Source organism: Wolbachia endosymbiont of Drosophila willistoni (assembly GCF_040084705.1).
In the GTDB taxonomy this organism is placed as follows: Bacteria; Pseudomonadota; Alphaproteobacteria; order Rickettsiales; family Anaplasmataceae; genus Wolbachia; species Wolbachia pipientis.
In genome coordinates this window covers 1,209,914-1,267,260 of record NZ_CP157591.1, presented here as the reverse complement: position 1 = coordinate 1,267,260, position 57,347 = coordinate 1,209,914, and the positions used below count along the sequence as shown (strand labels likewise).

Sequence of the window (57,347 nt, the reverse complement as noted above, 5' to 3'; positions counted from 1 at the left end):
ACCTGAAAACTCTAGCGTATTTACATAGACGAACGCTACTATATATCCAGGAATCGATATCGGAAAGAACAAAGCAATCTCAAAAATTTTACTTCCAGGAAATGAAAAAAATGTGGTGAGCCAAGCTGGAATTACTCCAAATATGAAAGATATTCCCCCTACTCCTACCATCAAAATTAACGTACTCAGTATATATTCAGGAAAAAGTGTACTGATTACCCATTCGGAATTCGCTGAATCTGTAAATAAGATTGATATTAATGATAATATTGGGCAGACGAATAATATGCTTACTAAAAATAAGAATATATTTTTAAATACTCTTAAAAACATTAATTTGAATCTATATTTTATATTAAAATGTTATATGTAAAAACTGAAGATATCCAGTAATTAACAGCCGTACTATTGAATATCTTTATAATTTTGTATATCATGTTTTTAGTTGATAAGTGAATAATCATGAGCTTCGTCATTGCAACTTTCTATCACTTTGTAGAACTCTCTAATTATTATGACATGAAAGACGAAATAAAAGCTGCATGCAACAACGTTGAGTTAAAGGGCACTATACTCCTTGCAGAAGAGGGTGTTAATGCAACAATATCTGGTGAAAGAAACGCAATTGATAAAATATTCGATTTTCTACGTTCTGATTATAGGCTAAGGGACCTTACATGGAAAGAGAGTGCAGCAGAATATCAACCATTTAGCAAGATGAAGGTAAAATTAAAAAGAGAGATTGTGAATCTTGGTGTAAGCAATCTTGATATTTCCCTTAGGGGTAAATATGTTGATCCAGAGCATTGGGATGATTTTACTTCTCAACCTGACGTTTTAGTAATAGATACACGAAACGAGTATGAAGTGAAATTAGGCAAGTTTAAGAATGCAATTAATCCACACACACAATGTTTCCGTGAGTTTCCTCAGTGGACAGAGTCATTTTCTGAGAGTAAAGACCTGAAAGTGGCTATGTACTGCACTGGTGGGATTAGATGCGAAAAATCTACAGCATATATGAAAAGCCTTGGATTTAGTGATGTTTACCATCTTAAAGGCGGCATTCTTTCTTACCTTGAAAAAACTTATAATAAAAATGGTAATTGGAAAGGAGAATGTTTTGTTTTTGATGATAGAATTGCTGTTGATAACTCACTTACTCCAAGCAACACAATAAAATGCATATTCTGCTCAAATCAAGTTTCAACTGATAAACTGAAATCAGTTCCACGTGGCCAAGTGGTTTGTTCTGATTGTAAACTTCAGTGTTATAGCTATAATAAATAAAACATCATACTGCTGCAGTTGTATGCACGTTGTGATTTGAGAGCAACCTCTACCAGAAAGGGTGTCATGCCAGTGCCCAGACACTGGCATCCAGGTTCTTTTTTTCTAGATTCCAGCGTCACGCGCTGGAATGACAATAAAGAGCATATGGTTATGCAAGAAGTCTATTTCTTACCCTTAATCAACTCTAAAGCCTTCTCCAGATCTATACTCTCAATATCTGCACTCTTGCCCAAAGCAACGTTTGTTTTACCGCATTTTATATAGAATCCGTACCTACCGTTGCAGATAAAAACTTCTTTTCCCTTTTCATTAACCCCGAGAGATTTTAACTCTTTGCGTGGACTGTTTGCAATAATTTGTACAGCTTCGCTCAATTCTGTATTCAGCACCTCTTTGGAGCTTTTCTTAAGAGAAAAGTATCTACCATCATAGAAAATATAGTACCCAAATCGCCCAAGGCCTATTTTTACTTCCTTTCCGGTTTCAGGGTGTTCTCCGATTACTTTTGGCAAGGAAAGTAACTGAGTAGCGGTGCTCAGATCAATCTCATTAACATTTATATCTTTTGGTATGGAAACCGTTTTTTTCTTTTTTAACTCGTTATTAAACTCCAGATAAAGTCCAAAAGGACCCTTTTTGATCATCACTTCTTGGTTTGTTATATCATCTATACCTAAACTTTTTGGATATTCTGAATTGTCGTTACTACCTGTAATTTCTTTTGTATGGTTGCATTCAGGATAGTTAGAACATCCAAGGAACACCCCGGCTTTTCCAAAGTTCAATTTCAATATGCCACCTAAGCAAGCAGGGCATTTCGTATTCACCTCTTTTCTTCCTTCTTCTGAACAAAACCAATCGATTACCAAATCGTGAATGCCGCTGAAAACTTCATCATGCGTCATTTGCTTGACAGAGTTTACATGACCAAAAAATGGCACCCAAAAGTGGCCTAATTCTTTTTTCCAATCTGCATGTCCATTTGAAATTAAATCAAGCTTCTCTTCCATTTGTGCTGTGAAATCATACTCTACACAACGCTGAAAAAAAGTTTCTAAAAATATAGTAACGATTTTACCGCGGCTGCTTGGAATAAACCTTTTGCTATCCAATGAAACGTACTCACGATCTTGTAATACCGAAATAATTGTTGCATAAGTTGATGGTCGACCTATACCGATTTCTTCCATTTTTTTTACGATACTTGCTTCACTATAACGAGGTGGCGGTTGAGTGAAATGTTGTTTTGGCTCAACTGAAATCAGCTTACACGCTTCCCCTTCTTTCATGGCAGGTAGCAGGCCTTCATTTTCGGCTTCTATGTTATCTTGGTAGACTCTATAAAAACCATCAAAGAATATACTTGATCCACTTGCTCGCAGAATTACTTTCTGGTCAGTAGAACTAATTTCGACTACCACTTGATCAAGAATCGCCGACTCCATTTGACTTGCAATGGTCCTTTTCCAGATTAAATCATACAATTTAAATTGCTCTGGCGTTAAGTAATCCTTAATACTACCCGGCGTTCTATTGATATCAGTTGGACGAATTGCTTCATGTGCTTCTTGAGCATTTTTGACCTTTTTTACATATTTACGAGGAGACTGCGGTAAATATTTATCACCATATAATGACTTAATTGACCCTCTAATTGAGTTTATAGCCTCATCTGCAATATGAAACCCATCTGTACGCATGTAAGTTATCAACCCTACAGTTTCACCACCAATATCGATACCTTCATATAAATTTTGCGCTATGCGCATAACACTTTTCACATTAAAATACAGTTTATTCACTGCATCTTGCTGAAGACTTGAAGTAATAAACGGAGGAAGCGGGTTTCTCTTAACTTGCTTGCGTTCTACTGTGCTTACAGCATATTGCCTTGATTCAATCTCCCTGACTAAGTTCTTTGCTTCTTCTTCATTCTTAATATCAAATTTTTCTAGCTTTTTATTGTCATAGTGGCTTAGCATAGCAAAAAAAGCCTCATCTTTGCTATTTTGCATTTCTGCTTTTATGCTCCAATACTCCTGTGTTATAAATTTACTAATTTCATCTTCTCGTTCGCATATAATCTTTAATGCAACAGACTGCACTCGCCCTGCAGACTTGCTTCCCGACAATTTTGTCCACAGCAGTGGTGACAAACTAAATCCAACTAGATAATCCAAAGCTCTACGTGCTTGTTGTGCACGCACTAAATCCATATTAATTTCACGTGGATTTTTTATTGCTTCTTGTACTGCTCTTTTTGTTATCTCATTAAAGACTACTCTATAAATGTTGTTTTCATTACTGATTGCTTTCTTTTCTTTTAATGTCTCTATCACATGCCAAGCCATTGCTTCCCCTTCTCTGTCTGGGTCTGTTGCAAGATATATATCTGATGTTTTGCTTGCGGCTTTTACTAGCTCTTTTATATACTTTTCTGCTTTTTCAATGGTTTCATACTTTATAGTAAAATCATTATCCGGATCGACAGAACCGTTTTTTGCTGGAAGATCCCTCACATGTCCAAAGGATGCAGCTACTTTGAACTCTTTACTCAAATATTTACCTATTGTCTTTGCTTTCGCAGGTGATTCAACTATTAATAATGCCATATTGTTAATTATTTTAGTACTTAAAGATAATATGTTGAGAAATATACAATGAAAAGTAAAAAAATATTTTAATGGTTCTTGTGAATTTTACGAACCGGGTTGTGGGACCTTTTCAGAAAACCCTTGGACGTTGCTATTTTTAAGTGACTTTGAAGGCTCATTACAATAGTATATGATCGCAGCAGCAACGAGAAGCTAGATTCCAGTGTCAGCTACTTGCATGACAAAAAAAGGAGCGCTGGGATGACATCCTCCCTTGTGGAAATTGCTCTCAAATCACAATGCTCGTATAGCTGCAACCCTAGAGGTACTGTTTCTCACCCACTGCAAATATTGTACGGTACTGTCCACTTGGTCGTCGTGGCGCGTTTCAGGAAACATTAAAATCTCATACTCAAAATCGTTCAGCCATACTGCTTGATGTGGCAGAAAAACCTTGCCAGACTCTATAATCGGAACAATTTGATGAAATCGAGTGAGCTTGTCATCATGTGGCACTATTTCAATAATCGGTAAATCACTGTTTGTCTTTAGCTCTTGCACCAATTGTTGACCACTTGTTTTTGCTTCGATTAAAATTGCGTGTGGCGTCCATCTTGCAGCTAGTGACAAAACCTGTTCTTTAAGCTTTGGATACTCAAGCTTTGCGCGATATACGTTGAGTAAATAGAATTTATTATCCATTTTTGCCCAGGTGGTGCAGACACTAAAGTTGCTCATGTTACTTGTTGAAACCGCAGTATCCCAACTTTGTGTTATATGCGAGAGATTATCAGGAAATTTTTTATAGCGTTTCAACCACTCTGGTTTAATTATACCACTTGAAAGCGGCAGAGGGTTTTGTTGATATTGAGCAGCAAAAGCGTAACTCCCAAGTTCAGCTTTTATTATCTCAACTTCTTCTTTTCCTCCATCGAGGGGATATAACAACTGACCTTCTTCTCTTGAATATAATATCCTTACAGGTGACGCTGGTTTATTATATAATCGCCTGGTCGCACAGTGCTGAGCTACTCGGATGACAGGAACGGGAGGCATTGGCTTTTTGATTGAATAAATAACCTGCTTATTTTCAGAAATCATTGGCAAACAAATATGATGCCATATGTTTTTTGGCTTGGAGAGAAGGTGTCCAGTTAAGTCCTCCTGGTGTAGCCTGTGCATTACAAGAACGATGACTCCTTTTTTTCTATCGTTCAGCCTGGTTACTAAAGTCTGATCAAACCAGTTTGTGGCACGCTTTCTAAGCGTTTCACTCAAAGCTTGAGCAGAACTGAGCGGATCGTCCACAATGATAAAATCACCACCTTCACCAGTTAGTGTTCCACCAACTGATGTTGCGATTCTGTATCCTCTCTGCACTGTTTGAAATTTATATTTGGTATTCTGGTCTTTGGATAGTTCTATCTCTGGAAATAGCGCTCTATACCAACTAGACTGCATCACGCACCTGGTGTCGAGCGAGTGCTTTTCGCTGAGCCGCTGAGAATAACTTGCAACTATTATTCTCGCAGTTGGTTGGTTTCCCAGTATCCATGCGGGCCACGCAACGCTTATGCACATGGACTTCATCGAGCGCGGAGGCATATTGAATATTATTCGTTTCACTTCACCAGCGCTCGCTGCTTCCAGCCTGTCTGCTATGACTTTTATATACTGATAATCGTTATACTCACACCCCGGCACTACCGTTTGAAAGCACAGTTCAATGAATTTTAGAAAGTTCATGATATAATGTTGAAACCAACGCGTGACGCTGGGATGACAAAAAAGGAGCACTGGAATGACACCTTACTTAACCGTCATACCGCGATTCATTCGCGGTATCTCTTAACATAGATCCCGCTAACACGTAGCGGGATGACGAATTACTTAACCATCATCTACACCGTCATACCGCGATTCATTCGCGGTATCTCTTAACATAGATCCCCTACTATACCTTAACATAGATCCCGCTAACACGTAGCGGGATACTTAACCATCATTACACCGTCATACCGCGATTCATTCGCGGTATCTCTTAACATAGATCCCCCTACTATACCTTAACATAGATCCCGCTAACAAGCAGCGGGATGACGGTTGTCGTTTAGCCATAAACATTAAGAAATTTACCAAATGAAAAAAAAGGCAAAAGAAGCCCCGTGGTTATTATCCGCTTTAAAATATTGGCGTTTTTTATGTTTTAAACGCTTGACAAGCGAAGTTCAGCTGCTTTTAATTGCAACTAACTTATGCTGCAAACGTTTAAGAAATTTACTAAGCAGAAAAAAAGACAAAGAATCCCCGAGTTAGCTAGTCTTTTACTATCTCTGTCGAGTATTGGCATTTTTTGATGTCTTGTAACGCTTTATAAGCGCGTTCAGCTTATTTAGATAAAAATCTAGATGTAGATGAAGTTTTGTAAAGACATACAGTATCTATATACTGCAAAAAATTGAACATAAGACGCCGATACATTAAGTAATCCTTACCTTTTAATCTGCAGATTGGCGAAAGCAAATACAATAGCTTCACTATCATGATAAGGGCGCTGGCGAAGGGTGTCAAGTAAGTTTCTATATAATATTTTCTAAAATAAATAGACTTCTCGCATCCAATTTTGGCAGCGCGCGACACACAACTGCAATGACAAGGTGTCGCAAGATAAACATCATATTCACACGAAGTACTTGACTTCACTTGTACTAAGAAGCATTTTATATATGTTGTGTGCCCGTAGCTCAGCTGGATAGAGCAACAGCCTTCTAAGCTGTGGGTCGTAGGTTCGAATCCCACCGGGCACACTCTTTTATCAATACTTTCTATAAATCTTCAAGTACTCTGGCACCACATTTTCAATTGCTAATGGTCGAACCTTCATTGTTTCAAGGTCAACTGACTTTTCGATTGAACTATTCATCATAACTTTCACCTGATCTTGAGTAAGCATAGGGTTCGTATCTCCGGTTATTGGTTTTAGCAGCATAGAAATAATTTTATTTTCTAAAAAGAAAGCTATTAACTTTGCCATTGGAAAAGATACATTGATCAACAAACACTTTCTGTTAGTAACATTCAGAATAAACTTCAATAAGCTTTTGAAAGAGTAAACCTTTGGTCCACCCATGTTATAAATTTTCTTGTCTTGCTTATTAAAACTGATAATACGATATACCACTTCAGCTAAGTCTGTTACACATATTGGCTGAAATTTAGTTGTTCCATTGCCAATTAGTGGTAAGAAAGGAAGAATAGTTGCTAATCTTGCAAATTTATTAAAGAAGTTGTCTTCTTTACCAAATACAAGGCTTGGCCTAATTATTATTGCTTTTTGAAATGCTGAAGTTACAGCTTTTTCACCTTCCAATTTACTTTTGGCATATTTTGACAACTTGCTATTTTCTATTCCCATAGCAGAAAAATGTATCATCATAGGTACATTTTTCATTTTTGCAGCTTTTGCTATCCTTTCAGCTATTTTAACGTGAACAGCGTAAAAATCGTGCTTTTTTGCTTCATATAATATTCCCACTAAGTTTATAGCTACATCACATTCTTCCATACCATCCAGAACTGATTTTTCATCAAAAAAATCGCCTTTAAATATTGATATTTGTCCTAAATTGCCACACAATTTTAAACAAGCAGCTTTTTCCTGATTACGAGTGAATATCTTTATTAAATATCCTTCTGCTGCCAAGCGTCTTACGATGTGTTTCCCTATAAACCCCGTTCCACCAAAAATAATTACACGTTTTGTCACAATTAAAGTTCCTAATAATTTGTTACTGTAAATTAATACAATGATTTCGCTTAATACTTTATTACGAATTCCCGTACAATAAGATCCATTTTCATTCCTCGTGAGCCTTTAACTAGAATTGCGTCATTATTCTGAATAATGTTAGCTAAATCACTTTTCAATTGATTAGAATCATTAAAATGCGTGCCTCTTATATTATCTGGCAAAAGCTCATGCAATTCTAACATAAATTTACCAACTGTATAAACTTTATCTATATTATTTTCTGTGATAATCTTAACCAAATCTGTATGAAACTCTATGCTTTCATCACCAAGTTCCAACATATCACCAAGCAAAGCTACTTTTCTCTGATTAGAATATGTACTCAAAGTTTTTATTGCAGTTTTCATCGAAGCAGGGCTGGCGTTATAGGAGTCATCAATTAAATGTATATATTTTTTATTGCATTTGACCTTATGAATATTGCCTCTACCTTTCGCTACACTAAAATTCTTAAGTGCAAGTGGTAATTTTGATAAATCAAGTCCGAGGCTTTGCACAACTGCTGCAACAGCAAGTAGCGAATAAGCAAAATGCTCACCTTGTACACGTAAATTACAGTTTATAATTTGATTATCACTCAGCCTGATTTTTAAACTTAATCTATTAGCAACTCGGTTTGATGTCATTCCAGCGCGTGACGCTAGAATCCAGTCTTTATTATACAACCGTCTGATATGCTCATTTGCAATTGAACTTCCTGGATCCAAGTAGTCAAGCACTGGGATGACAGAAGATAGTGCTGAAATGACAGAAGATTCATCGTTTCTTATTAAGTTTAGTAAACAAACTTCAGCATTTTTATCTTTACCGAAGCTTATTACATTTCTATTGGCGTGTGATGAGAGATAATCATAATATTTATTATCTCTGCTTAAAACCAAAGTACCGTTATTTTTCATACCATACAGAATTTCTAACTTCGCTTGTGCAACGTCAAATAGTGATGAAAAATTTTCAGTATGTGCAGGTTCGATGTTGGTAATAACTGCAATATTCGGATTACTAATTTTTGATAATTCTTTTATTTCACCAGCTTTATTCATTCCCATTTCAAGAATTAAGTACTGGCAGTTTTTTGGAGCTTTCAGAATTGTCAAAGGCAATCCTATATTATTATTTAAGTTACCTTCGTTTGCATGGGACACTCCATACTGCGATAAAACAGTGTGTAGCATATCCTTTGTAGTGGTTTTTCCGACACTGCCTGTAACTGCAATAACTTTAGCATCAATAAGAACATTTCTAATGTAATATGATGCCATATCGTGCAAAGCTTTCAGGGTATCTTGTACAATAATGAGAGGGAAACTTTTATATTTACCCTCACTCACTATTGCAGCGATAGCCCCTTTTAAAAACGCTTCATGCAAAAAATTATGGCCATCAAAATTCTTTCCCTTGAGGGCAATAAATAAATCACCTTTTTTTATGCTTCTTGTGTCCGTTGAAATATTTGAGCTATGTATCCAATTACAACCATTTACGTCTCTTCCGCCAGTTGCATCAATGATATTATTTGTGTTCCATTTAAACATAATTTAGAGTATTCTTTATAATAAATTGAACAATAAAAGTAGCGAAAATACTACATGTTTTAGACAATGTGCAAATAATGGTTGCAATTCCTATAATTCTATCTTATAATGGATATAGAAGTTTAAATTTTTTCGTCTATAATTAAAATGTATTTAGTTGTAGAAAGTACCTTGGAGGTGTGTATGTTCACAGGAAAAAATGAAAAATCTACTTCTATACTAGCTAAAGTTGGTAATGCAGCTTCGGGAGTAGGAAGTTTTCTGGGTAGAGGTGTAAAAGTTCTAGTCAAGGGTGCAGTGTACCCTATATGGCCAAAGAATTGGTTTAAGTCCTGGGATGAAATGCGGCATGACATAAAAAATGGCGGACGTTCTATTATTGGCAACCCACTTGAAGAATATGATCCACCTATAGAAACCACACAAGCTAGTGAGGATCTTGGTGTCCAAATAATGGAGCAAAAGAAAGGAACAGGAAAGGTAACTTTTTTAGCATCAAGGACTCTGACAGGGGATATACCCTATTTGACGCCAGAACGATTAGGTGAAATAAAGCAAAACCTGCCAAATGTAACTATCTTTAAAGAAGAAAATAAAATTGTAATTGAAGTTGATGTTAAAAAAATAATTGAAGACATTAAATATAAAGGAAAGAGTCCAGAGGAGATAAAAAAGCTTGCTATTGAAGAAATTAAACAAAAAGTTGACGGTAACCTTAAAGATCTAGCAAAAATTACTGGTGGAGAATTTAAAGTTCACACAGACTTAAAATTGCTGTATGGTATTGCAGAAAAATTGTATAAGGAATATGATAATCAAAAGCAGTCATCAGACAAAGTTGTGAAGTCTGATGTTGGTCAGCCTTCAGAAACTATAGCTTCAGGTGAGAAAAAATGGGCGCAAGAAGCTATAAAAGCAGGTAAGTCGCAAAGTTGTGGAATGCAAAAATAAGTTATAGGGGAGTATTATGAGTGAAGCTAAAAAAATAGAGGAAAGACATCATAGTCTAACTGTTCCTGGGGATATGTATCACTTACAACCAGGAGTTATTACTGGAAAAAGGGTAAGTGGAATAGAACCCTTTTTGAAAGAACAGCAGGACATGGTAAAAGTAAGGGAACTTGTAAGCTCTTTAAATCTTGAAGATGCTTCTGGTGATGCGATAAAACCACTATCTACACCTAATGTAGAGAAAAACGAAGAAAGAGGGAAAGGTCGCTCTTAAAATATGAGCAATGAAGTTTATGATAGCGATAACATCTTTGCTCAAATATTAAGAGGTGAGTTGCCTTGTGAGAAGGTACATGAAAATGAAAATGTACTAGCTTTTCATGATAAGTACCCTGACGCACCAGTTCATATTTTAGTTATATCAAAAAATCAATATATTTCATATGATGATTTCATTCTAAAAGCTCCTGAAGAGGAAATAGCGGATTTCTTCAAAACTGTAAGAGAGATAGCACACAAATATAATCTAGAAAAAACAGGATATAGATTAGTCACTAACTACGGTGAAAATGGAGAGCAGGTTGTACCACACTTTCACGTGCATATTTTAGGTGGTAAAAAGTTAGGAAAGCATGTAAACTCATAGTGTTATATGTTTTGTTAAATGAGCGAATATTTAACCATAGTAATCTTTATCTGCGTATCAATTGTAGTATCTTTTGCTTTAGGTATATTGCCTATGTTTCTTGCAGTGAGTAAGCCAGATGGTGAAAAGCTTTCCACATATGAGTGTGGCTTCAATCCACTATCCAGTGCAAGGAAAAATTTTGACATTAAATTTTACCTAGTTTCAATATTATTTATAATATTTGACTTAGAAATTGCTTTTCTTTTTCCTTGGGCTGTTTCTTTATCTAAGATAAGCTATGGTGGATTTTGGTCTATGATGGTATTTCTTGCAATACTCACTATAGGTTTTATCTATGAATGGTGTAAAGGTGCATTAGAGTGGGAGTAGTTTATGACAAATCAAATTCTATCTAATGATGACTGGGGTCGTTATAAAAAAGAAGGGTTTCTTGTCACTAAATTTGGTGATTTAACAGATTATGTAATGAATTGGGCAAGGTCTGGTTCATTGTGGCCAATGACATTTGGTCTTGCATGTTGCGCAGTTGAGATGATGCATACTGCATCCAGCCGTTATGATCTTGATAGATATGGTATAATGTTTCGTGCAAGCCCACGTCAATCAGATGTGATGATTGTTGCTGGCACACTAACTAATAAAATGGCAGCAGCATTGCGCAAGGTTTATGATCAAATGGCAGACCCGAAGTATGTTATTTCCATGGGAAGTTGTGCAAATGGTGGTGGTTATTACCATTACTCTTATTCAGTAGTTCGAGGCTGTGATAGAATTGTGCCAGTTGACGTGTATGTCCCTGGATGCCCACCAACCGCTGAGGCGTTGCTATATGGAATGCTATGCCTACAAAACAAAATAAAACGGACTCGGAATGGATAAAACTGCAAAGTATATACAAAAAAAGACCAAATGCGAGTGCATTCAAAAAGATGATGGCATTATTGTAATATATTCAACTTTAGATGAAATTGAAAAGTACCTATTCTTTCTACGTGATGATAAAAAGTGTAGGTTTGAACTATTAGTTGATATTTTTGGGGTTGACTATCCAAATAGAGAGAAGCGTTTCGAGCTAATATACAATCTACTCAGCATTGTGCATAATATTAGAGTACACATAAAGCTTCAGTTATGTGAAAGCGACATGCCTCCAAGTGTAGCGAAGATATTTAGTACGGCTTTGTGGTTTGAGCGTGAAGTGTTTGATATGTATGGAATAGAGTTTTCTGATCACCCTGATTTGCGTAGGATTCTAACAGACTATGGATTCAAAGGTCATCCAATGTTAAAAGATTTCCCTCTCACTGGTTATGAGGAAGTAAGATATGATATAGAGACAAAAAAGGTTGTGTATAATCCTATAGATTTACCGCAAGATTTTCGTATGTTTGATAGCTTATCGCCTTGGGAAGGTAAAACCATAAAAGTAAATACAAAGGAGTAGAAAATGACAGTACAAAGAAAAAAAATATCTTTAATCGGTGCAGGAAATATCGGTGGAACTCTCACCCATATGATTGCACTAAGGGAACTCGGTGATGTTGTTTTACTTGATATTAGTGATGGAATACCACAAGGTAAAGCACTCGACATAGCAGAATCATCCCCTATTGATGGATTTAATGTCAATATTACTGGCACAAATAGGTATGAAGATATAAAAAACTCCGATGCAATTATAATAACCGCTGGCATCGCTAGAAAACCTGGAATGAGCAGGGATGACCTCCTGCAAACCAATGCTAAAGTAATGAAGGAGGTTGGCGAAAATATTAAAAAATATTCTCCAAACGCGTTTGTAATAGTGGTTACCAACCCTTTGGATGCCATGGTTTCAGTGGTGCATAAATTTTCAAACCTTCCAACTAATATGATTGTTGGCATGGCAGGAGTGCTTGATTCTTCCCGTTTTCGTTACTTTCTTGCAAGTGAGTTAAATATCTCAGTTGAAGATATATCTGCTTTTGTGCTTGGAGGACATGGCGACACTATGGTACCACTAATCAATTGTGCTTCAGTTGCTGGAGTTCCACTTACTCAAATTATCGATATGGGTCTTATCACACAGAAAAAAGTCGATGAAATAGTTGAACGCACTCGCAATGGCGGTAAAGAAATAGTTGATCTGCTTAAGTCTGGATCTGCATACTACGCTCCTGCATCTTCAGCTATATGCATGTTAGAATCATATTTAAAAGATAAGAGGCGCATATTACCATGTGCTGCTTACCTTAATGGTGAATATGGTGTAGAAGAGTTGTTTATTGGTGTTCCTGTAATTATTGGAAAAAACGGAATTGAAAAGATCCTAGAAGTTAAAATGAATGATAGTGAACAAGAAATGTTTAATAAGTCTGTAAACTCGGTGAGAGAGCTGGTGAAATCTTTAGGTTCATAAGCAAATTAATGGTTTTATAGAGCTTCTTTATAGCTCAAACAGCCTAAAAAAGTTGCTTGTGGTTACCTTCGCTACTTGTTCTGGTGACTCATTCCACAACTCTGCCAAACAATCAACAACGTATTTCACCATTGCTGGTTCATTCTTTTTTCCCCTATAAGGCTCAGGTGATAGATATGGTGCATCAGTTTCGACTAAAACACGCTCGCGTGGTACATTTTGTGCAATTTCTCTGAGTAAGCTCGCATTTTTAAAAGTAATAATTCCAGAAAATGAAATATATAACCCCAAATCTATAGATTGATAAGCAAGTTCTTTAGAGGAAGCAAAGCAGTGCATTACTCCACTAAAAGCACCGGCTTTCATTTCTGACCTTAACATATCGATCATCTCATTATCAGCGCTTCTTGTGTGAATAACTAAAGGTAGTCCAGTTATTCTTGACGCTTCTATATGTAATGCAAAACTTTTTTTCTGATTGTCTTTGTTGTCAGATTTATAAAAATCTAACCCGGTTTCACCGATACTAATTACCTTTTGGTTCTTGGTAAATTCAACTAATTCATCAACATGTATACACTCACCGTTTTCTATAGCAGCATCAAGCGGATGTATACCAACAGAGGAGTAGACCTGATCATAGGATGAAGAAATTTTTAATAACTTAGGAACATCGTCAATGCTTACGCATATGTTATGCAAAACCTTTACACCATTTTGCTCTGCCCTTGAAATTACTTTTGGTATTTCATCGTCAGAAAAATAAATCAAGTGGCAATGAGAATCTACTATCATGAGCTTATTGTTGAGGCTTTTATTATAGAAGAAAACTCTTCTATCACTGTTTTATAAACTTCTTTTTTAAATGATATAGCACTGGCTACTAAACTATCTATACCTTGCCAACGCCACTCTTTGAACTCTGGATGACCAGTATAATTAATATCAATGTCCTCATCCTCTCCGCAAAACTTCATTAAGAACCACCTTTGCTTTTGACCAGAATATTTTCCATTCCAGCATATTGGTATAACTTCTTCAGGCAAGTTGTAGTATATCCAATCCTTGCTTTTAGTTATAACCTTTACTTTATTAGTACCAACCTCCTCTAGCAACTCACGTAACGCTGCTTGTTCCAGTTCCTCACCATCATCAACACCTCCTTGTGGCATCTGCCAGTAAGAATCGCTATCAAAGCGTTTTCCAATAAAGGCATGTCCTTGTCTGTTAAATAGCATTATGCCAACACAAGGACGGTACTTATCTTTCTGCTCAACCACGAGTACGCTCTGTTTTTAAATGATTTGTTACAGAAGTTTTAATTAATTTTCCATTTTTTTCTTTCTTCATCTCTTCAACAATTTTCTTTGCAACTTCCTTTGCACTCAAGTTCGAGTTATCAATTTCAAGCGAACCCTCAGGTATAAATAGCCTTTTCCCTTCAATTTTCTTTATAGCAAAATCCGGATCAGTAATTTTATTTTCCTGATATCTCTCTTCTGATTGGACACGTCTTACTAGTTTTTCATTATTACAATGTAATACTACAGAAAAAATTTCCATGTCCATTTTTTTACTTAAATTTGCCACTGAGTTATATAATCTTTGGTCATAGGGATCACCCTCTATCAATTCATTTGTAAATATATAATGTTTTGATTTTACGTAGTGTTTTTCCAGTATTGCTAATACATTTTCCCTAACTGCAAAAATTTTTTCCCATAGGTCATCTGGAACTTCAGCGTTTTGTAATTTAACAATATCAAATATAATATTATTGAATAGATTATTGCTTACTATTACTGCACCAATGATTTTACACAGTTCCTTTGCAGTAGTAAACTTACCACTGCCTGGAAAGCCGATTAAGTAGATGAGAGTCTTGCCCATAATGAATACTAGTAAAAAGCTATTTTCAATTATATAAAAAGTATATACATTGTACATGCTAAAAACATGATGATAAAATAGATGCAGGTAATACCTTTAACAAGTAGTTGCGTTGAAAATAGTTCATATTTAGAAATTTTGAGTATATAATTATAAATGAATCATATAACCTGTAAACAATGCTTAGCGATATGGAATCGATAAGAAGTACAATTGAAGAGATAATAGATCAAAATAAAGGTCATGATATAGTAACTTTTGATGTGCAGAATAAAACCGTTATTGCAAAATATATGATTATTGCATCTGGTGATTCAAGCCGTCACGTTAAAGCTTTAGCTGAGCACGTAATAAAAAGCCTCAAGCCACATGATAAAATAGATGTAGAAGGTATGGATGAAGGCAATTGGGTAGTTTTGAATTTTCAAGGCATAATGGTTCACATATTCAGGCCGGAAGTAAGGGAGTATTATAAAATAGAAGAGTTATGGAACTGATTGCCTGGATAGCTGGTGCACAACTGCACAAACGTTGTAATTTTGAAGGCAACTCCTGCACAGGTAGTGGTGTCATGAAAGTAGCTGACACTGGAATCCAGTTTTTCATGCAATTTCATCGGAAACGTTGTATAGTGTGCTTGTTTATAATTAAGTTCCAGTGTCTGGGCACTGGCTTCTCTATTAGGGTTACCTTCGGCATTAATGACAGGATAGACTGGGGTTTATAAAATGAAACACGCATCTGAATTTTTAAATTTCATCCAAGAAAGAGGGTACCTATACCAATGCACAAACATTGAAGGACTAGATCAATTATTATTGCAGAGCAATTATATAGTTGCATACATTGGGTTTGATTGCACAGCACCAAGTCTTCATGCTGGTCACCTAATTCAGATTATGATGCTCTGTCACCTACAAAAATTTGGTTATAAGCCGATAGTCTTACTTGGAGGTGGCACAACAAAAATTGGTGACCCATCCTTCAAAGATAAAGCAAGAAGCATCTTGCCTGTAGAGAACATCAATCAAAATACATCCAGTATAAGGAGAATATTAGAGAAAATGGTGTCTTTTAATGACAGCAAGACTGGTGCAATGATAGTAAATAACGCAGATTGGTTGGATAACATAAAATACATAGATTTTTTGCGTGATATAGGAGCTTATTTTTCTGTAAATCGTATGCTAAGTTTTGATAGTGTGAAAACCAGGCTGGATAGAGAGCAAACCTTAAGCTTTCTAGAATTTAATTACATGCTATTGCAAGCTTACGACTTTATTGAATTAAACAAAAAATATGATTGTCGTCTGCAGATTGGAGGGTCAGACCAGTGGGGAAATATAGTAAACGGAATTGAACTTGGAAAAAAGTTGAATTTACCTGAGCTATTTGGCCTTACCATGCCTCTTTTATTAAATGCACAAGGAAAAAAAATGGGCAAAACTGAAAGTGGAGCAGTGTGGCTTGATGATAATATGCTAAAGCCTTACGACTACTGGCAATATTTTCGCAACGTTGATGATCAAGATGTTGGACGTTTTTTAAGATTGCTCACTGATGTGCCAATTGATGAGATTAGAAAATTAGAGTCTTTAAAGGATCAAGAAATAAATGAAGCAAAAAAGGTCTTGGCAACAGAAGTGACAAAAATATGTCATGGTGACAAAGAAGCGGAACTTGCACAATTTGCTGCAATTTCTGCTTTTGAGAATGAAGATAGCTCACTACTTCCTGATTACATCATAAAAAAAGAACAAGTTGCAAGCGGCATATCCTTAGTAGACCTACTACATGACACCGGTTTTGAACCTTCAAAAGGCGCTGCAAAGCGTTTAATACAGGGCAACGGATGCAAGATTAATGATAATGTTGTAAACAATATTGATCATGTAATAAATTTCGAAAGCTTTAAAGATCAGCCATTTATAAAATTATCTGCAGGAAAGAAACGCCATATAAAAGTTGTGGTAGATTAGGTCTCGAAGTAAGAAAACAAATTTTATACAAGTGAGAAATTAGATATGGAGCAAATTTTCAAAATTCGAGAATTATGTATAAAACAACTGGAAAGATAGTAGAAAGCGAAATTCTATTATATATAGCTAAAGTGGCTTAGGTTTACCTACAATTTGAAAAACAACAAATTCGTCATTCCGCTACTCATTAGCGGAATCTATACCGCGAATGAATCCATAACTGTACGGACATTGCAATTTGGGCCTACCAGGAGGGCAATGCCTCTTATCCAAGTACCCTCTTCTTGTCATCCAAGTAGCCGACACTGGGATGGCTTTGTTGCATAGCAACTGAAAAAATCTGGTGGCTACTGACAAAATTCATTATAAATAGCGATTTAACTGTTGAAGAAAAAATATGCCACAAAAAATGAGGGTCAGTAACCATAGCGAATATAACAAATTTCTAGAAAAAAGAGGAAATATTTTTCATTATATCAACGAAGCCATAGAAAAGTGGTACGAGAATGGTCCAAAAATACCAGGTGGCAACAATATTTATAGCGATAAAGTTGTAATTTTGGTGCACATAATAACTTGTTTATTTAGAATAGGCCTGAGGCAAACAGTTGGGTTTATAGCAGGATACCTTGAGCAAATTGGGAAAAATTTGCAAGTTATCAGCTATTCACAATCATCAAGAAGGTTTAAGAAACTCAATATTAAGATCAATGATTGCAGAAAATAATATGGAAGATATCGAAATTGCTATAGACAGTACAGGAATTAGTATATACAACAACACTCCTGGTCATAGCAAAGAAAATAGCGAAGATAGAAAGTATCGCAGCTATGAACAGACAAGAAAATTGCATGTAATGTTGAATACAAACAGCAAAAAAGCCATAGCTGTAAAATACAGTAACGGCTGATCCCTATGGAGCTTGTGATTTGCTAAAAGAAGTCGATTTTCAGTATGTCATAAAAGTACTATATGCAGATAGGGCATATGACAGAGAAAAGCTCTATAAGCTGTGTAATCAATATGGTATAAAAACGAAAATTCCTCCGAAAAACAACGCAGCAGAGCATCCAAAGTTAGACTATATGGCTGAGAGAAATTCTGCAGTCAAGCTCATAAAGTCATATGATGAAGATGGTATAAAGAAGTGGAAAAAAGAGATGAGTTATGGAAAAAGATCTTATATAGAAAGTTTTTTCTCGCGACTGAAACAAACATTCGGGTTTAGTTTTAGGAATAAATCTGAGACAAATAGAGAGAAGGAACTACTTGTTAAATGCTATTTGCTCAATAAGTTCACTGATATTGGTATGGCTAAATTTGAGATAGCTTCATAAATTTATTGTGCGTTACCTACTATCCGAAGAGCGATGCAACAAAGCCCACGCACTGGGATGACAGCAGTCCTACGTCATACCGCGATTCATTCGCGGTATCTCGGCCGCTAACAAGAGATCCCGCTAACACGTAGCGGGATGACGAGCTTATCGTCACGCTGCCACGAACCGTCATACCGCCGCGGCGCTAACAAGAGATCCCGCTAACACGTAGCGGGATGACGAATTACTATCTACACCGTCATACCGCGATTCATTCGCGGTATCTCTTAACATAGATCCCTTACTTAACCGTCATACCTTAACATAGATCCCGCTAACAAGCAGCGGGATGACGGTTGTCGTTTAGCTACAAACATTAAGAAATTTACCAAATAAAAAAAAGGCAAAAGAAGCCCCGTGGTTGGCTAATTACTTACATTATACTTTCAAGTATGGCGTTTTTTTATTCTAAACGCTTAATAACCACGACTCAGCTGCTTTTAAGCTGCAACTAATCTAAATTATAAACATTAAGAAATTTACTAAACAGAAAAAAAGGCAAAAGAAACCCTAGGGTAGCTAATTATTCACTATCCATTTTTTAAGTTGGCGTTTTTTAATGTTTTAAATGCTTTATAAGCGTATTTCAGCTTGTGTAGGTAAAAACCCAGAAATTTGATAAAGACATAGAGTGCACATAGTGCAAAAAATTAAACATGAGACGCCAGATACGTGAGTTTTTTGTCATTTAATCTGTACAGAGAAGATAAATAAATAGCTTCAGTGTTTATGATAAGGGGGCTGGCGGAGTTTGTCAAGTGGTTTTTTAGCCACGTTTCCCTGTTATAATGTTCGTTTGCTTGACCTAAGATCCAGGAGTATTTAAACTGAACTCTATATAGTGTTAAAAATGATAGGAAATCTAAGCGGAATAGTTGATGAAGTGCGCAGTGATCACATAATCCTGAATGTGAATGATGTTGGCTATATGGTGTATCTTTCAGCCAAAACTTTAAATGCATGTTCCATCGGAAGTAGAGTTAAATTACTTATCGAAACCTATGCAAATAACAGAGAAAATGTCGCTCAGCTATATGGTTTTATAAGCAAAGAAGAACAGCAGTGCTTGAGGTTGCTTGTCAAAGTAAGCGGCGTTAGCTATAAAACTGCAATGTCAATTTTGGGCAAATTAACTCCAGAACAGCTATTTTTGGCAATTATGAATGAAGATAAAGTAGCACTCAAGATGAGCGGACTTGGCCTGAAACTCATAAATCGAATCATCACTGAATTGAGTGGCAAAGTGAGTAAACTAGAAATAAATAACAATAATTTTCATCCAATTAATGAAGATGCCCTTTCAGCATTGATCAATCTTGGGTATGAAAAAATGAAAGCTTATGATACGATAAAAAAATACAGGCCAAATCTGGACACTAAGGATATTATTCGCATGGCGCTTAAGGAGCTTTCAATACTATGAAATCAATATCGTGCGGTAAAGAATATACTGAAGATGTGCGCAATATCAACATCAGGCCTGAACAACTTGATGATTTTGTCGGGCAAAAAGACTTAATACAAAATTTAAAAGTGTTTATAAACGCTGCACAGACGAGAACTGAAGCTTTAGATCACGTTTTATTATATGGTCCTCCAGGGCTTGGCAAAACAACTTTAGCACAAATTGTTTCTAAAGAATTAAGAGTTAGCTTTCGCGCAACTTCTGGTCCTTTACTTAGTAAAGCTGGAGATTTGGCCGCAGTGCTTACCACTTTAAATGCAAAAGATGTTCTATTTATCGACGAAATTCATAGATTAAATCGCAGCATCGAAGAAGTTTTATATACTGCTATGGAAGATTTTTGCCTGGACATATTAGTAGGTGAAGGTCCATCTACTCGCACTTTAAGGATAGATCTACCACCATTTACGCTAATTGGAGCAACAACACAGCTTGGATTACTTTCTGCGCCACTCAGAGATCGTTTTGGCATTCCTTTGCATCTTGAGTTTTATTCCTTTGAGGAGCTGGTTAATATTATAAAAAGAGGCGCAAGAGTTCTTTCTGCTGAAATTGAAGAGGATGCAGCACGGGAAATTGCCTGCCGTGCGCGCGGCACTCCAAGAATTGCTTTGAGGTTACTCAGAAGAATAAGGGATTTTGTTGAAGTGAAAGATGATAAAAAAATTACTTATGAAGTCGCTGATTCTGTATTACTAAAATTGGGTGTAGATAAAATGGGACTCAATAAACTTGATATGAATTATCTAAGATTTTTATTCAACACTTCAGGCCCTGTTGGAATTGACACCATATCTATTGCGCTATCCGAAGATGTTGGCAATATTGAAGAAACAGTAGAACCTTATTTAATCAAAATTAGTTTTGTAAAGCGCACACCAAGAGGGCGCGTTCTAACCGATCAAGCAAAGGAGTATTTGAGCTTTCAACATTAAACATCATAATTTATATTGACTAATTGGCGTGGTATCTATATGCTAACATTTATATATTAAAAATAATGGAGGCATATATGTTAACTAATAGCACTGAAACTGTATCTTTAATTGAAACTTCTTCTAATCTAAATATCAGTCCTTCTGATAATAATTCGATTTCGGATACTAAAAATGTACCTAAATCAACACTAGATGAGAACGTACCTAAATACGTCACTCTTAATAATGCAGAAGAATGGAATGTAGTTCTTTATAATGCAGAACAACACTTCTACTAATACCACTAATAAAAAGAAACCAAAACCTTATATTCATAAGGATGGTAATGGTATATGTACATATACTGCTCGGGATGAGAATAAATATGGTGGTAAGAACATTATAGGCAAAATTGCTGAACAAATTAAAGAAGAGATATCTAAAAATATAGAAAATAATGATATAGAATTTATAAAACTTAAAGAAAGCAAAAATGAAGATAATATTATTGAGCCTGCCGTAAGAATTGCGATAGGTAGTAATACAAAAGAAATAAGCATGAGTGACATTCTAAATAACGATTTGTGTAAACAATATGGCGTGAAAGCAATTACATTATTGCTACCTCAAAGTAAAGCAAGGGGGCTAAGTTGCCGGGTTGATGAACATGGAACAAGAATTTATGAAGTAGCTAATGGGTCATATCAAATGACTTTAAAGTGGAATGCTCAAGGAAAAGAATGTAATATTAAAATTAATATTCATGATAATGGCTCCGTAGAACTTATTGAGGGTAATGGTGTTACTATGGAGCAATTAGCTGCACATAAAGAAGTAAAAGTAGGAAGGCAATATGAAGCAAAGCCTTTACATGAAGTGTTAGCATCACAATTGCCACAAACACAATTACAACAAAGCTCTGAAGAAGTAAAATTTTTGGAGCAGCATTCAACAAATGTAGAAGACTTGAGCGGCGCATCACAAAAGCATCAAGCTCCTGCTGCTTCAAAATAGGTAAAGTAGTGAAAATTCAGTATAAGTTGCTTGCATCTGCAAGTAACTTATACTTTTATGATGAGCAACACAATACTACCAAGAAATTTCTACGAGCGGCCAACTTTGGTTGTAGCCGGGGAGTTACTAGGAAAGATGCTGAAATTTTCTAACTTTAGTGGAATAATAACCGAAGTTGAAGCCTATATAGGAATGAGTGACCCAGCTTGTCATGCAGCTAAGGGTTATACTAACCGAACCTCAGTAATGTTTGGTATGCCGGGGTTTTCATATGTGTACTTTATATATGGAATGTATTACTGTTTAAATATTGTAACAGAAGCAGAAGGGTTCCCAGCAGCAGTGTTAATACGGGGATTAAAGCTCATTGAACCGCTTGAGGCAAATTTAGGTGGGCCAGGAATATTGTGTAAAAGATTAAATATTACAAAAGAACATAACAAACAGGACCTTACTATAAGCCACGAATTTTGTGTTTATGAATCTCACCTCAAACCAGATTATGTGTGCACTCCGAGAATCGGAATTAGTAAAGGCCAAGAGAAATTTTGGCGGTTTAAAAACTTAAGATCTTGCGTAGACTATTTGCCAATTGGATAATCACCAGTGAAACAAGCATCACAATATTGTGGTGTAGCATTGTTACGCACTTCTCCTTTAACAGCCTGATATAATCCATCAATACTCAAGAAGGCTAGGCTATCTACTCCTATAACTTCCTTAATTTCCTCTACAGATTTATTTGCAGCAATTAAATCTTTGCACTCTGGCGTATCTATTCCATAAAAACAAGAATGCTTAATTGGTGGGCTTGAAATTTTGAGGTGAATCTCTTTTACTCCTGCATCCTTTAGCATAACTATTATATTTGTTAACGTACTACCACGCACTATACTATCATCTATTAAAATTATGTTTTTACCTTTCAAAGTGTGCTTATTAGCATTGAATTTTAATTTTATTCTAACTTTACGTACTTCAGCGGTTGGTTGTATAAAAGTTCTTCCTATGTAATGATTACGAATTATTCCCAGTTCCATAGGTAATCCTGAATGCTTTGCATATCCAATAGCTGCAGGTATTCCAGAATCAGGTATTGGTACAACCATATCTACATTGTTTTTTGGTGGGCTCTCTTCTGCAAGTATTCTTCCTATTTCTTTTCTTGTATCGTATATAGACCTATTCTCCATTATGCTGTCTGGTCTTGAAAAATAAACGTATTCAAAAATACAAAAACTTGATTTTTGCTGTGGGAAAGGAAACATTGAGGCTAGCTTACTACCCGAACTGATGGTAACTAATTCGCCTGGTTCTATTTCTCTAACAAACTCTGCATTTATTATATCAAGAGCACAAGTTTCAGATGCAAGAACGTAAGAACCGTTTAACTTTCCTAAAACAAGAGGCCTGATTCCAGATGAATCACGTACTCCAATAACTACTTCTTGATTGATTGCAACAAAAGAATAAGCACCTTGTATTTGCTTTAATGCATATATAAAACTCTCTAAAAAGCTATCTTTTTCACCGCTTGCTGTCAGATGCACTACTACTTCTGTATCAATATCTGACTGAAAAACGCACTCTTGTTTAATCAATTGTTCGCGTATCGGAGAAATATTAATTAAATTACCATTATGTGCTATGGCGAAATCCCCAAATTTGCCACTTTTGCTAAACATGGGCTGCACTCCAAACTTATTACCACTTGTTGAGTATCGAACATGACCTATTGCACAATCTCCAGGTAAGGATTTCTTTATTTCATCTATATCATCAAATACGCTGCTCACTTGACCTTGAAAGTGATAAGAGTGCAGCTTATCGTTGTTACTGGTTACTACGCCAAAAGACTCTTGACCTCTATGCTGCAAAGCGTGGAGAGCAAGTATAGAGTTAAAAGCAGCACTTTGGTTGCAACTTATGCCAAATACCCCACATTCCTCACGCATTTCATCTAGCATAAAAACTATTAAGTAAAATTTAATTTTACTTTAGCATAGGTAAAATACAAGCATTTTGTTGTTCATCTGCTTTTATTGCCAGCAATAATCCTATGCATATTAAGCTTGCAGCAGTTGTACTTCCTCCATAGGACAGAAATGGCAATGGGTCGCCTATCACAGGTAAGAGGCCGATTGTCATTCCGATGTTTATAAAGAAATGAGCACTAAAAAAGGCGAAAATGCCGATAGATATCGACTTAGAAAAATAATTTTTCGACCTATAAGCGATAGAGAAAATTATGCCAAGTAATGAGGTATAAAGCAAAATTAAAGCCATGCTACCTAAAAATCCCCATTCCTCACTCAGCACTGCAAAAGCAAAATCTGTACGTTTCTCCGGCAAAAATCCAAGTTGAGTTTGACTTCCGTTAACAAAGCCCTTACCAAGCAAACCTCCTGAACCAATAGCTATCTGAGATTGCTGCGCATTATAACCTATTCCAAGTGGATCCACTGATGAATCCAAAAACGACAATATCCTTTGCTTGTGATAAGGACGTAAAAAAGGCCAAATAGCCGGTACTGCAAAAATGCCAAGCGTTCCACATATTACCGAATGAGATCTTTTTATTATTGCTGTGAATATAATTGATATCCCTATAAATAACATTATCACAGCTGTGCCTAAATTAGGTTGCTTTAACACCAAGAACACGGGTAAGAAAATAATTATAAGTGCCTTAAGCAATCTTTTAAATTCCATCATTTTATATACACTCTGCTTATCAAAATAGCGAGCAAGCGCAAGTATTAAGCCTACTTTTGCAAATTCTGATGGTTGCAAACTAATTGATCCAATTCTTATCCACCTTGTTGCACCCATTATGTGTGAGCCAAAAAAATTCACTACTAATAGCGAAATCACTGCTGCTACATAAAAAAAGTAGGCGTGCTTCAAATAAAAATCTAGCTCTATGAATGACATAGCTATAGCAAGTAGGAAAAAGAAGGAGAATATGACCAGTTGGTGAATCGCAAATGGCACCCACTTTCCTCCAGCAGAAGAGTATTGAACAACAATGCCAACGCAAAACAGCGCTATCACGTTAATGACTAACAACCAATGAATCTTCTTCAGTCTATCCACAATAAAGACCTTATAACCTTAAAGTATAGTAAAATATGAAACAAAGATAAAAATCAAAAAACCAACTTCTCAACTACTAACCGAATTGGAGTGCTATATATTCCAGTTACTACTGTTAAAACTGCCATAAACAATAGACAGAAAAGCATAGGAAATGGCACATCATTAATTTTGTCCGGTGTCATTCCAGTGCGTGACGTTGCATCATTTTCAAAATACATTTTCTCTACCATCTTCCACATATATATCAATGCAAGGAAAGAGCCAGCAGCAAATGTTACAAGGGAAATCCACGCATGAGATTCGATAATTGCTTTCATTATATACCACTTGCTTACAAAGCCATTTGTTAAAGGCACACCGATTAATGCTAAACTGAGTAGAGTGAACGCAAGTGCTGTATAAGGCATTGATTTCTTGAGTCCCGATAAATTCTCTATTTTTGTTGTATCAAATTTGTAAGAAATACATCCTGCAGCCATAAATAAAGATGTTTTTATTATGCTGTGGTTTACTATGTGAAGAATTGCTGCAAATACACCTGTTTTTGAGTTAAAACTCAGTGCTAAAATTATATAACCAATTTGGCTAATACTAGAGTGAGCAAGCAGTCTTTTTATGTCTTTTGCGGTTATTGCAAATATCGACCCAAATATAACAGCGCAAAGTGCGAGGATAATTATCACGTTGCTTAGTGATGGTTTAAATAAGAAGAAATTTTGATGAAAAACAGTATAAAAGATTCTGATGAAAACATATATCATCACTTTTGTCACTGTGCCTGAAAAGAATATGCTAATGAAACTTGGCGCCTCACTATATGCATTAACCAGCCACCTGCTTAATGGAAACAGTGCCATTTTGATTGAGAGACCAATAAAAATGAACAACGTGCCAAGTTTTATGATGTTGTTATCGTGTAATGGAACTATTCTTTCAGCCATGTCAGACATATTGAGCGTTCCAGTCATTGAATACAAGAGCCCGATGCCAAATAAATAAAATGTTGCGCCTATTGTTCCACTAATTAGATATTCAAATGCTGCAACCAAGGCTTTTTTATCCCTTCCCATTGAAACTAATACATAAGAAGAAAGAGATGAAATTTCCAAGAAAACGTAAAGGTTAAATATGTCGTTTGTTACTAGAATCCCGAGCAGTCCGCTTAAGCACAGTAGAAATAGAGAGTAAAAACCAGTGATTTTGTTTTTGCTAATTTCTTTTTCGTTAATATAAAAGCTATAAAGCACGCTAATCAGCGCTATAAAATTCACCAAAGTTAGAATCAAGGAGTTTAACACGTCGATTCTTAACTCTATTCCATACGGAGGACCCCAATTTCCAAGGTGATAAGTTATAATTTCACCTTTATATGTTTTAATGAGTAGTATTGATGAAATGATAAGAGTGATTGTTGTTGCAATAAAAGAAATAAACCAAGATACCTTGTGTTTCTTGGCAAGAAAGCAAAACATTGATGCAATTATTGGTATAATAACTTGTAAGATTGGTAATTGCATTAAATTGTTGTTAATATATCGTTAAAGTATTAGTATATATAATACTTTTTGTTTTAATACCCTTATGTTATCTAAAATTTGTAACGCAATAAAACGCCTATTACGAAGAGAAGATAAATTTGTAGGAAGAGATGAAAATGGAAATTCTTACTATGAATCAAGTAAAGGAAAAAGGTGGGTTATGTATAGCAGTGTCTCTGAGCCTACAACAGTGCCTCCGGAATGGCATATATGGCTTCACTATACTGATAATGTAGTACCAGTTAATAATAAAAAAAGAAAAGTAAAACATACTCCTAATTTAACGGGTACAAAAGATGCATACTATCCAAACCAAAAAGTGAAAAATTACTATAAAAGCTGGAGTCCTGATAACTAAAGATGCGAAGGTCAAATATACTTGAAATAACCGCTGGATTATTTGTATTAATTTTCACTATTTTTCTGATTTTCTTTGCTATTGATAAGCTATCTTACATAAAGAAAAACTATAAGGATTGCAATAAAATATATGGTCTTTTTGCTAACGCTAACGGTATAGGAGTTGGTGATAGTGTCAAGATCTCTGGTGTAGATGTTGGAAGCATAACTGGTGTATCACTTGACAAAGCTACCTACGTAGCACGAATCGATATGTGTATAAGCAAAGACATAAAATTGCCAATTGATAGTTCAGCTCTGATCACTAGCAGTGGAGTTGTTGGCAGTAAATTTGTTAATATATCACCTGGATCAGATATTAAACTAATCTTGCATGGTGGTAAAATAGAGTATACTCAAGCTGAAGCAAATATGGGTGGAATAATGGACAGAATTCTTGGTATGTTTACAAAGTGAAAATGGCAGGATTCCAAGTATATCCGTTCAGGTAAAGCCTCCTGTAGTTCTAAAGTATTTAAGGAGTTTGCCTTATTTCTTGCCTTTTCTACCGCTTGCTTTGGGGTTTATAGTATAGAAAGTGCCTTAATAGTTGCAGTGCATGTCTATCAATGATAAAATGAAAATTAATTTATTTTGATATTATGATTGGTTTACTGTTTGCCGTACTGTTGTTCCTCTGTGGTAGTGATGCACTTGCAAAACAGGAGCCACGTTCAATAGCTGGAGATAATCACATAAAGGTGATAAATTATAACCCACAAGCTATACATAAGTATACGGGTTTTTATGGTTACCAGTCCAGTATATTGTTTGAACCAGGGGAGGTAATACAAAACCTTTCAATGGGTGATTCAACTGGTTGGCAACTCCTTCCTCAAGGTAATAGATTGTTTATTAAGCCTATAGATGATATTGCCGATACTAATGCAACTATAATTACCAATAAAAGAGTTTATTACTTTGAACTTCATGCTGAAGAAGCAACTGGACTAGATGATCCAAGATTAGCATATGAAGTAAGGTTTCTTTATCCACTATTTAGCAGTGATGAGATTTACACAACAAATAACGGTGATATCTTCGAACAAGCTAGTCATACCATTATTCCTGATATCAATGATATTGAAGTTGTAAAGAAGGGATTAAATTTTAATTATTCCATCTCGCACGTCAAAGGTAGTCAGTCAATAATACCAATTAAGGTTTTTGATGACGGAAAATTTACATATCTACAATTCAATAAAATAAACTCTGATTTTCCGGCAGTTTTTATGGTTGATTCTGCAGGATATGAGTCTTTAGTAAATTTCCGTACAGTTGATAACTACCTGATAATCGAAAGGGTAAGTTCAGTGTTTACCTTAAGGAATGGATCGAGTACAGTTTGCCTATTTAATGAAACCATACCTTTCAAAAAAGGGTAAAGGCTATAATGCCCGAGATATGGGTGCAAAATTTTTTCTATGATGTTCTGTAATTCCATAAAGGCCAATAGCGTTAAGGTGCTCTTTTGTCCCATATCCTTTATTTTTATACCAATTATATTCAGGATGCTTATTATGCAATTCTTGCATAAGCCGATCTCTCGTAACTTTTGCAACGATTGAAGCTGCTGCAATTGATGTACTCAAATTATCACCATTTACTATGGATTTCACTTGCCATTTCACTTCAGGTGGTTGATTACCATCAACTAGTACATAATCTAATTCTAGGTCCAAGTCTATCAACGCACGTTTCATTGAAAGCTTTGTTGCTTGCAAGATATTGTATGAATTTATTTCTTCTACGCTTGCCATTCCTATACCAAATTTTGCAACGGATGTTATTTTTTCATATAGGACTTGCCTACATTGAGGAGTCAACTTTTTCGAGTCGTTGATTCCATCAATAATTGTATTTCTATCAATAAACACTACGGCTGCGGATATTACTGGACCAGCTAGCGGACCTCTTCCAACTTCATCCACTCCTGCTATCACTCCTGATAATTTATTTTCTAATGTAAAGTCTGGGTATTTCATAGGTTTTTATAATAAGAAAGTTATAGTAAAAACTGAACAGATAATAGAAATTATCCAAAATTTCATAACGATTACATTTTCTGACCATCTCTTCTTCTCAAAGTGATGATGTATTGGTGCCATAAGAAAAACTCTTTTTCCTTCTCCATATTTAAACTTTGTATATTTAAAATATGATATCTGAATAATAACAGATAGAGTCTCTATTACAAAGATTATTCCAATAATGGCAAAAAGCATTTCTCTTTTAATTAGGACACTAGTTAACCCTAAAGCCGCACCTACCGACAAGCTACCAACATCACCCATAAATATTTTTGCTGGATGTGTGTTAAACCACAAGAAACTTAGAATAGCTCCTATAAATGCAATGCAGAATAAAGTAATATTCATATCTGCCTGAGTTATATATGCAATTAGCCCCAAAAAAGCAAAGGAAGTGATAACTTGAGTTGCAGCAAGGCCATCCAAACCATCTGTGAGATTCACAGCATTAGAAGAGCCGACAATTACAAACGCAGCAAACGGAACATATAGATAGCCAAAATCTATTATTACTCCTTTAAATAGGGACGTTTTTGTAAAACATTCAGCAGAGTATAGCTTAAGTATAAACACACCAACCAGAGCAACAATAAACTGAATAAGTATTTTGGTTTTTGCACTTAAACCTCGATAGTGATTTGTCTTCAATTTTAAATAATCATCAATAAATCCAAGTAGAGCAAAAAATAGAGTTATCAATATCAGCAGCAAAATTTCTGGTGTTAACTGAGCCCAGAGTAAAATTGGTAATAAAGAAGAAATCAGTATTATTATTCCGCCCATAGGTGGTACATTCTTTTTTGTTATTAAATGACTTTCTGGTCCACATGATCTAATTGGTTGCCCATCTTTGCTTATTTTTTTTAGAAGCTTTATAAAATAGGGAAAAAGAATAAACCCAAAAACAAATGAGGTAAAAAATACTTTTGTAGCTAAGATCATCTGCTTACTTAAATTGACTAAGTGTCATACCACCTATAGCTAATAAAGTCAACTTCTGTCATCCTATAGCCTGACCCACAACTGTACGAACATTGTGATTTGGGCCCATCAGTAGGGTGTCATCCCAGTCTGGAATGGCTTTGTTGCATCGCTCAAGTGAAAAGAACTGGCAGTTACTGACAAAATTCATTATAAATAGCGATTTAACTGTTGAAGAAAAAATATGCCACAAAAAATGAGAGTCAGTAACTGCCATGAATATAACAAATTTCTCCAAGAAAGAGGAAGCATTTTTTGTTATATCAATGACGCCATAGAAAATTGGTACGAGAATTGTCCAAAAATGCAGGGCGGCAACTATATTTATAGTGATAAAGTTGTGATTTTGGTGCATATAATCGTCAGTTTCTTTAGAATTGGTTTAAGACAAACAGTCGGGTTTATAAAAGGGTATTTGCAACAAATAGGAAGAGATTTGCAGCTATTCACAAGCATCAAAAGAAACTTAATATTAAGATAAATGATTGCAGAAAATAATATGGAAGATATCGAAATTGCTATAGACAGTACAGGAATTAGTATATACAACAACACACAGCAAGGAAAATAGCACTGACAGAAAATATCGTGGCTATGAGCAAACGAGAAAATTGCACGTAATGTTGAATATAAACAACAAAAAAGCCATAGCTGTAAAATACAGTAACGGCTGATCACTATGGAGCTTGTGATTTGCTAAAAGAAGTTGATTTTCAGCATGCCATAAAAGCACTATATGCAGATAGAGCATGTGATAGGCACAAGTTTTATAAGTTGTGTAACGAATATGATATAAAGACAAAAATTCCACCAATAAACAATGCGGCAGAACATCCAGAAATAGATTATATGTCTGACAGGAATGCTGCTATTAGGTTAATAAAATTATACGGTGAAGATGGCATGAAAGAATGGAAAAAAGAAGTAAATTATGGGAAAAGATCTTATATTGAAGGGTTTTTCTCAAGATTAAAGCAAATATTCGGATTTAGTTTTAGGAATAAATCTGAGATAAATCGAGAAAAAGAACTAAATGCTACTTGCTTAATAAATTCACTGATATTGGTATGGCTAAATTTGAGATAGTTACATGAATTTACCATAAATCACCATCTCATAAAGTGTGATGCAACAAAGCCATCCCAGTGTCTGGGCACTGGGATGACACCCTTTTGGATGGAAACCAGTGTCAGGTACTCGGATGACACCATTTACAACCACTCTCCTACCCTTTCTAGCTGTTTATAGCTGTTAAATCTCAGGAATTTATCAAAATATGGAGAGGCAATAAAGGGTGTGGAATTACTTAAATAGTTAGATAAAAAACCAGGCAGATCATTTTTTAATTCTTGCATTTTGTATCTATAATTTTGTATAGAAATAACTTTTATTTTATCATAATCAAGTTTCCAATAAGCAAGTTCTGAGACTTCTCTTTTTGTTATATGTTCTACCGCTAAGGCTTGTAAAATTAATTGCGGAAAAAATCCCGACATTACTTCTTCATTGGAAGGTGGTGTACCAAGCTTATAGTCTATAATTGCCACTTGCCCACTTGGTAGATACTCAACTCTATCACATCTTGCTATCAGTGAAATTTCTTGTGGCTTATTTGTCATCCAAGCAGTTTCATACTGATCACAAGAACCAGTGTCACGCGCTGGAATATGAAATATCGGACAGGAAAAGTTCTTTTCCCACTCAACATAATTGCTTCGAGTTTCATCAAATTCGACAAAAGATTGAATTATCTTTTGTAGTCTTACCCACCACATATTTGAAAAATTAAACTGACTAGTCGAGAATGCTTCTCGTGCAATGCTCATTGGAGATTTTTTGTTGCGTAAATATCTTGCAAGAATGTTGTGTACCATAGTGCCAAATTCCAATATCGATGGCTTGAAATTCAAGTCTCTTAATTGTTTAAGACCCAGTATATATTCAACGTAAAATGAATAAGGATTACGAATTAGCTTTTCTATTGCACTGCAAGACATCACCTGCATTTTTTCTTTTCTAACTTCGGTTTGAGGTTTTGGCATAGGCTGAGTACATGGAACAGTACATTCAGGCGTATTTAATATCCTTAGCCAATCACGATACGGCTGCTTCCCCTCCTTGAGTAGAATTTCCAAACGCTGCAATAGAATTGGCTTTCTATGGCTTAGCGATCTTGTAATATAAACCTTACTTGCACAAAACAAATTGTGTAAAGTATAAAAAAAATACCCCTGCTCTTCTTGTGCAGAAGGAAGATTAAATTTTTCTCTCGTAAGTGCATTCAAAAGCGGACTTTGAAAGTTTGGCGCTTCATTAAATCCAGCAAGTATTACAACTTTGTTGTGATATAAGCTGAATTTATTCAAGTCACTTGCTACAAAGAAAAACTCTTTCTCTAAAAATAAGGTCAGAATTTGGCTATATAACTCTAAGGAGCATTTAATTCCTACACCCTCACATGCATTTGAGAAATTACAGGTAAAATTACCTATTTCACTATTTAGCTCTGAAAAATTTATACCAGATAATATATTAATACACTGCAAATGAGTTGCTACCACATCGAAAATAGAGCAATTTATAGAACGAAGTAAAGGATTAAATATAACCTCTAACTTACTGATAATAAGTAATATATCTTCTTTGTATTTTAGCTTTTTATGGGCATTGATAGCATTTATAATATCGCTCAGACCATTTGTACTAAAGTTGCGTAATATCTCTATTTCAAATTCAGATAAAATCCGAGTGTACTCTTCTTGAGTGTAACCAAAAGTCACTAGCCTATGTTTAAGGAGCGAAAGTAATGACACACTGCTCCAATTTGAGGTCAAAACTTCGATACTATAAAGCAGAAGCGTTATATAAGGGTAATTTTCCGGTATGGCACTGTGTTGCCTTGATAAACATGCTATACGAGCTGCAAGTAATTTATCAAAGACGACCAAAGAAATGTTTTCATAACCTTCATTTTCTATAATTAATGATGTCACTTGTGCTTCTTCCTCTCTGGAATCACAAGTGATGACTTCAATATTGCCAACATGTCCACTACTAACTTTGCTTAGATCGGCAGTTGTATCAAAGACGTAATCTAGATATTCCTCAGGACTTCCTGTTATCCCAGCCCTTTCTTCTGTCATCCAAGTAGCTGACACTGGGATCCAGTTTTCATTATACAGCCACCTGGTGCGCTCATTTAAAGTTAAGTTTTCTGGATCCCAGTGTCTGGGCACTGGAGAACACGCTTCTGGCAGAAAACTCACATCCCTTCTATCCACTTTTAAATAATCGAGCAGATCTTTCAGGCAATATTGATAATGTTTTTTATCAAGCGATTTCCAGTCTTTCTCTTTAATTTTCAAATTCAAGTTAGGCAAAATTATTTTTCCAAATGGCAGATCATATATAGCCCTAATTAACGACTTATCCTTTCCAATTCCAACAAAGATTATATATTGGTCTTTTTGTAAAGAGATTATCATATTGTTTATGTAATCACTCTTATGTTTTAATATATCTACTACTTCTAAATCTTTTAAAGTTTTACTCCAAGTCTCAGTGAGTAAGCTTATGAAATTCTCTATTTTTTTTGAATGTTCATCAAATTGATAACAATCCGTTGTTTGGGTAGATTGAATTTTATCAAGCAGTGATGGCAGGCTATAAGCTAAATCAATTGGAAAATTATCATTATTTTTTCTATTCCACTCCAATATGAATTGAATGAGTAGCAGTGTCCTTTTTGTTGGCTTGATAACTTTAACCCTATCAAGATTTAATATTAAATCTTCCTCATCAATATTCTCTAGCGAAACTATCTCTGGCAAAATTATGCATTTTTTAGCGTTATGATTCTTGAATGCACTCAGCAGCGCTATCACATCCCTCTTGCAAGGAAGTATGATTTTTACTTCAGGAATTTTTTCTCTTTCATATTCAGAAAATATGTGCTGAACCAGCACATCAAAAAGAGATTCATCCACATTAACGGTAAAAACTCTTCCCACTAACAGTAACAATTAATACAATATTTTATTGTATAGAAATTATTCAAAATATAAACGTGCTTGTATGCTATTATATATTAAAATTTTTTATAACATTACATGGCAAACATTAGAATAGAAGTTTTAAATAAATGCGAGCAAATTGGCTGCAGATGGTTAGTCAACGTTTACTCGATTTACATACGCAAAGAATTACCATCCAAATTATATGAAGAAATTTGCGGGCTATTTTATAATAAAGTCATACAAGACTGCCGTTATTATTCCTACAATGAAAACCTTGAAGAAGTTCCGTATGATTTCATAGAACCACAAGCAAAGTGGGGCTTGGAAATAAGCTTCCTACCTGGCATGACCGATAATGTAGGCAACACAGTGAAACAAATTGTTAGAGAGTATTTAATAAGCAAAGGCTATATCGACCAGCCTGTCATCCCAGCCCCTTCTTTTGTCATCCCAGTGCTTGACACTGGGATCCAGAAAGAGAAAACGCAAATTCCAGCGTCACGCGCTGGAATGACACCAATTGAGATCAAAGCAAGAAGTTCAAAATTGATTCTAAGTCAAGGAGCTTTACCAACCGAAGATGATATAAAACAAGAGTTCAACCCCATCACTGAGTATTGCACACTTATCTGTAAAGAAAATAATAACTATAGCTGGAAATATTATGGTAAATATAAGTCATTAAATACCCACTCCGGTGTCATTCCAGCGCGTGACCAGGAAAAAAAAGAATGGATCCCAGTGTCAAGCACTGGGATGACAGAAAAAAAGGCTGGGATGACAAAAGAGAGCACTGGAGTGATATCAAGTAGTAATGGGGCTAAATCTGTTGATTTAAATGTAAGTGACCAAGAACTTGAGAAAATCAGCAGAGATGGAATCGATGGTAATGGCACTTTAGGGCTCTCGCTGGCAGCAATGAAAGCTATAAAGGATTACTTTAAAAAACTTGGTAGAAATCCATATGATATTGAACTTGAGTCTCTGGCACAGACTTGGTCTGAACATTGTAAACACAATATTTTTTGCTCCCCTATTGATGAAATAAAAGACGGTCTATATGCTCATTATATTAAGCGTGCAACGCGTGAGATAAATTCTGACATATGCGTGTCAGTTTTCTCCGACAACGCAGGAGGAATAATTTTTGATGACGATTACTTGATTGTAGATAAAGTTGAAACTCACAATAGCCCTTCAGCTCTTGATCCATTTGGTGGAGCAATGACCGGAGTGCTTGGAGTTAATCGCGATATAGTGGGTTTCGGGAAAGGCGCAGAGCCTATAATGAATACCTATTACTTTTGCTTTGCCAAAGAAGCAAAAGGCAAATTTTATAGGGATAAAGAGCGCACTGATGAGATCTTACCGCCAAAATATATAATGAAAGAAGTGATTCACGGTGTTAATGTTGCTGGTAATTGCTCTGGTATTCCAACACAACTTGGATCGGTATATTTCGACGATAGATTTTGTGGCAAGCCATTAGTTTTTGTCGGAAGCATTGGAATTATTCCACGCAATATAAATAATGCACCTTCACACATTAAAGGACCAAAAAATGGCGATAAGATTGTAATTATTGGCGGAAGAGTTGGAAGAGATGGAATTCACGGTGCAACGTTCTCTTCAGAGGCTTTATCGGGAAATAGCCCTTCAACAATTGTGCAAATTGGTGACCCTATAACACAAAAAAAATTATCCAATGCCGTCATAAAAGCAAGAGATCTTGATCTTTATAATGCAATAACGGATAACGGAGCAGGTGGGCTGTCGTCGTCTATTGGTGAAATGGGAAAAGACGGATTTGAAGTTGATTTGAGCAAGGTTCTCCTTAAAAACGATGGTATGGCTCAGTGGGAAATATGGATATCAGAATCACAAGAGAGAATGACCTTAGCAGTGCCAGAAGAAAATCTCCCTATGTTTAAGCAAATCATGAAAAAACATGATGTGGAGGTTTGTGTGATTGGAGAGTTTAATGAGAGTGGTAAAGCTGTTGTTAAATGTCCTGAAGGGACAGTAATAATGGACATCGAAACTGAATTTCTGCATGATGGTAATCCCAAAGTGCATTTACAGACGAAACCGTGGTCTAAGGGGCTTCCAGCGCTATGCGCTGGAATGACAACAAGTTCGCCTTCTTTAGCAATTGAACTAAAAGAAATGCTGAGCAGACCAAACATTTGCAGCAAAGAGTTCATAGTGGTGCAATATGACCATGAGGTTCAAGGGTCGTCAGTGCTGAAACCACTGCAGGGCAAGGGAAGAGTGTGCAGTGAAGCTATTGTTTCAAGGCCAATCCTTTCTTCAAATAAAGGTGTTGTAAAATCGCAAGGATTTGGCTCAAGTTATGGAGAAATTGACACCTACCACATGGCAGCATGTGCAATTGACACCGCGATACGCAACTATGTAGCCGCAGGAGGAAATATAAATCATCTAGCGTTGCTCGACAATTTTTGTTGGTGTGATGCTTATAATCCAGAAAGGTTGTGGCAACTAAAGAAAGCTGCAGAGGCTTGTTACGACTTCGCAACTGCATTTAAAACACCATTCATATCCGGAAAAGACAGTATGTTCAATGACTTCAAGGGATATGATGAAAATGGCGAGAAAGTGATAATCTCTGCACCACCTTCATTACTCATCTCAGCAATTGGAATTATAGAAAATATTGAAAATGCGGTATCGCTTGATGTAAAAATGCCAGGGGACTTGATATATGTGCTTGGAGAAACACTTGATGAACTTGGTAGATCTGAATATCAGTTATATAGTGGAATAGGTAATAACAACGTACCAAAAGTTGATGCAAAGAGCGCTAGGAAGTTGTATGAGCGTTACAACCAGGCAATAAAAGATGGCATAATTGCCTCTGCAATTGCACCAAACTTAGGCGGATTAGTTATTGCTCTGGCAAAATCGCTAATTGCAGGAGACCTTGGTGCTGAAATCGATCTTTCACTAGTGCCAATAGGAAAAATACAAAATACAGACATAATAAACAAGATAATAATGTTTTCTGAATCGCAAAGTAGAATTTTGGTTACTATTGCACCACAAAATCAGAAGAGGTTTGAAGAATTGTTTGAAGGTGCAGTTTATTCATGTATTGGCAAAGTAACAGAGAAAAAGGTGCTAAACATAAAGGATGTTTTAAAAGTAGATCTGAAAGATGTGGCATGCTAATATAAAATATTTTTCTTATTATGCTAAATAACTCTTTTACTATATGTAATGTTTATTTAGAATGAATGTATGTTATTAATTTTGGGTAGGTAATTATGTCTATTTTATCGATACTCCTGTTTATCAGTCTTTCTTTACTCAACACTTCAAATAAATTGATGATATGTGCTGCCTTATTTGTGGGAGCTGCTTTAGTTGTAAATTCAATGGTTGAATTTTATGGCAGAAGCAAAGCTACGTACAACTTAATAGTGTGTACAGCGCTATGTTGTGTTTTTAAATGGCAAAGTTTTAATTTGATGATATTGATTTCATATACTGCAATTTTAGTATCTCTTCTCTCAAGCATAATTATTTTTGAAAAATTGAAGTCCAAGTTGAATTTTCATATGGCAAATTTCATTACTTTAATTATAGCATCAGTGGTTGATAGTGCCGTTGTATGTGTTGGATTACTATACAAATTTTCTGCAGGTAAATGCCTATCAATATATACTAGAGACTTAATTTTTAAGTTTTCTTATGCGTCAGTATTGAGCATCTGTTTGTTTGTAGGAATGTATTTATTTTGCTTGGCAAACAAGAAGTATTTTAAGATTTCCACATAACCTGTTTTCTGATATAGCTAAACTGACTTTGGGTCCTAGGGGTGTATTTGGTCCGTAACAACAGTTTAGAATTTATAGGTAGCCTAAACCCACAACTGTACAAACATTATGATTTGAGCCTATCAGGGGGGTGTCATTCCAGTCTGGAATCCAGAAAAAAGAATGGTGTCATCCCAGTGCTTGACACATAGCTGTACGAACATTCATTTTTGAAGGTAAATTGCACAGCAAATGGTGTCATTCCAGTCTGGAATCCAGAAATTTTGCTTATAACTGAGCTGATGAGCTAAAGGTAGTTGTCTTACGCTAAAACAAACGTTTTTAATTAAGTTGCATAGAACCAGTGTCTGGGCACTGGCCCACTGGTGGGAATTGCTCCTAAACTACAACGTTCGTACAGCTATGTGCTTGACACTGGGATGACATCATAGGGGCACTGGCCTACTTAACCGTCATACCGTCGCGGTATCTCAGCCGCTAACAAGTAGCGGAATGACGATTTATCAAACGCTGCCTAATTTTCCGTAACAGTTGAAAAAATCAATAGAAAATCAATATATCACTATAAATGCACGTATTTTGAGGCTATAATGGTTAATACGTTATATAGTATAATATGGACGATTTTATCAGAGTTAAGGGCGCAAGGGAACATAATCTGCAAGGTGTAGACGTCAATATACCGAAAAATAAGCTAGTTGTTATAACTGGGCTAAGTGGTTCTGGCAAGTCTAGCCTTGCATTTGATACGATTTATGCAGAAGGCCAACGCCGGTACGTTGAAAGCCTGTCAGCTTACGCGCGTCAATTTCTCAACATTCAGGATAAACCAGATGTTGAGTCGATTACAGGTCTCTCTCCTGCAATATCTATCAACCAGAAATCGATCTCAAAAAATCCAAGGTCAACAGTTGGAACTGTTACCGAAATTTACGATTACTTGCGCTTAGTATATGCACGAATAGGAGTTCCTTATTCACCTGCAACTGGATTACCAATAACAAAACAAACGGTGTCTCAAATTGTAGACACTATAATTGCGTTACCTTTAGAAACTAAGATATATATACTTGCCCCTGTTGTGCGTGGTAGAAAGGGAGAACATCTTAAAGAGATATTGGAAATTAAAAGACAAGGTTACGTAAGGTTCAAAATAGATGGTGAAGTGTACAATGTAGATGACTTGCCTAAACTCGATAAGAACAAGAAACACGACGTTTTTGTGGTTGCAGATAGAATATCAATATTGGGCGATATAGGAAATCGACTGCCAAGTAGTATAGAATCCGCACTAAAACTTGGTAATGGTCTAATGTATGTAGAAATAGTAAACCTACCTGACAACCATAATTCCGAGTATAAAAATGGTCAAATTCTGACTTTTTCAGAGAATTTTGCATGCCCCGAGTCTGGTTTCACTCTTGAGGAAATAGAACCAAGATTATTTTCTTTTAACAGCCCTTACGGTGCATGTGGTTCGTGTAATGGGCTTGGTAAAAAACTAAGTGTTGATATAAAGCTAATAGTACCGGATGAAACTCTTTCAATATCTGAGGGTGCTTTAAAGCCAGTGGGATCAATGTTCCGCCAAGTGCACACAGGTTATGGATTTCTAAAAAGTGCAATTCTATCACTGGCTGAAAACTACAAATTTAACCTTGATATTCCGTGGAAGAACATAGATCAAGAAGTAAAAGATATGATACTCTTTGGCTCTAATAAATTTCAAGGTTTGATCAGTATCTTGGAGAACCAGATGGATTATGATGAAACACTTGTTGAGCGATATTGCTCTGTCACTCACTGCAGAGAATGCACTGGCTATAGATTGAGAAAAGAAGCGCTTACAGTAAAAATTGATAGCAAACATATAGGTGAAATATCAGGGCTTAGTATCGATGAATCCCTTAAGTGGTTTGAAAATTTGCCAGACAAGCTCACAGAACAACAGAAGCAAATCTCAAATAAAATACTAAGTGAAATAATCAAGAGGCTAACATTTTTAAAGAATGTAGGGTTGAATTACCTAACGCTTGATCGAGAATCTAGCACTCTCTCTGGCGGTGAGAGTCAGAGGATCAGACTTGCTTCGCAAATTGGCTCAGGATTAACGGGGGTTTTATATGTTCTTGATGAACCCTCGATTGGCCTTCATCAATGTGATAATGATCGGTTAATTGCCACACTAAAAAACTTAAGAGACATGGGTAACACTGTAATCGTTGTTGAGCATGATGAAGATACAATAATGGCTGCTGATTATGCGATTGATATTGGTCCTGGAGCTGGCGTAAATGGTGGAAAAGTTGTTGCAGAAGGAACACCAGACCAGGTGCAAAGAAATTCAGGGAGCATAACAGGGCAATATTTGAGTGGAGAGAAAAAAATTTTAATTCCAAGGAGAAGAAAGCAAGCAACTCAGTTCATAAAAGTAATAAATGCATGTGAAAATAACTTAAAAAATGTAAACGTTAAATTTCCTATAGGGAATCTTATTTGTGTTACTGGAATATCAGGAGGGGGAAAATCAAGTTTAGTCATAGAAACGTTATATAAATATTCAGCACATAAGATACATCATTCGTCTGCAAGGTATGGTCAGTGTGATAGAATAGAAGGCCTTGAATATATAGATAAAGTTATAGAAGTTGATCAGTCGCCAATTGGTAGAACTCCTGCGTCAAATCCAGCAACATATGTTGGTATGTTCACTCATATAAGAAATTGGTTTGCAGGTCTTTCGGAGTCAAAAGCAAGGGGATATAACATAGGCCGGTTTTCATTTAATACCAGAGGGGGAAGGTGTGAGGCTTGTAAAGGTGATGGGCACTTAAAGATAGAGATGCATTTTCTACCGGACGTTTATGTGAAGTGTGAGCAATGTAAAGGGCGAAGGTATAATCGGGAAACATTGGAAGTTACTTATAAAGAAAAATCAATCTCTGATGTGCTTGATATGACGATAGATCAGGCTTGTGATTTTTTTGAAAACCTTCCAATGGTAAAAGAAAAGTTGGTTTCTTTGCAGGAAGTAGGGCTTGGCTATATAAAACTCGGACAGTCGTCAACAACGTTGTCTGGGGGTGAAGCACAACGAATAAAGCTGTCCAAAGAGCTATCAAAACGATTTACCGGAAGAACATTGTATATTCTTGATGAGCCAACAACTGGATTACACTTTGAAGATATAAATAACTTACTAAAAATACTCCATAGATTAGTCAATCTGGGAAACACTGTTATAGTTATCGAGCACAATTTGCACGTTATAAAAACTGCAGATTATATAATAGACATCGGACCAGAGGGCGGAATAAAAGGCGGAGAAGTGATTGCTACTGGAACTCCAGAAGAAGTGGTAAAAATTCCAGAAAGTGTTACAGGCAGGTATCTTAAAACGTATTTATTATAAACTATTTCTTAATTATATTAGGCTAGGTTGCATATTTATGATTTGGAGATAAGAATGTCAGTATATCGATACTTTAGAAGGTACGTTGAATATGGAGTTGTACCTGCTAAGAAAGCAGAAGATAACACACTAGTTCCAGAAAATAGTTTCTATAAATCTGTACGTTACGTTGATAATGTGCTAGGACCTGTGAAAGATGTAATTTGTGGAGTTGAGAGTAAAGACAATTATAACAAGTATTATCAAGATAATGATAAACGTGGGTCACAGGGCAGAGAAAGTGTATTCATTGTGTGCACTTGGTGCTATTTTAGCAGCCAACATAATATTGCAACCTTTATGTTTGATACTATAACTAAAGTGACTTAGGTTTACCGACGATTTGATAAACGACAAATTCGTCATCCCGCTGCTTGTTAGCGGGATCTAGAGATACCGCGGCGGTATGACGTAGGAAAACCTGACTTGCACTAGCTACAGCACCCAGCAGTGGCTCAGTTTGAACTATATTGAAATGGAATAAAAAGTGAAAGAGTGTAAGCTTAAGTTACTTTAGCTATACTATATAAATTATTTTATAATATATTTAATGAGTTGTGAACCTTCTCTTACTAAAAAAAGCTACAAATCTCATATTTCCAAGCGTATGCGTAAGTTGCGAATGTATCATTGATGAAAATCTTAATCTGTGTAGTGAATGCAACAAAAAAATCAATTTTCTAACTAAGCATTACTGCAATGTTTGTGGCGTAGTAATCTCAGACAATATTTATACGTGTGGTAAGTGCATCATCAATCCTCCACCGTTTAAAGTATTAAGATCAGTTTTTGCTTATGATCAACATAGTAGAAACATGAGAGGTTGTCCGGAAACAAGTAAAAGGCTATAATATCTGAAATTTTAGTACGGGGTAAAGATGAGAAAAAAGTATCCAACAGATCTAAGCGAAAGGGAATGGGCAAGAATAGAAAAACACTTCAGAGTATCATACAAGAAAGGAGGAAGGCTGCCAAAGTATAGCAAAAAAGAAATATTAGAAGCAATTTTCTATGTATTGCGTACAGGGTGTCAATGGCGGTATTTACCAAATGATTTTCCGCTATCGAAGACTGTGTATGAGCAGTTCAGGCAATGGAAGAAGCAGGGAATTTTTGAGAAAATGAATTATGAAATTACAAAATATAGTAGAAGAAAAATAGGAAGGAATGAGCAGCCGAGTGCCTGTATAGTAGATAGTCAATCTGTAAAGACTACAGAAAAGGGGGGATCAAAGGCTATGATGGAAGTAAAAAAGTAAAGGGTAGAAAAAGGCATATAATTACAGACACTCAGGGTTTTATACTAGGTTGTTACGTAGGCGCTGCTAACGAAAATGATAGAGATGGTATTAAAATAGCATTAAACAATATGAGAACAAAATATACTAAAGTTAAAAAAATGTGGGCTGACATGGGATACCAAGGAAGAAATTTAAAGAATCACATAAAGGAAGAATATGACATAGATATTGAAATTGTTAAAAGGCCTCCATGTAGATTTTGGGTGCACAAAGATACGCCACCTGAGCTACTACCAACAAGAGAACAAGGGTTTAAAGTACAGCCAAGAAGATGGGTTGTAGAAAGGACTTTTGCTTGGGTTAATAGGAATAGAAGGCTATCGAAGGAGTATGATTTACTCACAACATCCACTGAGAATTTCATATACCTAGCTATGAGTAGGGTTATGTTAAAGAGGGAATATGCTTGAATTTACTTGTTTCTGGACAACCTCTTATAGCTCTTTCCATAAAAGTCCGGATGTGATAGGATAAGGGTAGATGATGATAAGGAGGTTGAATGCCAGCAGCATATAGTTATGATTTAAGAAAAAAAGCAATGGAAGCGCTAGACGAAGGAGAAAGCAGAGAAACAGTGGCAGCAAGATTTAAGATTGGACGAACTACTTTATGGGAGTGGCAGCAAAGAAGAAAAGAAACAGGAGACTTTCAATCAAAAAAACTTGGAAATGGGGGTTACAATCACAAAATTACCGACTGGGATACCTTTGCCAAATTTGCCAGAGAACACGGAGGAAAGACTCTATCGGAAATGGCTAAACTTTGGAACAACGTTAGTATCCAAACGATCTATCGAGCCCTTAAAAAAATTGGATTTACGCGCAAAAAAAGACATATGGATACAAGGAAAGAAACGAAGAAAAACGTGCTGAATTTTTGAAAATTATAGCGACAAAAGAACCTAAAAACTTAGTGTATATAGATGAGTCTGGCATTGATAACACCGAACTACGGATATTGCCAGAAAGGACAGCGGTTTTATGCCTTAAAATCTGGAAAGAAAACTCAACGAATCAGTATGGTTGCAGCCTTAAGTGGAAGAAAGATAGTTGTTCCGTTAACCTTTGAAGGCCACTGTAATATGGATGTTTTTAATGGATGGTTTGAGCAATTTTTGACACCGATCTTGGAACCTGGACAGACTGACCTTACCCAGAAAAAGTGGAGAGAAAGAAAGGAGTTTTTTCGGGTAAAATAAAATTTTGGAGGATTAGAAATGGCAAGAGAATATACGGCAGAATTCAAATTGGAAGCTGTTAAACTGGCAAATGAACAAAGAAAGGCAGGTCAAACAATTACAAAAATAGCAAAGGATTTAGGAATAAAGGGTGGTTTATTAGGAAAATGGATAAAGAAACACAACGAAAAAAAGTCGGCAGCAGATGCATTTCCAGGTAGAGGTAACATGGCTCCTTACGACAAAGAGAGGTTTGATTTACAAAGAGAGTTAGCAAGAGTAACAAGGGAAAGAGACATTTAAAAAAAAGCCCTGGCCAGTCAAAAAGAGTAAAATATTTTTTTATAAAAGAGCATAGTAACTGCTATAAAGTACAGGAATTATGTAGGATTTTCTGCTAGTGGCTACTATAAGTGGACCACAAGAAAAATAAGCAGTAGAGAATCAGCAAATAAAGAGCTACTCGCAGCTATTCAAAAAATATATCAAGTTTCTAAATGTAGATATGGAGCTCCTAAAATTCATGCTGAATTGAAGGCTTTGGGTAAAAGTTGCAACTTAAAAACAGTGCAAAGTATTATGCAGAAAAATGGTATTCAGGCTATATTGAGAAGAAAATTTAAAATTAAGAAACAACAAACGGACAGTAGCTCCCAATATATTAGACCAAAACTTTATTGTCGATCAACCAAATAAAGTATGGGATTACTTATATAAAAACCAAAGAAGGATGGCTATATTTGGCAACAATAATCGATCTATATTCACGCATGGTAGTTAATGAGCAGTTCAATAAATAAACAATTGGTTATGGACTCTTTATTAATGGCCGTTAACAAGCGTAAACCTGCCAAAAATCTACTATTACATAGTGATCAAGGTTCACAATATACTTCGCAAGGTTATCAATATCTCTTATCCATAAAAAACATAGATGAGTTATAAAGGTTGTTGTTACGATAATTCTGTTGTGGAAAGCTTCTTCAGTTCTCTAAAAAGGGAGTTACCAATAGACACCTCTCGGCACTCTAAACAGCATATCAAAACTGCTATATTTGAATATATAGAAATTTTTTATAACAAACAACGTCACTATTAACTATTGCATTCCTGAGCATTTTGATTCATCATTCTCTTTGTGAAAAACATTCCAAACTTTCTCTCCACTTTTTCTGGGTAAGGTCTGTCAGCTACTTGGATGACAGGGGAGGGAGGTGCTACCCTGACAATCGTCATCCCGCTACGTGTTAGCGGGATCTAGAGATACCGCGAATGAATCGCGGTATGACGGTCTGCAGCGGTATGACGTAGGGCTGCACTAGCTATATCATGCATTTTATTAACCGACACTATAAACAATATCCTTACAATTATGAGATTGAACCACAACTTGCTCAAGCGTTAAGCTGCTGCGTTTAGCGTCTTTACTGTGATTTTCCCCAAGAACATTTGTTCTTTCTCGTTTTATTTCCTCAATGAATTTCCCATTAACATCTTTAGGATCAATCTCTTCTTCAGAATATATAAGGTTAGTGCAATTTGTTTTTCTATAATAATGCACGCCAAGACATATAATTGATAATGCAAGTATACCAGAACCTATAAGTAATGATAATCCTATGTTATTAGTCAAAGGGTTTTGGTAAAATTTTTGTACACCATTAACACCATGTGTTGCAAGTAGCCCTAGAGGAAACGCTATATTTGCAGCAACTACACCAGTAAATAATGCAGTAAATATTGGTCTGTCGTTAATTACTGATTTTATTTTATTAGTTCTAGTAATTACTTTTTCGTCAATGTTAGTGAAGCCTTGTTTAGCTTCCCAAGCATTAAGTACAAAATTTGAATGAGTGCCATTGCTATATTCCAGTCTTACAGATTTTATAGCTTTATCTTTTGGCTGGTGCTCCAACACCTCAGCTAAAATTTTATCCGCATCTTTTTTTTGAATGGAATGTTCTTCAGTATCTATAAATTGCCTTGTTGCAAAAAATATTGGACCAATTGCAAGCAATGCAGCAAGTGCGATAACTGGTATAGTGATATATTTTGGGCTGTTTGTAAAAAATGCAATAAATTTTGCTTTATCTTGTAAATATAATAAAGCTGCAGATATACTGAGTATAATAGCACTTGCAGTAAAAATTATAAAGCCCTTCTGCTGCATGGAATACTTTGCTCTTGGCAAGAATCTGTTTGTTTTTTTATTTGTTGTGCCACCTACATCAGAATTTAGTGACAAAGACTCTTCAGAGTCATCTGTCTTATATGATGGTGGAGAAGTTGAAGGTACATTGCTAAGTTTGTTACTTGATTCTCTGCTTAACCGTGTTAATGTTTTATCAAGATCATCAGGATCATCAAATACTGTCTCTTGAGAAGGGGATCTGCTTAGAGTTGAATTTTGTGGCACGTCAACATGAGTTTCTTCACCTTTTGTTTCTTCTAGGGAAGGAGGTGATACTTGAGTCTCAAGAGTTAACGGATCTCTTGAATTAGCATTGCTGTTTTTTTTCTCTTTAAATTCTTCCTCTAACAAAGCTTCTAAAGCTGTATTTTCATCATTTTTTTTCGGGGTACTTGTCCTAAGTGCTGGTATTGGTAAAATTCCTGGTGTTATCTCGCCATCTTCACTTATTGATGTGGAAGAAATTAATGTTACTGTTTGTTCTTCATTTACTGGTCCAGGCATATTCACTCCAAAATTAATTACTATGCTGCATTGATTACGCTATAGTTATTAAGATATAGTAAATACCAATTTACGGATAATTATTAGTATAGAAATTGTCTATCAAAGATTCTTTCATTCAGAGGGTAATCTTTGTCAAAAAGCAAAGTTATTGTGTTTTCGTGGTCTTTTTGTATTTTTATCTGTGATATATTATGAAACTCCTTGTAATCTGATACTACAAGTGCTGGACGGTTTTTTGTGTCGTTAATGTCAATTTGTACGATTGTATCGTTTGATATTAACGCTCCATTCCAATGCCTTGGGTAATAGCTATTGATAGAAGTGAGTGCAAGTAAATTTGAATTTAGCGGCAAGATTGGGCCACCGGCAGAGAAGTTGTATGCAGTGCTGCCTGTGGGGGTAGATAATATTACTCCGTCCCCTCTAAATTTTTCTACTTTTAGCTTATCATTAATAGTAATATTCATCTCTACTATTTGGTTCGCTTTTCTAAAAACGTATACTTCGTTTACTGCTATGTAATGATATCTCTTGCCACTTGTGTCTGTTGCTTCCATTTTTAGCAAAGTTAACTGAGTTGAAGTTGCATGCTCTATATGATCAATTAAATCTTCACTGCAGCTAAAGCATTTATTCATCAAAAACCCAACATTGCCAGTGTTTATCCCATACACATGCATGTTTTTATTTTCTATGACGTAATTGTGCAAAGTGCGTAGCATAAAGCCATCACCGCCAACAACTATCAATAGATCGATTTCGGACTTATTTTCTTCTGTTATATTGATAAAATTAAGTTTCTTTAATAGTTTAGATACTTCCCGCGATTTTGGTGATGGAGAAGCAACATAGCCTATATTTTTGTATTTATGCATGCTTCAGTAAACTCTCTAAAACTTAAAGAGGAGGAGAATTAGAAAATGCTTCCATATTTATCGTTAAACTTAGCTAATTTGCTAGTTTTACTTGCTAACCCGCTTGTCAAACTTCCAGTCCATGCAGGGTGAGTAAGAGGATCTCTATCAAGTTTTACCCTATCTCCCTCCTTTCCATAAGTGGAACGAGTTTCAAACTCTTGACCGTCTGTCATAACTATAATAATTTTATGATAATTCATTGTTGTTTATAAACTTTTAGTCAGCTAATATTCTAGTGAACTTAATTCACTAAGTCAATCATTATTCTAAAATATTGACAAAAAATAAATAAAGTAGTATATTTAATAAGGAATAAATAATAACTATCATGATTTTTGCTTTCCCCGGTCAGGGCTCTCAGTTTGTAGGAATGGGAAAGAGCTTATATAGTGAGTTTTCTGTTGCAAGACAAGTATTTAATGAAGTAGATAGCATATTGGATGGAAAGCTGTCTCATTTAATCTTCAACGGTCCTATTGAAGAATTAACCATTACAGAAAACGCTCAGCCAGCTATAATGGCAGTATCAATTGCAATGCTACGTGTTATGGAGCATGTGTTTGGCAAATCTCTTTTCACTGATCACAATGTTAAATATGTTTGTGGGCATTCAGTTGGCGAATATACAGCGCTGTGTGCTGCAGGAGCGTTAACGCTTGAGTCTGCAATCAAGCTGCTGAAAGTTCGCAGCGAAGCAATGCATGAAGCTTCACTGAAATGTAAAGGCGGAATGGTTGCGTTGCTTGGAGCAGAGATAAATGAAGTGGAAGATATATTGAAATCAGTTCAAATTGAAGGAATTTGTGAAATTGCAAACGATAACGGTGGCGGACAAGTGGTTATAAGTGGCACTAGAGAAGCTCTTGAAATGTTACCCGATTTATTCAAAAACTCGAGTGTGAGGAAACTAATTAAATTACAGGTTAGTGGGCCTTTTCATTCATCTCTTATGAAACCTGCTGATGAAAAAGTTTTGGAGTTTTTGAAGGGTATTAAAATAACCCGTCCTATAGTTCCTTTGATATCAAATGTTACAGCTAAAGAGGAGAGTGATCCCAAAGTTATAAAAACTTTACTCGCCAAGCAAGTTGTAAGCAGAGTGAAATGGAGAGAAATGGTTTTGTATATGTCAAGCCGTGGCATTAACAAATTTGTTGAAATTGGCCCTAATAAAGTTTTATCTAATTTGGTCAAAAGAATTGACCAATCTATCAGTACAAAAAATATAGATAGTATTGGTGATATTGACAGCTTCTTTAATGAATCATTAGTACTAACAGCGAAAAATTTAAAAGTTGGATTAAGTTAAAACACATCTATTTGATGTCATTCCGGTGCATAACGCTGCCTAGCTGGAATGACAGAGGGTAATGCAAGAAATCAACGAACTGCCTGTCATTTCGTTTGGTTTTTTAATTCCAAGTAGCTGTAAAATAGTAGGGGCAATGTCAGATAACCTTCCGTCTCTTAGTTTTAGATTATCGCAAGACACAATAAATGGCACTTTATTTAGAGTGTGTGCTGTATGAGGTGTATTATTTTCTTCATCGAACATACATTCCACGTTACCATGGTCTGCAGTAACAATTAATGCGGTGTTGCTTGACTTTTTAACAGCATTCAGCACTTTCGCAAGACAATCATCTACAGCTAGCACAGCTTTCTCGGCTGCTTTTATATTACCTGTATGCCCTACCATATCAGGATTAGCGTAATTTACAACTATCAGTGCGAATTCTTGGGAGTGAATTTTTTCTACAAGCTTTTCTGTGAGCTCGAAGGCTGACATTTCGGGCTGCAAATCGTAAGTTTGAACTTTTGGTGAGGGAATGAGTATTCTTTCTTCACCAGAGAAAGGTTCTTCTTTTCCACAATTGAAAAAGAAAGTCACATGAGCGTATTTCTCGGTTTCGGCGATACGTAATTGTCGTAATTTATTGTCTTCTATTGTTTGTCCTAGAGTATCAGCGAAAGAAGTAGGAGGAAAAATATAAGGAATTTTGAGATCTTCTTTATACTTCATCATACTTAAAATTGAAGAGAATTTTGCTACCTTAGCGTAATCTGTTTTGCCAAGCAAAATACTTGCTAATTGTATCATTCGATCAGCACGAAAGTTAGCCAACAGCACTCCATCTTCTGGTTTTATACCTTGATAATCACCTATTACTGCGGGCCTGATAAACTCATCAGTTATGTTATTTTGATAGTTATTCTCAATCAACGATACTGCATTATCATGACAAGGTGCCTTTGCAAATGCGATAGCCTCATAAGCTTCGATTGTTCTCTTCCACCTGTTGTCACGGTCCATAGCATAGTAACGCCCAGAAACAGTAGCAATTCTTGTGTCATTTCCCTTTATACTCTTTGTAAATTCTTGAATGCATTTTTTTCCTGAATTTGGCAATGTGTCTCTGCCATCTAAAAATGCATGTATCACCACTTTTATTCCATGCTGTGATATTTTATTTGCTAAAGTTGAAATATGCTTTTGATGCGAATGAACACCACCATCGGACACCAATCCCATTATATGGCATACTCCGTTCTTACTTTTTAGATCATTAATAAAACTTTGTAGATTTACATTGTTTTCTATTGTTCCAATCTCTTGATTAATGCGCTGAAGGCTTTGTATTACCACTCTACCACTGCCAATATTCATATGGCCAACTTCTGAGTTACCTATTTGACCACCAGGTAACCCCACATCAGCTCCACAGGCGGATAAACTGCATTTTGGATAATTAGAGCTAATATATTGCCAACAGGGTGGATTTGCGTTGCTGATAGCGTTGTATTTATTATTCTCTATTCCATTTCCCCAGCCATCTAGTATACATAAAACCACTGATTTAATGTTCATATAAAATCAACACTAGAATTTCACAGAGAAGAGCTCCCCGGGCCGGATTCGAACCAGCGACCAATTGGTTAACAGCCAACTGCTCTACCACTGAGCTACCGAGGAATAAACCGTTTTTAGTTTACCATGTTGAACGTTGGTTGTAAACGTTTTTTGTGTAGACTTTAAGTCCAACTGACCCATAGAAACAAAAAAACTTACTTGACAAACTCCGCCAGCCCTCTTATCATGAGGCTGAAGCTATTGTATTTGCTTTCGCCAATCTGCAGATTAAAAGGTAAGGATTACTTAATGTATCGGCGTCTTATGTTCAATTTTTTGCAGTGTATAGATACTGTATGTCTTTACAAAACTTCATCTACATCTAGATTTTTATCTAAATAAGCTGAACGCGCCTATAAAGCGTTACAAGACATCAAAAAATGCCAATACTCGACAGAGATAGTAAAAGACTAGCTAACTCGGGGATTCTTTGTCTTTTTTTCTGCTTAGTAAATTTCTTAAACATTTGCAGCGTAGGTTAGTTGCAATTAAAAGCGGCTGAATCTCGCTTGTCAAGCGTTTAAAACATAAAAAACGCCAATATTTTAAAGCGGATAATAACCTCAGGGCTTCTTTTGCCTTTTTTTTCATTTAGTAAATTTCTTAACGTTTGTAGCTAAACAACAACCGTCATCCCGCTGCTTGTTAGCGGCTGAGATACCGCGAATGAATCGCGGTATGACGGTTCGCAGAGGCATGACGGTTCGTGGCAGCACGATAAGCTCGTCATCCCGCTACGTGTTAGCGGGATCTCTTGTTAGCGCCGCGGCGGTATATTTGTCATCCCGCTAGCGGGATCTATGTTGAGAGATACCGCGAATGAATCGCGGTATGACGGTTTGTGGCGGTATGACGATAAGACACAAAGCCTAATGGAAAAAACTGCGAACGCCAGTGAAAAACATAGCAATTTTATTTTCATTTGCAGCTTTTATCACATCTTGATCTTTCAGCGAGCCGCCGGGCTGAATTATAGCTGTAATCTCATGTTTTGCACTTTCTACTATGCTATCTGGGAATGGAAAAAATGCATCTGAAGCAAGCACTGCACCTTTACATTTTTCACCTGCTTTTTTCACTGCAATGTTCACACTATCTATTCTGCTTGTTTGCCCTGCACCGATGCCAATAGCACAACCATCTTTTGCTATAACTATTGCGTTGGATTTCACATGCTTACATATTTTCCAGGCAAAAATAAGATCTTTTTTTTCTTTGTCTGTTGCAGTGCATTCTGTTACTTGTTCTGCTTTTATTGTGTGGTCATTATTTTCTTGCACCAAAAACCCACCAACAACATTTTTAGTTTGGTATTTCACATTTTGTTGAAAAGATTTATGAATAATCACTCTTAAATTTTTCTTTCTTTGTAAAATTTTTAGTGCCTCATTGTTTACCGATGGTGCTATCACTACTTCCAAAAATATCTCGTTTAATTTTTCTGCTAGCTTTAAATCTATCTCCCGGTTTAAGGCAACTATACCACCAAAACTGCTTACTTCATCGCACGATAGAGCTTTTTCATATGCCTCCAAAGCATTATTACCAATAGCAGCGCCACATGGGTTATTATGCTTGATTATCACTGCTGCAGGTTCTTCGAATTCAGAAGTTATGTTAAGTGCGGATTCTATATCTACTATATTATTATAACTCAACTCTTTTCCATGTAGTTTTTCCAACGGATATTCTGTAAATTGATTACTATAAAATGCAGCTTTTTGATGGGGATTTTCACCATACCTGAGTTCTTGTACTTTATGCCCGTATAGAGCAAAAAACTCTGGTAACTCATTATTTTTACTCTGGGATAAAAACCAACTGTGAATATTAGAATCGTAGTGTGCAGTGAGAGCAAATGCTTTGGTTGCTAAGTGTTTTCTATATTCCAATGTTGTTTTATTGTTATTTTCTATCATCTCAGCTTTCAGTGCTTCATAGTCTTGAATGCTAGAAATAACTGAAGTAAAACGAAAGTTTTTTGCTGCAGCTCTAATTAACGCCACTCCGCCGATATCAATTTGTTCTATAATTTGCTCTTCATTTGAGCCGCTACTTACTGTCTCCCAAAATGGGTATAGGTTAGTTATAAGCAGTTCTATTGGCTCAATACCTAGATTTTGTATTTCCGTTTTGTGTTTTTCTCTATTGCAAAGTATGCCTCCATGAATTTTAGGGTGTAAAGTTTTTACTCTACCACCCAGTATCTCTGGAAATTGTGTGTAATCTGAGACCTCTTGTGTTTTTATTCCTGCACTAGATAGCACTTTATAAGTATTGCCCGTTGAAAGAATTTCTATTTGTTGCTGCGTTAAAAACGATGCAAGATCAATTATATTCGTTTTATCGTATACTGATATTAAAGCTCTTTTTATTTTCATTTTTATATGGAAAGTTTTTTAAGATTATATCTAAGAAAAGGAAATTTAGCTATTACATTTCTACACTAATTTAAAGCAGCCTATTCTATAAATTTTTTTACCATGCTTGATTTCAAGCCACGAATAAAATCTTCAATACTGCAAGGATTTCTCCCTTCCATTTGTACAACTTTAGGAATTAAAGTGCCACCTTTTAAACTTATGTGCATATTATCGTTAACAATCTTACCTTGTTCTGAAGCGAGAGCTTCAAAGTCAGCATCAAGTATCCTGATACGTTTATTTTCTATCTTAATGAATGCTTTTGGGTAAAACGCTTTAACTTTTCTATAAGCAACTTCACAAGCATCACTTGCATAAATTTTATAGTCTTCCACTTTGTCAGCGTAACATGCATCGTTATCGTTCTGTTTTAAGGGAAGCTGTTTTTCAATTTCGTTTAGCACTTTCAGCAGTAAATCACTGCCTAGCTTAGATAATTTATCATGCAATGTCTTGTAATTATCGTTCTTTTCGATAAGAAATTTTTCCTGTTTTAAAATAGTGCCGGAATCTAATCCTTCATCCAATTGCATAATGCTAACCCCGGTTTCTTGATCTCCTGCTAAAATTGTGTGCTGTATCGGGGCTGCACCACGCCACCTTGGTAGTAATGAAGGATGAATATTAATACAACCATATTTAGGAATATTCAAAATTTCTCTTGGAAGTATCAATCCATACGCGGCAACAACCGCAACGTCTGGCTTGAAATTTCTAAATTTTTCTTGCTCTGCCGAGAACTTTAGAGAGATAGGAGTACATACCTCTATGTTACTTTCTTCAGCGATAACATGTACTGGAGATTTCGTTGGCTTCTGTCCACGCCCCGAAGGTCTTGGAGCCTTGGTGTATACTGCCACCACTTCGCTCTTTGATTTCAGTAACAAGCTCAGAGAATTAACAGCAAATCCTGGTGATCCCATGAAAATAATTCTCATGGTGTTTTTGCTTTAAGAATTCTCCGCTAATTTACCACTTACAGTTTCTACTAATTTGGCAAAATCATCCTTATAATTAACTGCCATCTCAGCAAGAATTTTTCTATTTAAATCAATGCCGGCAAGTGTAAGACCATGCATAAACCTACCATAAGTAAGCCCATGCTCTCTTGCTGCTGCATTAATACGTATTATCCATAAGCTACGGAAATCACGTTTACGGGTTCTTCTGTCTCTGTAAGCATATTGCAGTGCTTTTTCAACTCTTTGTAATGCAATTCTATAACAGCTTTTTGCACGCCCTCTATAACCCTTTGCCAGTTTCAATATTTTTTTATGACGAGCGTGAGTAGTGACTCCACGTTTTACCCGAGCCATTTTATTTTACCTCCATTTTGTTAAATACCGTAAGGCATATGAAGCTTAACTATACGCGAGTCAGATTTACCAAGAATCGTTGTACCGCGCTGATTACGAATATTAGATTTACTTCTCTTTACCATGCCATGCCTTTTGCCTGACTGAGTAGAAATAACTTTACCCTTAGCTGTAAGGTGAAAGCGCTTTTTCACAGAAGATTTGGTTTTTAATTTTATTTTCTTCATATTCCAAATAAATTTACAAGCACTACTATTGAGTTCTTTAATAGTAATTAAGCATTAGTATAAATAATTTTATTAAAGAATCAAATTAAAATTGTATATTAAAGGAGTTTAAAAGTAATTACGCCCAATATGTGTGTTATACCTTCTTTATTCCCAAGTGGCAACAATACTTGCCTCATTTTAACACTTTCACTTTCTTCCTCTTCATTGATCGGGCATTTACTCTCTATTACAGTATCAAGTTTATCAATAACTGCATCTATTTTATATAGTCGCAAAAATGGTGCATCAATTGCATACTTATTATCAATGCGCGTCTTTTTCTCAAAACCATAGAATTCAACAGCCTTTTCTCCTGCATTTTCACAAATATAACCTTGATCCTTGACTTCAATGACAAAACAATGCTGCCATGATTCCATTATTTCTGCAGTGTCTATTTCATGCCTTTCTGGCCAATCTCTGTCTGATCCTTTTATGTCATTCCAGTGTTGAGTCACCACATTTGCTATTCTTTTTTCTTTGCCTACATAAATTTCCATTCCAATTTCCACATATAAAACACAGATATGAGGTAAATTTATCGTGAATATATTGATTTTTTCTTACCACAAGGTGCATGTCACTAGAAGTTCTGAGATCTAGAGAGTGGTATTGATTTTATTTCCATTACAACTTATTATTTATAGATAACCTCAATAAAAACGATGAAGCTAAACGAAATCAGAGAAAGATTTATAAAATTTTTTGTAAATAATGACCACGAGCAGGTTTCTTCTTCTCCTTTGATTCCAGAACATGACCCAACGCTCATGTTCACAAATGCTGGTATGGTGCAGTTTAAAAATATTTTTACTGGTGCTCAAAAAACTGAAATGAAACGTGCTGTCTCAAGTCAAAAGTGCCTAAGAGCAGGCGGTAAACACAATGATCTGGAAAATGTTGGCTATACAACTCGGCATCACACATTTTTTGAAATGCTCGGAAATTTTAGCTTCGGTGATTACTTTAAGGAAACTGCGATAGAATTTGCGTGGGAATTTATCACTAAAGAGTTATCTCTTGATAAAAACAGACTATCCATAACCGTCTACCATACTGATGATGAGGCGTACGAGATTTGGCGTAAGATAAGTGGCTTTTCAAGTGATAAAATCATAAGAATTACAACGGATGATAACTTTTGGAGTATGGGAAGCACTGGTCCGTGCGGTCCATGTTCTGAAATTTTTTATGACCATGGGAGTCCTAATTTACAAGAGGGCGATAGAATTGTTGAAATCTGGAATCTGGTATTCATGGAGTTTAACAAAGATGAAGAAGGTAATTTACACAAATTGCCAAAAAAATGCATCGATACTGGAATGGGCCTTGAAAGAATAGCGGCTGTTATGCAAAACGTCCATGATAACTATGATATTGATCTATTTTCTGCTCTGATAAGTAAATCACAAGAGTACTGTGGAAGAACGGAAAATAAAATAGCGCATAAGATCATAGCAGATCATCTTCGCGCGGCTGCATTTCTCATCGCAGAAGGAGTGCTTCCTGGAAATGAGGGCAGGAATTACGTATTACGCAGATTAATTAGGAGAGCCACACGTTATATTCACCTGCTTGGATATAATGATTCCCTACTCCATCGTATTTTTCCAGTGTTGATAGATAGCACGAGTTCGGCTTATATGGGAGCTGAATTAGTCAGAGCTAAAAGCTTAATAGAAACGACGTTAAAATCAGAGGAAGAAAACTTTAAAGACACTTTGATGAAAGGTATCAATCTCCTGGAGAAATTCACTACAGATTTAAAATCGGGCGATACTTTGCCTGGAGAATCAGCGTTTAAGCTATATGACACCTACGGATTTCCTTTGGATATTACACTTGATATTTTAAAAGAGAAAAAAATAAATTTTGACCAGAAGGGTTTTGATGATGCAATGGGAGAACAAAAAGAGAGAGCACGTGCTAAATGGGCTGGATCTGGTGAAAAATCTGTTGAGCAAGTATGGTTTGATTTGATCAATAAATTTGGCAAAACAAAATTTGTTGGTTATGAGTTCAATGAAGTAAGTGATGCGAAAATACTAGCTATAGTTTCCTCTAAAAATGAAGTAATTGATTCTGCAAAGGAGGGAGAAAAGATAACCATTATACTTGATAAAACACCTTTTTATGGCGAGTCAGGTGGACAAGTGGGAGATACTGGCAGTCTGATCAAATCTGATAGAAGTATTATTATAGTCGAGAATACCAATAAGGTTAATGACCTATATTTGCACAGATGCATAGTTAAGTTCGGTTCAATTTGTAAAGGTAACACAGTTGCAGCAAGCATTGACAAGGAAAGAAGGCAAACCTTAAGAAGAAATCATTCAGCTACACATCTTCTGCACTTTACACTCAGAAAAATTCTAGGTGATCATGTCACTCAAAAAGGTTCCCTAGTTGCACCAGATAGACTGAGATTCGACTTCAGCCATAACACTCAAATGACTCAAGATCAGTTGTTTTGGGTAGAGGATATGGTAAACTCTCTAATCAGAGAAAATCTTTCCGCATCTACAAAAATTCAAAGCATGAATCAGGCAATAGACGAAGGAGCTATGGCGTTATTCGGTGAAAAATATGGCAACCAAGTAAGAGTAGTGAAGATTGGAGATTCAAGGGAACTGTGTGGTGGCACACACGTTGAACATACTGGAGAAATTGGTTTGTTTAAGATAGTAACAGAGAGTTCTGTTGCTTTTGGAGTGAGGAGAATTGAAGCTTTAACTGGTCAGGAAGCAATCAATTATGTACGTGATAATGAAATTAACTTAAAAAAAGTTGCAGAATTCGTAAAAGCGCCAGTGAGTGAAATAACAAGCAGATTAAGTATTTTAAGTCAAGAACACAAAAAATCCGAAACCAAAATAAAAAACCTATATAAAAAGCTTGTGAGTGCAGAGAATATAAAAAGCACCGAAATAAATGGAATAAATTTTATAAGCCACACTTTCACTGATATTCCAGCAAATGTAATAAGAGAGTTTGTTTTGCAGCAACAAAAACCAAAAACGGTAATAGCTTTTACGGCAACAGAAAAAGATAAAACAGTCTTGATTATTAAAGTAAGTAAAGACTTAATCAATAAGATTAGCGCAAAAGAACTAATATCCATAGCAGTTAAAAAGAACTGTGGTGG

The 57,347-nt window shown here is 35.8% G+C and carries 63 protein-coding genes, 2 tRNA genes and 1 pseudogene (2 of these 66 running past the window's edge); 39 read left to right on the top strand and 27 right to left on the bottom strand.

Features of this window, described 5'->3' with window-relative positions:
• Positions 1 to 333: the 5' end (the start) of an ABC transporter permease gene (locus tag ABL518_RS06510; RefSeq protein ID WP_095742778.1), read on the bottom strand. 1,266 nt of this gene lie to the left of the window's left edge; the window shows 333 of its 1,599 coding nt (coding positions 1–333); its start codon is at positions 331 to 333; the stop codon falls past the left edge of the window.
• A 129-nt stretch (positions 334 to 462) separates the two neighbouring features.
• Here ABL518_RS06510 and ABL518_RS06505 point away from each other — a divergent pair, with 129 nt between their 5' ends.
• Complete coding sequence (locus ABL518_RS06505) at positions 463 to 1,290, top strand: rhodanese-related sulfurtransferase (protein ID WP_010963056.1); 828 nt, start codon at positions 463 to 465, stop codon at positions 1,288 to 1,290.
• Between the two features lie 164 nt (positions 1,291 to 1,454).
• Here the strand turns inward: ABL518_RS06505 and topA are convergent, their stop codons facing one another.
• The gene (gene topA / locus ABL518_RS06500) at positions 1,455 to 3,905 is read right to left on the bottom strand and encodes a type I DNA topoisomerase (RefSeq protein ID WP_010963054.1); all 2,451 of its coding nucleotides are present in this window, start codon (positions 3,903 to 3,905) and stop codon (positions 1,455 to 1,457) included.
• Between the two features lie 276 nt (positions 3,906 to 4,181).
• Complete coding sequence (terL, locus tag ABL518_RS06495) at positions 4,182 to 5,633, bottom strand: phage terminase large subunit (RefSeq protein ID WP_010082396.1); 1,452 nt, start codon at positions 5,631 to 5,633, stop codon at positions 4,182 to 4,184.
• Between the two features lie 987 nt (positions 5,634 to 6,620).
• Between terL and ABL518_RS06490 the strand changes: the two genes are divergently transcribed.
• Positions 6,621 to 6,694 (top strand) — tRNA-Arg (locus tag ABL518_RS06490).
• Positions 6,695 to 6,702: 8 nt separating this feature from the next.
• Here ABL518_RS06490 and ABL518_RS06485 read toward each other — a convergent pair.
• Both ABL518_RS06485 and ABL518_RS06480 read right to left on the bottom strand, forming a co-directional pair.
• Entirely contained in the window at positions 6,703 to 7,653 is a 951-nt protein-coding gene (locus ABL518_RS06485; RefSeq protein WP_010082395.1) for a complex I NDUFA9 subunit family protein, read from the bottom strand.
• 50 nt (positions 7,654 to 7,703) lie between these two features.
• Entirely contained in the window at positions 7,704 to 9,233 is a 1,530-nt protein-coding gene (locus ABL518_RS06480; protein ID WP_348994378.1) for a UDP-N-acetylmuramoyl-tripeptide--D-alanyl-D-alanine ligase, read from the bottom strand.
• Positions 9,234 to 9,416: 183 nt separating this feature from the next.
• On the opposite strand from ABL518_RS06480, the gene ABL518_RS06475 reads away from it, so the two are divergent.
• From ABL518_RS06475 to mdh, 7 genes are read left to right on the top strand one after another with little or no spacing between them, the layout of a single operon-like run.
• Complete coding sequence (locus ABL518_RS06475) at positions 9,417 to 10,184, top strand: hypothetical protein (RefSeq protein WP_070356981.1); 768 nt, start codon at positions 9,417 to 9,419, stop codon at positions 10,182 to 10,184.
• 16 nt (positions 10,185 to 10,200) lie between these two features.
• Positions 10,201 to 10,458, top strand: coding sequence for a hypothetical protein (locus tag ABL518_RS06470; RefSeq protein WP_010082357.1), 258 nt, complete (start codon positions 10,201 to 10,203; stop codon positions 10,456 to 10,458).
• A gap of 3 nt (positions 10,459 to 10,461) precedes the next feature.
• Positions 10,462 to 10,830, top strand: coding sequence for an HIT domain-containing protein (locus ABL518_RS06465; protein ID WP_010082356.1), 369 nt, complete (start codon positions 10,462 to 10,464; stop codon positions 10,828 to 10,830).
• 18 nt (positions 10,831 to 10,848) lie between these two features.
• Positions 10,849 to 11,202, top strand: a complete 354-nt coding sequence (locus ABL518_RS06460) for an NADH-quinone oxidoreductase subunit A (RefSeq protein ID WP_006279576.1) — start codon at positions 10,849 to 10,851, stop codon at positions 11,200 to 11,202.
• A gap of 3 nt (positions 11,203 to 11,205) precedes the next feature.
• On the top strand, positions 11,206 to 11,712 hold the full coding sequence (locus tag ABL518_RS06455) for a NuoB/complex I 20 kDa subunit family protein (protein WP_006279574.1): 507 nt from the start codon (positions 11,206 to 11,208) through the stop codon (positions 11,710 to 11,712).
• Positions 11,705 to 12,277 carry an NADH-quinone oxidoreductase subunit C gene (locus tag ABL518_RS06450; RefSeq protein ID WP_010082354.1) on the top strand — a complete coding sequence of 191 codons (573 nt, stop codon included), beginning with the start codon at positions 11,705 to 11,707 and terminating at the stop codon, positions 12,275 to 12,277. The genes ABL518_RS06455 and ABL518_RS06450 overlap by 8 nt, the downstream gene beginning before the upstream one ends.
• A 3-nt stretch (positions 12,278 to 12,280) precedes the next feature.
• On the top strand, positions 12,281 to 13,231 hold the full coding sequence (mdh, locus tag ABL518_RS06445; protein WP_007548577.1) for a malate dehydrogenase: 951 nt from the start codon (positions 12,281 to 12,283) through the stop codon (positions 13,229 to 13,231).
• A 27-nt stretch (positions 13,232 to 13,258) separates the two neighbouring features.
• Here mdh and ABL518_RS06440 read toward each other — a convergent pair whose 3' ends face one another.
• The 3 genes from ABL518_RS06440 to ABL518_RS06430 are packed head-to-tail and all read right to left on the bottom strand — an operon-like array spanning position 13,259 to position 15,121.
• On the bottom strand, positions 13,259 to 14,026 hold the full coding sequence (locus tag ABL518_RS06440; protein WP_010082353.1) for a TatD family hydrolase: 768 nt from the start codon (positions 14,024 to 14,026) through the stop codon (positions 13,259 to 13,261).
• Positions 14,023 to 14,511 (bottom strand): RNA pyrophosphohydrolase, encoded by a 489-nt coding sequence (locus tag ABL518_RS06435; RefSeq protein ID WP_006279569.1) that lies wholly within the window; start codon positions 14,509 to 14,511, stop codon positions 14,023 to 14,025. Before ABL518_RS06435 ends, ABL518_RS06440 begins: the two co-directional genes overlap by 4 nt.
• The gene (locus ABL518_RS06430; protein WP_010082352.1) at positions 14,504 to 15,121 is read right to left on the bottom strand and encodes an AAA family ATPase; all 618 of its coding nucleotides are present in this window, start codon (positions 15,119 to 15,121) and stop codon (positions 14,504 to 14,506) included. Before ABL518_RS06430 ends, ABL518_RS06435 begins: the two co-directional genes overlap by 8 nt.
• Positions 15,122 to 15,300: 179 nt before the next feature.
• Between ABL518_RS06430 and rsfS the strand changes: the two genes are divergently transcribed.
• From rsfS to ABL518_RS06375, 11 genes are all read left to right on the top strand, one after another.
• Complete coding sequence (gene rsfS, locus ABL518_RS06425; protein ID WP_006279567.1) at positions 15,301 to 15,618, top strand: ribosome silencing factor; 318 nt, start codon at positions 15,301 to 15,303, stop codon at positions 15,616 to 15,618.
• On the top strand, positions 15,609 to 15,848 hold the full coding sequence (locus ABL518_RS06420) for a hypothetical protein (RefSeq protein WP_010963049.1): 240 nt from the start codon (positions 15,609 to 15,611) through the stop codon (positions 15,846 to 15,848). The genes rsfS and ABL518_RS06420 overlap by 10 nt, the downstream gene beginning before the upstream one ends.
• A gap of 1 nt (position 15,849) precedes the next feature.
• Positions 15,850 to 17,100: a tyrosine--tRNA ligase gene (gene tyrS / locus ABL518_RS06415; RefSeq protein ID WP_007548582.1), complete on the top strand. Its 1,251-nt coding sequence runs from the start codon at positions 15,850 to 15,852 to the stop codon at positions 17,098 to 17,100.
• A gap of 397 nt (positions 17,101 to 17,497) precedes the next feature.
• Positions 17,498 to 17,827 carry a transposase gene (locus ABL518_RS06410; protein WP_007548762.1) on the top strand — a complete coding sequence of 110 codons (330 nt, stop codon included), beginning with the start codon at positions 17,498 to 17,500 and terminating at the stop codon, positions 17,825 to 17,827.
• On the top strand, positions 17,811 to 18,011 hold the full coding sequence (locus ABL518_RS06405) for a hypothetical protein (RefSeq protein WP_010082383.1): 201 nt from the start codon (positions 17,811 to 17,813) through the stop codon (positions 18,009 to 18,011). The genes ABL518_RS06410 and ABL518_RS06405 overlap by 17 nt, the downstream gene beginning before the upstream one ends.
• A gap of 19 nt (positions 18,012 to 18,030) precedes the next feature.
• On the top strand, positions 18,031 to 18,438 hold the full coding sequence (locus tag ABL518_RS06400; RefSeq protein ID WP_007548764.1) for a transposase: 408 nt from the start codon (positions 18,031 to 18,033) through the stop codon (positions 18,436 to 18,438).
• 892 nt (positions 18,439 to 19,330) lie between these two features.
• Positions 19,331 to 19,903 carry a Holliday junction branch migration protein RuvA gene (gene ruvA / locus ABL518_RS06395; RefSeq protein WP_010082382.1) on the top strand — a complete coding sequence of 191 codons (573 nt, stop codon included), beginning with the start codon at positions 19,331 to 19,333 and terminating at the stop codon, positions 19,901 to 19,903.
• A complete protein-coding gene (ruvB, locus tag ABL518_RS06390) occupies positions 19,900 to 20,880 on the top strand; it encodes a Holliday junction branch migration DNA helicase RuvB (protein WP_010082381.1) in 981 nt (326 codons plus the stop codon). Before ruvA ends, ruvB begins: the two co-directional genes overlap by 4 nt.
• A 77-nt stretch (positions 20,881 to 20,957) precedes the next feature.
• Positions 20,958 to 21,161: a hypothetical protein gene (locus ABL518_RS06385; protein ID WP_251371763.1), complete on the top strand. Its 204-nt coding sequence runs from the start codon at positions 20,958 to 20,960 to the stop codon at positions 21,159 to 21,161.
• Entirely contained in the window at positions 21,139 to 21,876 is a 738-nt protein-coding gene (locus tag ABL518_RS06380; RefSeq protein WP_010082379.1) for a hypothetical protein, read from the top strand. Before ABL518_RS06385 ends, ABL518_RS06380 begins: the two co-directional genes overlap by 23 nt.
• A gap of 60 nt (positions 21,877 to 21,936) precedes the next feature.
• On the top strand, positions 21,937 to 22,476 hold the full coding sequence (locus ABL518_RS06375) for a DNA-3-methyladenine glycosylase (RefSeq protein WP_038199418.1): 540 nt from the start codon (positions 21,937 to 21,939) through the stop codon (positions 22,474 to 22,476).
• Here ABL518_RS06375 and purF read toward each other — a convergent pair.
• Genes purF through ABL518_RS06360 form a run of 3 tightly spaced genes read right to left on the bottom strand, consistent with a single transcriptional unit; the run spans position 22,458 to position 26,492 of the window.
• Positions 22,458 to 23,843: an amidophosphoribosyltransferase gene (purF, locus tag ABL518_RS06370; protein ID WP_010082377.1), complete on the bottom strand. Its 1,386-nt coding sequence runs from the start codon at positions 23,841 to 23,843 to the stop codon at positions 22,458 to 22,460. The genes ABL518_RS06375 and purF overlap by 19 nt on opposite strands.
• A gap of 25 nt (positions 23,844 to 23,868) precedes the next feature.
• The gene (rodA, locus tag ABL518_RS06365) at positions 23,869 to 24,972 is read right to left on the bottom strand and encodes a rod shape-determining protein RodA (RefSeq protein WP_010082376.1); all 1,104 of its coding nucleotides are present in this window, start codon (positions 24,970 to 24,972) and stop codon (positions 23,869 to 23,871) included.
• Between the two features lie 53 nt (positions 24,973 to 25,025).
• Positions 25,026 to 26,492, bottom strand: a complete 1,467-nt coding sequence (locus ABL518_RS06360) for a proton-conducting transporter membrane subunit (protein WP_095742774.1) — start codon at positions 26,490 to 26,492, stop codon at positions 25,026 to 25,028.
• Between the two features lie 64 nt (positions 26,493 to 26,556).
• On the opposite strand from ABL518_RS06360, the gene ABL518_RS06355 reads away from it, so the two are divergent.
• The 3 genes from ABL518_RS06355 (at position 26,557) to virB9 (ending at position 28,297) form a co-directional block, all read left to right on the top strand.
• Complete coding sequence (locus tag ABL518_RS06355; protein ID WP_007548590.1) at positions 26,557 to 26,871, top strand: NADH-ubiquinone oxidoreductase subunit NDUFA12 family protein; 315 nt, start codon at positions 26,557 to 26,559, stop codon at positions 26,869 to 26,871.
• Positions 26,872 to 26,873: 2 nt separating this feature from the next.
• Positions 26,874 to 27,329, top strand: a complete 456-nt coding sequence (locus tag ABL518_RS06350; protein ID WP_010082331.1) for an outer membrane lipid asymmetry maintenance protein MlaD — start codon at positions 26,874 to 26,876, stop codon at positions 27,327 to 27,329.
• Between the two features lie 185 nt (positions 27,330 to 27,514).
• Positions 27,515 to 28,297: a P-type conjugative transfer protein VirB9 gene (gene virB9, locus ABL518_RS06345; RefSeq protein WP_010082330.1), complete on the top strand. Its 783-nt coding sequence runs from the start codon at positions 27,515 to 27,517 to the stop codon at positions 28,295 to 28,297.
• Between the two features lie 3 nt (positions 28,298 to 28,300).
• Here virB9 and ABL518_RS06340 read toward each other — a convergent pair whose 3' ends face one another.
• The 3 genes from ABL518_RS06340 to ABL518_RS06330 are packed head-to-tail and all read right to left on the bottom strand — an operon-like array spanning position 28,301 to position 30,278.
• A complete protein-coding gene (locus tag ABL518_RS06340) occupies positions 28,301 to 28,897 on the bottom strand; it encodes a ribonuclease HII (protein ID WP_010082329.1) in 597 nt (198 codons plus the stop codon).
• A 6-nt stretch (positions 28,898 to 28,903) separates the two neighbouring features.
• A complete protein-coding gene (gene mraY, locus ABL518_RS06335; RefSeq protein WP_010963043.1) occupies positions 28,904 to 29,884 on the bottom strand; it encodes a phospho-N-acetylmuramoyl-pentapeptide-transferase in 981 nt (326 codons plus the stop codon).
• A gap of 58 nt (positions 29,885 to 29,942) precedes the next feature.
• Positions 29,943 to 30,278, bottom strand: a complete 336-nt coding sequence (locus ABL518_RS06330) for a hypothetical protein (protein ID WP_251371802.1) — start codon at positions 30,276 to 30,278, stop codon at positions 29,943 to 29,945.
• Here ABL518_RS06330 and ABL518_RS06325 point away from each other — a divergent pair.
• Complete coding sequence (locus ABL518_RS06325; RefSeq protein ID WP_227738638.1) at positions 30,174 to 30,404, top strand: transposase; 231 nt, start codon at positions 30,174 to 30,176, stop codon at positions 30,402 to 30,404. The two genes, ABL518_RS06330 and ABL518_RS06325, sit on opposite strands and share 105 nt — an antisense overlap.
• A gap of 212 nt (positions 30,405 to 30,616) precedes the next feature.
• Positions 30,617 to 31,009, top strand: coding sequence for a transposase (locus tag ABL518_RS06320; protein WP_010081852.1), 393 nt, complete (start codon positions 30,617 to 30,619; stop codon positions 31,007 to 31,009).
• On the opposite strand, the gene ABL518_RS06315 is transcribed toward ABL518_RS06320, so the two are convergent.
• Together ABL518_RS06315 and ABL518_RS06310 are read right to left on the bottom strand one after the other, a co-directional pair.
• On the bottom strand, positions 31,010 to 31,144 hold the full coding sequence (locus ABL518_RS06315) for a hypothetical protein (protein WP_256437677.1): 135 nt from the start codon (positions 31,142 to 31,144) through the stop codon (positions 31,010 to 31,012). It lies immediately after the preceding gene.
• Positions 31,135 to 33,933: a WPE palindromic element domain-containing protein gene (locus tag ABL518_RS06310; protein ID WP_010082350.1), complete on the bottom strand. Its 2,799-nt coding sequence runs from the start codon at positions 33,931 to 33,933 to the stop codon at positions 31,135 to 31,137. Before ABL518_RS06310 ends, ABL518_RS06315 begins: the two co-directional genes overlap by 10 nt.
• Before the next feature lie 99 nt (positions 33,934 to 34,032).
• Between ABL518_RS06310 and ABL518_RS06305 the strand changes: the two genes are divergently transcribed.
• The 12 genes and pseudogenes from ABL518_RS06305 (at position 34,033) to ABL518_RS06260 (ending at position 44,767) form a co-directional block, all read left to right on the top strand.
• Positions 34,033 to 37,131, top strand: coding sequence for a phosphoribosylformylglycinamidine synthase subunit PurL (locus tag ABL518_RS06305; RefSeq protein ID WP_348994377.1), 3,099 nt, complete (start codon positions 34,033 to 34,035; stop codon positions 37,129 to 37,131).
• Positions 37,132 to 37,226: 95 nt separating this feature from the next.
• Entirely contained in the window at positions 37,227 to 37,739 is a 513-nt protein-coding gene (locus ABL518_RS06300) for a hypothetical protein (RefSeq protein WP_022626376.1), read from the top strand.
• 616 nt (positions 37,740 to 38,355) lie between these two features.
• Complete coding sequence (gene uvrA, locus ABL518_RS06295; protein WP_095742771.1) at positions 38,356 to 41,151, top strand: excinuclease ABC subunit UvrA; 2,796 nt, start codon at positions 38,356 to 38,358, stop codon at positions 41,149 to 41,151.
• 54 nt (positions 41,152 to 41,205) lie between these two features.
• Positions 41,206 to 41,520, top strand: a complete 315-nt coding sequence (locus ABL518_RS06290) for a hypothetical protein (RefSeq protein ID WP_010082388.1) — start codon at positions 41,206 to 41,208, stop codon at positions 41,518 to 41,520.
• A gap of 227 nt (positions 41,521 to 41,747) precedes the next feature.
• Positions 41,748 to 42,008: pseudogene (locus ABL518_RS06285) on the top strand (double zinc ribbon domain-containing protein); the annotation flags it as partial.
• Between the two features lie 60 nt (positions 42,009 to 42,068).
• A protein-coding gene (locus ABL518_RS06280) for an IS5-like element ISWpi1 family transposase (RefSeq protein ID WP_095742620.1) occupies positions 42,069 to 42,901 on the top strand; the annotation gives its coding sequence in 2 pieces (ribosomal slippage) (positions 42,069 to 42,438 and positions 42,438 to 42,901; 834 coding nt in all).
• A gap of 89 nt (positions 42,902 to 42,990) precedes the next feature.
• Entirely contained in the window at positions 42,991 to 43,371 is a 381-nt protein-coding gene (locus tag ABL518_RS06275; RefSeq protein ID WP_007549224.1) for a helix-turn-helix domain-containing protein, read from the top strand.
• A gap of 42 nt (positions 43,372 to 43,413) precedes the next feature.
• Entirely contained in the window at positions 43,414 to 43,689 is a 276-nt protein-coding gene (locus ABL518_RS06270; RefSeq protein WP_010082387.1) for a transposase, read from the top strand.
• A gap of 18 nt (positions 43,690 to 43,707) precedes the next feature.
• Positions 43,708 to 43,971 carry a transposase gene (locus tag ABL518_RS06265; protein ID WP_010082386.1) on the top strand — a complete coding sequence of 88 codons (264 nt, stop codon included), beginning with the start codon at positions 43,708 to 43,710 and terminating at the stop codon, positions 43,969 to 43,971.
• A gap of 51 nt (positions 43,972 to 44,022) precedes the next feature.
• On the top strand, positions 44,023 to 44,364 hold the full coding sequence (locus ABL518_RS06635) for an IS3 family transposase (RefSeq protein WP_081420820.1): 342 nt from the start codon (positions 44,023 to 44,025) through the stop codon (positions 44,362 to 44,364).
• A gap of 84 nt (positions 44,365 to 44,448) precedes the next feature.
• A complete protein-coding gene (locus tag ABL518_RS06630) occupies positions 44,449 to 44,613 on the top strand; it encodes a DDE-type integrase/transposase/recombinase (protein ID WP_156768648.1) in 165 nt (54 codons plus the stop codon).
• Positions 44,603 to 44,767, top strand: a complete 165-nt coding sequence (locus ABL518_RS06260; protein ID WP_080717620.1) for an IS3 family transposase — start codon at positions 44,603 to 44,605, stop codon at positions 44,765 to 44,767. Before ABL518_RS06630 ends, ABL518_RS06260 begins: the two co-directional genes overlap by 11 nt.
• Here the strand turns inward: ABL518_RS06260 and ABL518_RS06255 are convergent.
• The 4 genes from ABL518_RS06255 to rpmE form a co-directional block, all read right to left on the bottom strand.
• The gene (locus ABL518_RS06255) at positions 44,764 to 44,904 is read right to left on the bottom strand and encodes a hypothetical protein (protein WP_215409485.1); all 141 of its coding nucleotides are present in this window, start codon (positions 44,902 to 44,904) and stop codon (positions 44,764 to 44,766) included. The genes ABL518_RS06260 and ABL518_RS06255 overlap by 4 nt on opposite strands.
• Positions 44,905 to 45,007: 103 nt before the next feature.
• Positions 45,008 to 46,363, bottom strand: coding sequence for a hypothetical protein (locus ABL518_RS06250; RefSeq protein WP_070356931.1), 1,356 nt, complete (start codon positions 46,361 to 46,363; stop codon positions 45,008 to 45,010).
• An 83-nt stretch (positions 46,364 to 46,446) separates the two neighbouring features.
• Positions 46,447 to 47,241, bottom strand: a complete 795-nt coding sequence (locus ABL518_RS06245) for an NAD kinase (protein ID WP_010082410.1) — start codon at positions 47,239 to 47,241, stop codon at positions 46,447 to 46,449.
• Between the two features lie 38 nt (positions 47,242 to 47,279).
• A complete protein-coding gene (gene rpmE / locus ABL518_RS06240; RefSeq protein ID WP_007548602.1) occupies positions 47,280 to 47,483 on the bottom strand; it encodes a 50S ribosomal protein L31 in 204 nt (67 codons plus the stop codon).
• A gap of 128 nt (positions 47,484 to 47,611) precedes the next feature.
• Between rpmE and fabD the strand changes: the two genes are divergently transcribed.
• Positions 47,612 to 48,592 (top strand): ACP S-malonyltransferase, encoded by a 981-nt coding sequence (fabD, locus tag ABL518_RS06235; protein ID WP_348994376.1) that lies wholly within the window; start codon positions 47,612 to 47,614, stop codon positions 48,590 to 48,592.
• 39 nt (positions 48,593 to 48,631) lie between these two features.
• Here fabD and gpmI read toward each other — a convergent pair whose 3' ends face one another.
• The 7 genes from gpmI to ABL518_RS06200 all read right to left on the bottom strand — a co-directional run bounded on the left by gpmI (position 48,632) and on the right by ABL518_RS06200 (position 54,702).
• Positions 48,632 to 50,152 carry a 2,3-bisphosphoglycerate-independent phosphoglycerate mutase gene (gene gpmI / locus ABL518_RS06230; RefSeq protein WP_010082408.1) on the bottom strand — a complete coding sequence of 507 codons (1,521 nt, stop codon included), beginning with the start codon at positions 50,150 to 50,152 and terminating at the stop codon, positions 48,632 to 48,634.
• A gap of 33 nt (positions 50,153 to 50,185) precedes the next feature.
• A tRNA-Asn gene (locus tag ABL518_RS06225) sits at positions 50,186 to 50,257 on the bottom strand.
• A gap of 806 nt (positions 50,258 to 51,063) precedes the next feature.
• Positions 51,064 to 52,575, bottom strand: coding sequence for a bifunctional phosphoribosylaminoimidazolecarboxamide formyltransferase/IMP cyclohydrolase (gene purH / locus ABL518_RS06220; RefSeq protein ID WP_010082407.1), 1,512 nt, complete (start codon positions 52,573 to 52,575; stop codon positions 51,064 to 51,066).
• Between the two features lie 80 nt (positions 52,576 to 52,655).
• Entirely contained in the window at positions 52,656 to 53,555 is a 900-nt protein-coding gene (fmt, locus tag ABL518_RS06215) for a methionyl-tRNA formyltransferase (protein WP_095742767.1), read from the bottom strand.
• Between the two features lie 12 nt (positions 53,556 to 53,567).
• Positions 53,568 to 53,933, bottom strand: a complete 366-nt coding sequence (gene rplT, locus ABL518_RS06210) for a 50S ribosomal protein L20 (protein WP_006279340.1) — start codon at positions 53,931 to 53,933, stop codon at positions 53,568 to 53,570.
• Positions 53,934 to 53,953: 20 nt separating this feature from the next.
• Complete coding sequence (gene rpmI / locus ABL518_RS06205) at positions 53,954 to 54,160, bottom strand: 50S ribosomal protein L35 (RefSeq protein WP_007548610.1); 207 nt, start codon at positions 54,158 to 54,160, stop codon at positions 53,954 to 53,956.
• Positions 54,161 to 54,258: 98 nt separating this feature from the next.
• On the bottom strand, positions 54,259 to 54,702 hold the full coding sequence (locus tag ABL518_RS06200; RefSeq protein WP_010962890.1) for a PAS domain-containing protein: 444 nt from the start codon (positions 54,700 to 54,702) through the stop codon (positions 54,259 to 54,261).
• A 165-nt stretch (positions 54,703 to 54,867) separates the two neighbouring features.
• Between ABL518_RS06200 and alaS the strand changes: the two genes are divergently transcribed.
• Positions 54,868 to 57,347: the 5' portion of an alanine--tRNA ligase gene (gene alaS / locus ABL518_RS06195; protein WP_010082404.1), read on the top strand. 154 nt of this gene lie beyond the right edge of the window; 2,480 of the gene's 2,634 nt are visible here — the first part of the coding sequence; the start codon lies at positions 54,868 to 54,870; its stop codon lies beyond the right edge, outside the window.

Coding starts and splice junctions, on each gene's coding strand:
- ABL518_RS06505 (WP_010963056.1), top strand. CDS start 463: ATGAGCTTCGTCATTGCAACTTTCTATCACTTTGTAGAACTCTCTAAT.
- topA (WP_010963054.1), bottom strand. CDS start 3,905: ATGGCATTATTAATAGTTGAATCACCTGCGAAAGCAAAGACAATAGGT.
- terL (WP_010082396.1), bottom strand. CDS start 5,633: ATGAACTTTCTAAAATTCATTGAACTGTGCTTTCAAACGGTAGTGCCG.
- ABL518_RS06480 (WP_348994378.1), bottom strand. CDS start 9,233: ATGTTTAAATGGAACACAAATAATATCATTGATGCAACTGGCGGAAGA.
- ABL518_RS06475 (WP_070356981.1), top strand. CDS start 9,417: ATGTTCACAGGAAAAAATGAAAAATCTACTTCTATACTAGCTAAAGTT.
- ABL518_RS06470 (WP_010082357.1), top strand. CDS start 10,201: ATGAGTGAAGCTAAAAAAATAGAGGAAAGACATCATAGTCTAACTGTT.
- ABL518_RS06465 (WP_010082356.1), top strand. CDS start 10,462: ATGAGCAATGAAGTTTATGATAGCGATAACATCTTTGCTCAAATATTA.
- ABL518_RS06460 (WP_006279576.1), top strand. CDS start 10,849: ATGAGCGAATATTTAACCATAGTAATCTTTATCTGCGTATCAATTGTA.
- ABL518_RS06455 (WP_006279574.1), top strand. CDS start 11,206: ATGACAAATCAAATTCTATCTAATGATGACTGGGGTCGTTATAAAAAA.
- ABL518_RS06450 (WP_010082354.1), top strand. CDS start 11,705: ATGGATAAAACTGCAAAGTATATACAAAAAAAGACCAAATGCGAGTGC.
- mdh (WP_007548577.1), top strand. CDS start 12,281: ATGACAGTACAAAGAAAAAAAATATCTTTAATCGGTGCAGGAAATATC.
- ABL518_RS06440 (WP_010082353.1), bottom strand. CDS start 14,026: ATGATAGTAGATTCTCATTGCCACTTGATTTATTTTTCTGACGATGAA.
- ABL518_RS06430 (WP_010082352.1), bottom strand. CDS start 15,121: ATGGGCAAGACTCTCATCTACTTAATCGGCTTTCCAGGCAGTGGTAAG.
- rsfS (WP_006279567.1), top strand. CDS start 15,301: ATGCTTAGCGATATGGAATCGATAAGAAGTACAATTGAAGAGATAATA.
- ABL518_RS06420 (WP_010963049.1), top strand. CDS start 15,609: ATGGAACTGATTGCCTGGATAGCTGGTGCACAACTGCACAAACGTTGT.
- tyrS (WP_007548582.1), top strand. CDS start 15,850: ATGAAACACGCATCTGAATTTTTAAATTTCATCCAAGAAAGAGGGTAC.
- ABL518_RS06410 (WP_007548762.1), top strand. CDS start 17,498: ATGCCACAAAAAATGAGGGTCAGTAACCATAGCGAATATAACAAATTT.
- ABL518_RS06405 (WP_010082383.1), top strand. CDS start 17,811: ATGATTGCAGAAAATAATATGGAAGATATCGAAATTGCTATAGACAGT.
- ruvA (WP_010082382.1), top strand. CDS start 19,331: ATGATAGGAAATCTAAGCGGAATAGTTGATGAAGTGCGCAGTGATCAC.
- ruvB (WP_010082381.1), top strand. CDS start 19,900: ATGAAATCAATATCGTGCGGTAAAGAATATACTGAAGATGTGCGCAAT.
- ABL518_RS06385 (WP_251371763.1), top strand. CDS start 20,958: ATGTTAACTAATAGCACTGAAACTGTATCTTTAATTGAAACTTCTTCT.
- ABL518_RS06380 (WP_010082379.1), top strand. CDS start 21,139: ATGCAGAACAACACTTCTACTAATACCACTAATAAAAAGAAACCAAAA.
- ABL518_RS06375 (WP_038199418.1), top strand. CDS start 21,937: ATGAGCAACACAATACTACCAAGAAATTTCTACGAGCGGCCAACTTTG.
- purF (WP_010082377.1), bottom strand. CDS start 23,843: ATGCTAGATGAAATGCGTGAGGAATGTGGGGTATTTGGCATAAGTTGC.
- ABL518_RS06360 (WP_095742774.1), bottom strand. CDS start 26,492: ATGCAATTACCAATCTTACAAGTTATTATACCAATAATTGCATCAATG.
- ABL518_RS06355 (WP_007548590.1), top strand. CDS start 26,557: ATGTTATCTAAAATTTGTAACGCAATAAAACGCCTATTACGAAGAGAA.
- ABL518_RS06350 (WP_010082331.1), top strand. CDS start 26,874: ATGCGAAGGTCAAATATACTTGAAATAACCGCTGGATTATTTGTATTA.
- virB9 (WP_010082330.1), top strand. CDS start 27,515: ATGATTGGTTTACTGTTTGCCGTACTGTTGTTCCTCTGTGGTAGTGAT.
- ABL518_RS06340 (WP_010082329.1), bottom strand. CDS start 28,897: ATGAAATACCCAGACTTTACATTAGAAAATAAATTATCAGGAGTGATA.
- mraY (WP_010963043.1), bottom strand. CDS start 29,884: ATGATCTTAGCTACAAAAGTATTTTTTACCTCATTTGTTTTTGGGTTT.
- ABL518_RS06330 (WP_251371802.1), bottom strand. CDS start 30,278: ATGCACCAAAATCACAACTTTATCACTATAAATATAGTTGCCGCCCTG.
- ABL518_RS06305 (WP_348994377.1), top strand. CDS start 34,033: ATGGCAAACATTAGAATAGAAGTTTTAAATAAATGCGAGCAAATTGGC.
- ABL518_RS06300 (WP_022626376.1), top strand. CDS start 37,227: ATGTCTATTTTATCGATACTCCTGTTTATCAGTCTTTCTTTACTCAAC.
- uvrA (WP_095742771.1), top strand. CDS start 38,356: ATGGACGATTTTATCAGAGTTAAGGGCGCAAGGGAACATAATCTGCAA.
- ABL518_RS06290 (WP_010082388.1), top strand. CDS start 41,206: ATGTCAGTATATCGATACTTTAGAAGGTACGTTGAATATGGAGTTGTA.
- ABL518_RS06275 (WP_007549224.1), top strand. CDS start 42,991: ATGCCAGCAGCATATAGTTATGATTTAAGAAAAAAAGCAATGGAAGCG.
- ABL518_RS06270 (WP_010082387.1), top strand. CDS start 43,414: ATGAGTCTGGCATTGATAACACCGAACTACGGATATTGCCAGAAAGGA.
- ABL518_RS06265 (WP_010082386.1), top strand. CDS start 43,708: ATGGCAAGAGAATATACGGCAGAATTCAAATTGGAAGCTGTTAAACTG.
- ABL518_RS06630 (WP_156768648.1), top strand. CDS start 44,449: ATGAGCAGTTCAATAAATAAACAATTGGTTATGGACTCTTTATTAATG.
- ABL518_RS06260 (WP_080717620.1), top strand. CDS start 44,603: ATGAGTTATAAAGGTTGTTGTTACGATAATTCTGTTGTGGAAAGCTTC.
- ABL518_RS06255 (WP_215409485.1), bottom strand. CDS start 44,904: ATGACGATTGTCAGGGTAGCACCTCCCTCCCCTGTCATCCAAGTAGCT.
- ABL518_RS06250 (WP_070356931.1), bottom strand. CDS start 46,363: ATGCCTGGACCAGTAAATGAAGAACAAACAGTAACATTAATTTCTTCC.
- ABL518_RS06245 (WP_010082410.1), bottom strand. CDS start 47,241: ATGCATAAATACAAAAATATAGGCTATGTTGCTTCTCCATCACCAAAA.
- rpmE (WP_007548602.1), bottom strand. CDS start 47,483: ATGAATTATCATAAAATTATTATAGTTATGACAGACGGTCAAGAGTTT.
- fabD (WP_348994376.1), top strand. CDS start 47,612: ATGATTTTTGCTTTCCCCGGTCAGGGCTCTCAGTTTGTAGGAATGGGA.
- gpmI (WP_010082408.1), bottom strand. CDS start 50,152: ATGAACATTAAATCAGTGGTTTTATGTATACTAGATGGCTGGGGAAAT.
- purH (WP_010082407.1), bottom strand. CDS start 52,575: ATGAAAATAAAAAGAGCTTTAATATCAGTATACGATAAAACGAATATA.
- fmt (WP_095742767.1), bottom strand. CDS start 53,555: ATGAGAATTATTTTCATGGGATCACCAGGATTTGCTGTTAATTCTCTG.
- rplT (WP_006279340.1), bottom strand. CDS start 53,933: ATGGCTCGGGTAAAACGTGGAGTCACTACTCACGCTCGTCATAAAAAA.
- rpmI (WP_007548610.1), bottom strand. CDS start 54,160: ATGAAGAAAATAAAATTAAAAACCAAATCTTCTGTGAAAAAGCGCTTT.
- ABL518_RS06200 (WP_010962890.1), bottom strand. CDS start 54,702: ATGGAAATTTATGTAGGCAAAGAAAAAAGAATAGCAAATGTGGTGACT.